This is a genomic window from Azospirillum sp. NS33, assembly GCF_059703765.1.
On record NZ_BAAKJB010000042.1, the window covers coordinates 1 to 52,553 of the forward strand.

Consider the following 52,553-nt stretch of genomic DNA (forward strand, 5'->3'; position numbering starts at 1 on the left):
CGAGGGCGTCGAGACCGACGACCAGAAGCGCGCCCTGGCCGCCCTCGGCTGTCCCGTCGGCCAGGGCTTCCTGATGGGCCGCCCCGTCCCCATCGACACCTTCGACGGGCGCTTCGCGGCCGGGCCGGGCCGCGGTCGCCGCGCCTGATTGCGGTGGAGGGCTTGATGGCATCGTGATGCGGGCGCGTCGGTCCGGCCGGGGGCCTGCGACCGCGCAACGGCGCGGCCGGCCGGAATTGAACGGGTGGGAGGGCTGTGGCATGCTGGCCGCCCTTTGCCCTCCCCCATCGGCTGTTGAGCATCATGACCGTCCGCACCCGCGTCGCCCCGTCGCCGACCGGCGACCCCCACGTCGGCACCGCCTACATGGCGCTGATGAACTACTGCTTCGCCAAGAGCCAGGGCGGCCAGTTCCTGCTGCGCATCGAGGACACCGACCGGGCGCGCAGCACCGCGGCGTCGGAGCGCATGATCCTCGACGCGCTGCGCTGGTTCGGGGTGACCTGGGACGAGGGGCCGGACGTCGGCGGGCCGCACGGCCCCTACCGCCAGAGCGAGCGCAGCGACCTCTACCGCGCGCATTGCGACCGGCTGCTGGAGGAGGGCCACGCCTTCCGCTGCTTCTGCACACCCGAACGCCTGGACACCATGCGCCGGGCCCAGCGCTCCCAGGGCCAGCGCCAGATGTACGACGGGCGCTGCCTCAACCTGTCCCAGGCGGAGATCGCCGACAAGCTGGCCGCCGGCACCCCCCACGTGGTGCGCATGAAGGTGCCCAAGGGCGGGTCCTGCACCGTCCACGACATGAAGCGCGGCGCCATCGAGATCGAATGGGCGATGGTCGACATGCAGGTGCTGATGAAGTCGGACGGCCTGCCGACCTACCACCTCGCCAACGTGGTCGACGACCATCACATGGGCATCACCCATGTGCTGCGCGGCGAGGAGTGGCTGCCGTCGGCGCCCAAGCACGTGCTGCTCTACCAGTATTTCGGCTGGGAGATGCCGAAGCTGTGCCACATGCCGCTGCTGCGCAACCCCGACAAGTCCAAGCTGTCGAAGCGCCGCAACCCCACCTCGGTGCTCTACTACCAGCGCGCCGGCTACCTCCCGGAGGCGCTGGTCAACCTGCTGGGCCTGATGGCCCTGTCGGTGCCCGAGGGCGACGAGATCCGCTCGCTGGAGGAGATCGTCGCCCAGTTCGACGTCGACAACATCTCGCTGGGCGGCCCGGTCTTCGACATCCCCAAGCTCAACTGGCTGAACGGCCGCTACATCCGCGAGAAGCTGACCCTCGACCAGTTCATGGCCAAGGTCGGCGAATGGGCGGTCAACGACGCCTATCTGCGCCCCATCGCCGAGCTGTCGCAGACCCGCATCGAGAAGTTCTCCGACCTCGGCCGGCTGGTGTCCTTCCTGTTCTCCGGCAGCGTCGACTACACCCCCGAGGCGATCGCCGGCGGCAAGATCAAGGGCGACGAGCTGCGGCGCATGCTGCAGATGGCGCTGTGGCGCTTCGACGCCCTGGCGGAGTGGGAGGCGACCGCCATCGAGGCGTCCATGCGCGCGCTGGGCGACGAGATGGGCGTCAAGTTCCGCGACTTCATCAAGCCGTTCTACATCGCCGTCAGCGGCAGCCCGCAATCGGTGCCGGTGATCCAGTCCATGGTCCTGCTGGGCCGCGACCTGACCCGGGAGCGGCTGCGCCAGGCGCTGACGCGGCTGGGCGGGGTCACCAACGCCGAGCTGGAGGCGTGGAAGAAGGCCGAGCCGCCGGAGCCGGCGGAGGCCGACGGCGGCGACGCCTGACGGCGCGTTTTTTCCAGAGGTTTTGCTGGACACGGCGGGCCCCGCTCCCCAGCTTAGGGCCAAGCCTCGTCCCGCCCCGCGTGCCCCCTTCGCCCCCGTCCGGGCGCGGGCAGGCATGGTCGTTCCCGCCGGCATCTTGAATTGCCGGCGGCACTCCCCCATATCGGTAATCGTTCCCGACCCTTTGCGAACCATTGCGGCCGCTGGCGAACGGCGCATCGACGCGCCGCACCTGCCCGTATGACGGTCGCCCGTCGGGAACCGAAGGGGAGACTGTATTGACCAATCCGACCGCCACCGACGACACGCTGAACCTGTACCTCAAGGACGCCCGCCGCTACGCCTACCTCACGCCCGAGGAGGAGCGGGATCTGGCCGCGCGCTGGCACCACCGCCGCGACCCGCGGGCGCTCGACCGCCTGGTGGGCGCCCACCTGCGCCTCGCCTTCAAGATCGCCAAGGGATTCCAGGGCTACGGGCTGCCGCTGGCCGACCTGGTGGCCGAGGCCAACCTGGGCCTGATGACGGCGGCCCAGAAGTTCGATTCCGACCGCGGCTTCCGCTTCGCCACCTACGCCACCTGGTGGGTGCGCGCAGCGGTCCAGGAGTACGTGCTGCACAACTGGTCGCTCGTGAAGATCGGCACCACGGCCGCGCAGAAGAAGCTGTTCTTCAGCCTGCGCCGCCTCAAGGCCTCGCTGCGCGAGATGGAGAACGGCGACCTGACGCCGGAGACGGTGGCGACCATCGCCACCGAGCTGGACGTGCCGGAGGCGGAGGTGGTGTCGATGAACCGCCGCCTCGGCGCCGACCGCTCCCTCAACGTGACCCTGGCCACCGATTCCGAGATGGAGTGGCAGGACCTGCTGGCCGACGACGACCAGAACCAGGAGCGCGCCCTGGCCGAATCCGAGGAGCGCGGGCAACGCCTGGACTTCCTGAAGCTGGGGCTCGACGCCCTGGACGACCGGGAGCGCCAGATCCTGGTGGCGCGCCGCCTGCGCGACGAGCCGGAGACGCTGGAGGAGCTGAGCCAGAAGCTGAAGGTGTCGCGCGAGCGGGTGCGCCAGCTCGAGGTGCGCGCCTTCGAGAAGGTGCGCAAGGCGGTGGTCGGCCTGGCCCGGGCCCGCGAGGGCGGCCTCGCCCTGCTGGGTGGCGCCGTTCCGGCCTGACCCAGCCCGGCCCCCGGCGCCGCCGGGACGGTTTGCCCGAACGCCGCGGTGTCCGTATAGGAGGCCGCGGCGTTCGGCTGTGCGGGTGCCGCCGGGGAGTGGGGTGGGCATGGAAGTCTCTGGGGGGTATGTCGTCGACACCCTGTGCTCGCCGGGATTCTACCGGGAGATGGCGCCCTCCTACGTCCGCTTTGCGGCCCTGCTGGCCGGCGTCGCGCCGGGATGGGGCGAGGACGGGCCGCGGCGGGCGCTGGAGCTGGGCTGTGGGCTGGGCTTCGGCACGGCGGTGCTGGCCGCGGCCGAGCCGGGCTGCGCCTGGACCGGCGTCGACCTCAACCCCGACCACATCGCCGCCGCCAACGCCCTGCGCGACGCCGCGGGGCTGGCCAATCTGACGTACACCGACGCCGCCTTCGCCGATTTCCGGCCACCCTCCGGGGTGGAGTACGCCGCCCTCCACGGCGTCTATTCCTGGATCGGTGCGGAGGACGCCGCCCATCTGCGGGCCATCCTGCGGGAGGCGCTGACGGCGGGGGCGCTGGCCTACGTCTCGTACAACTGCCAGCCCGGCTGGGCCGCCGCGGCACCGCTGCGCCGCCTGTTCGCCGAGCACGCGCGGCGCGGCCGCGGCACCGCCGGCGAGCGGGCGGCGGCGGCCGTCGCCTTCGTGCGCAGCCTGGCCGACGCCGGCGCCGGCTATTTCGCCGCCAACCCCGGGCTGCGCGACCGGCTGGAGACGATCGCCGGGCAAGACCCCCGCTACCTCGCCCACGAGTACCTGAACGCGGCGTGGCGCCCCCTCTTCCACGCCGAGGTGGTGGAGGAGCTGGCGGGGGCCCGGCTCGTCTACGCCGCCGCCGCCGATCCCCTGGACGCCTTCCCGGCGCTCGCCCTGGCGCCGGCCATGGTGGCGGCGGTGGCCGGGCAACCCGATCCGGTGATGGCCGAGACGGTCCGCGACGTCGCCCTGAACCGCCAGTTCCGCCGTGACCTGTTCGCCCGCGGCCGGCGGCCTCTGTCCGCGGCGGAGCGTGACGAGCGCTTGCTGGCCACCGGGGTCGCCGCCCTGGTGTACCCCGACGACCTGCGCACCGCCGCGGCGCACCCGGCGCGGGCGCACGCCCTGGTCGACCGCCTGTGGCGCGACGGGCCGCAGCCCCTCTCGGCCCTGCTGGGGCCGGGTGAGGCGCCGCAAGGTGTCACCGGGGAGGGGTGGGAGGCGCTGCTGCGCACCGTCGCCGTGCTGGTGCACGAGGGCCAGATCCACCCCCTGGCGCACCCCCCGGCGCGGCCGCTCGCGGAAGGCGCGCGCACCGCCGCGCGGCGCTTCAACGCGGCGGTGTGCGGCGCGGCGCGGCATGGGCACGATCTGGGAGTCCTGGCCGCGCCGCTGATCGGCAGCGGGGTGGCGGCGGGGCCGCTGGAGCGGGTGGTGTACCGGGCGCTGCACGACGATCCCGATGCCGGGCCCGACGCCCTGGCGGACGCGGTGCTGCCGGAACTGGAGCGCAGCGGCCGCCCGCTGACCCGCCATGGGCGACCGATCGCGGACCCCGCCGAGCGCCGCGCCGAGCTGAGGGGCCGGCTGGACCTGCACGCCGCGCGGCGCCGGCCGGTGTGGCGGGCGCTGGGCGTTCTGTGACCGGAGGCGCGGCTCCCGGCACGCCGCCGGGGCGCGGCAGGCGGCCCCGCCCGCCGGCCGCGGCGCCGCGGACGAACGGACGGAGCCGCCCTCAGGCGCGTTTACCGATCACAGATCGGCGCAGGCGTAGGCGTTGATCTCGTTGCCCACGCTGATCTCGACGATCGTCGGCTTGTGCCAGGTCTTCATCGCGTATCTCCCTTTCGTTCCGGCGCGGTGGGATGTGGGTGACCGGGGGCGCACCGCGCCCTGCGGTCCCCCGGCCGTCACCAGTAAATCCCGTAAACTGTCCTTGTTCCATCCCACTTTAGTGCAAAGTTTGGAACGGTTCCATGAAACCGGCCTTGCGCATCAAGCCCTTGGTGCGGAATCCCCGGCGATTCAGAAACACGCCACGTTGGCGTCGGCCTGGGCGCGCTCGAAATCGGCGACGAGCTGCTTGGCCCAGGCGGCCTCGCGGAAGAAGCCGGCGCGCTGGCCGGTGACCTGCTGCATGGCCATCACCGTCTCCACCCGCTCGTACTGCTCGAAGGGCATGCGCGCGGCGATGGCGTCGATGCTGCACGAGCATTTCTGCAGCATCTCGGAGGTCTGGCCGTTGGCGGCCATGCAGGTGAAGACGTACTCGGCGCGGGCCGCGGTGGGGTAGTCGTTGGCCGCCGCCGGGCTGGCCGCGGGGATCGCCAACGGGCCGGCGAGGCCGGCCATCAGCACGGCCGTGGCAAGGGAGGCGGGGGTCATCATGGGCGGGGCTCCGTGCGGCTGTGCGCCTCCCGCTGCGGGGCGGCGAGGACCATGCTCTCGTCGGTCACCGGGGCGGCGCCATCGCCGCCGGGGGTCACGGCGCGGGCCGCGTACAGCGACCCGGGCACCGCGTCGGACAGGACGAAGCGGTATTCCTTGTGCTCGAACTGCGGAAAGCGCTCGATCAGCTCCACGGCGACGAAGGGGCGGATCACCACCTCGGTGGCCGGCGCCTCCGCGCCTTTCCAGCGGATCGTGGTCGGCGTCACCGTCGCCGACGCCGCGGCGAAGCCGTCGCGCAGGCGGTTGCGGAAGTACAGCTCCGACCCGCCGGTCAACCGCTTCATCTCCCGGGCGTCGCGCTCCAGGAACAGCATGATCAGGGGGTTGCCCCGGAACCGGCTCATCGGCTCGAAGGGAATGGCGTGGTCGCCGGTGAGGAAGTGGAAGCTGACGTCCTTGCGGTCCGCTCCGGCGTCGCCCTCGACCGTCATCTCCACGGTGTCGGTGAAGCCGGGCTCCAGCGAGCCGGCCTTCTCGAAGTCGTAGCGCAACGTCGTGCCGCCGCCGATGCCGCCCAGATGGTCGCTGTCGAACAGCAGCGCCTGGGCCGGCGTCAGCTCGAACGCCGCGGCCGGGGCGGGCGCCGCCATCCCCCACAGCGCCGTCAGGGCAAGCGCCGCCGCCAGCCCGCGGCCCACGCGTGTCCAGATCCGTCGGATCATGCGCATCATCCTCCCATGGTCCGTCTTCTTGCGGGTGCTTGGCAGTGTAACCGGCCGGCGCCGCCGCGCCGATCATAGACTTTCGTCCAACTGGACAACGGCAATAAATCCTGTGAGCATCGCCAATACTGCGCCGCACGGGATCTCGAGACACCTTGCAGGAACCAATGACCATGATCATGCCGCAGGCTCTCGCGGCCGGGCTCGCGCCGCGGAACGGCAGGAAGCCCATGGCGAAGACTTATCGAATTCGCATAAAGGACCTGGTGCTGATGTGCAGCATCGGAGTCTATGCACATGAGAAGGCGAAGCCGCAGCGGGTGCGCATCAACCTTGAGATGACCGTGCGCCAGAGCGTCACGCCGGTCGACGACGACATCGCCAACGTCGTCTCCTACGACACCATGATCGAGCGGATCAAGACGCTGGTCGCCGGCGGCCACATCAACCTGGTGGAGACGCTGGCCGACGCCGTCGCCGACATCTGCTTGGCCGACGGCCGGGTGGAGAGCGTCCGCCTGTCGGTGGAGAAGCTGGACGTGTTCCGCGAAACCGACGGCGTCGGCGTGGAGATCGAACGCTCCCAGGCCGAGACCTGACGGCCGGCGGCGCCATGGTGGACGCTCAGGCCGCCCCCTTCCGGGCTTCCGGCCCCGGCGCGGCCGCCCGCCCCTGGGTGGTCAAGATCGGCGGCAGCCTGTCGGCGGGCCCGCACGCCCTGCGCGACTGGCTGCGGGCGGTGGAGGCCGGTCGCCGCCGCACCATCGTGGTGCCGGGCGGCGGCCCCTTCGCCGATGCTGTGCGCAGCGCCCAGGCGGTGCTGGGCTTCGACGACTCCACGGCCCACCGGATGGCCCTGCTGGCCATGGAACAGTACGGGGCGGCGCTGTGCGCGCTGGCCCCCGGCTTCGTGCCGGCGGCGACCCCGGACGACATGACGCGGGCGCGGCGCGATGGGCGGGTGCCGGTGTGGGCGCCGGCGGCGGCCGTCCTGGCGGCTGCCGAGATCCCCCACCGCTGGGAGGTCACCTCCGACAGCCTTGCCGCCTGGCTGGCCGGGCGTCTCGACGCCGAGGCGTTGGTTCTGGTCAAGGCGGCGCCCCGCCCGGCCGAGGGGACGCCGCTGGCGGCGGCGGTGGCCGGGGGGCTGGTGGACCCGGCCTTTCCCCGCTTCGCCCCACCCGGCTGCGCGATCGCCTGCCTCGGTCCCGGCGACCAGGAGGCCTTGGCGGCGGCGCTGGCCGGCCAGCGTGCGCTGCCGGGACGGCTGGTGCCCCCGGCCGCCGGCGCGGAGCCGGCGGTGGGGGAGCCGGCGCCGTGGACGGTGGCGCCGTGGGAGATGGCATGATGACGGCGCGCCACTACCCCCGCCTCGCCTGGGCGGTCACCGGGTCGGGGCATTTCCTCAAGGAATGCTTGGCGCTGATGGCCGGGCAGCCGCCGCTCGACCTGTTCGTCAGCGCCGCCGCCGACGAGGTGGTGCGCATGTACCGCCGCCAGGGCGTGGCATGGCCGGGCAACACGCGGATCTACCGCGACCGCACGGCCAGCGCCGTTCCGGTGGGGCGGTTCTACTACGGGCAGTACCACACGCTGGTGGTGGCGCCGGCGACCTCCAACACCATCGCCAAGGCGGTCTGGGGGATCTCCGACACCCTGGTGACCAACGTGCTGGCCCAGGCCGGCAAGTGCCGGGTGCCGACCGTCGTCTTCGCCTGCGACACCGCGCCGGAGCTGGACACCGAGGCGCCGGACGGCATGGTCCGGGTCTACCCCCGGCGCATCGACCTGGACAACGTGGCGCGGCTGCGCGCCTTCGAGGCGATGACCGTGGTCGACAGCGTCGAGGGCCTCGCGGCGGCGCTGCGGGAGCGTGCGGAATGGCTGAACGCATCCTCTTCCTGACCGGCCACCTGGCCGAGCGGCGGCTGCGCCAGGTGCTCGACGCCATGGCCCCCGGCTTCGCCTGGGAGGTGCGCGACATCGGCGTCCAGGTGGCCGGGCTGATGACCGCCGATCTGGTGCGCCGCCGCCTCGCCGACCTCGGCGGGGCCACCCGGGTGATGGTGCCGGGGCGCTGCCGCGGCGACCTCGCCCCCCTGGCCGCGGCCTTCGGCGTGCCGTTCGAGCGCGGCCCGGACGAGCTGGCGGACCTGCCCGACCATTTCGGCCGCGCCCGCGTCGTGCTGGACGACACCGCCACCGCCGGGCCGCCGGCCCTGATCTTCGCCGAGATCGTCGAGGCGCCGGCCCTGGGCGTCGACGCCATCCTGGCCCGCGCCGCGGCGCTGGCCGCCGACGGCGCCGACGTGATCGACCTCGGTGGGCTGCCCGGCACGCCCTTCCCCCACCTGGAGGAGGCGGTGGCAGCGCTGCGCGCGGCCGGCCATCGGGTCAGCGTCGATTCCGGCGATCCGGCCGAGCTGCGCCGCGGCGCCGCCGCCGGGGCCTCGCACCTGCTGAGCCTGACCGGGGAGACCCTGGAGCTGGCCTGGGAAAGCGACGCCGTGCCGGTGCTGATCCCCGACCGGCCGGGCGACCTGGACAGCCTGGAGCGGGCGGCGCGCCGCCTGCTGGAGGCCGGGCGGCCGTTCTACGCCGACCCCATCCTCGACCCCATCGGCGGCGGCTTCACCGCATCCCTGGTGCGCTACCACGAGTTCCGCCGGCGCCTGCCCGAGGCGCCGCTGCTGATGGGGGTGGGCAACGTCACCGAGCTGACCGACGCCGACACCCCGGGGCTGAGCGCCCTGCTCATGGCGGTGGTGGCGGAGCTGGCGATCGGCGCCGTGCTGGTGGTCCAGGTCAGCCCCCACTGCCGCCACGCGGTGCGCGAGGCCGCCGCCGCGGGCCGGCTGATGCGCCGCGCCGTGGCCGCCGGGGTGCCACCGGCGCGCATGGACCCGGCGCTGCTGTGCCTGCGCGACCGCCGTCCCTTCGCCAGCACGCCCGCCGAGATCGCCGAGACCGCCGCCGGCGTGCGCGACCCGAACGTCCGCATCGAGGCCGCCGTGGACGGTGTCCACGTCTACAACCGCGACGGCCACCATGTCGGCCGCGACCCCTTCGCGCTGTGGCGCGCCCTCGCCGTCACCGACCCCGACCACGCCTTCTACCTCGGCGTCGAGATGGCACGGGCCCAGATCGCCGCCCAGCTCGGCAAGCGCTACGCCCAGGACCGCGAGCTCGCGTGGGGCGTCGCCACGGCGCCGCCGGCCGCCCGTTCCGCCACCTGCCCGCCCGCGGAGGACCGCACATGATCCGCGAGATCGTCGTCGTCACCCTGGACCCCGACGGCACCCCCCACGCCGCCCCCATGGGGCTGATCGCACCGCCGGGCGAGGCCCCGGTGCTGGCGCCTTTCCGCCCCTCGCGCACCCTGGACAACCTGATGGCGCGGCGCCAGGCGGTGCTGAACTACACCGACGACGCCCGGGTCTTCGCCGGCTGCGTGTGCGGGCGCCGGCGCTGGCCGACCCGGCCGGCGTCGCGGGTCGCCGGCGCCGTGCTCGAGGGCGCGCTGGCCCACGCCGAGGCGGAGGTGGCCGCGGTCGCCGACGACCCGGTGCGGCCGCGCTTCACCCTGCGCCTGGTCCACGAGGAGACCCACGCCCCGTTCCGCGGCCTCAACCGCGCCAAGGCGGCGGTGATCGAGGGGGCGGTGCTGGTGTCACGCCTGCACCTGCTGCCGGCGGAACGGATCGACCGGGAGATGGCCCATCTGGCGGTGGCGGTGGAGAAGACCGCGTCGCCGGACGAACGGGAAGCCTGGCAGTGGCTGGTCGACCACGTCGCCGCATGGCGCGCCGGGCGGGCCGCGTGATGCGCCTGCTGGCCAGCGTCAAGGACGCCGGGGAGGCGGCGCTGGCGGTCGCCGGCGGCGCCGACATCGTCGACCTGAAGAACCCCGCGGCGGGCGCGCTGGGCGCGCTGCCGGCCGCCGTGCTGCGGGCCTGCGTCGCCGCGGTCGGCGGGCGGCGACCGGTCAGCGCGACCATCGGCGACCGGCCGCTGGACGCCGGCGGGGTGCTGGCGGCGGTGGACGCCACCGCGGCGGCCGGCGTCGACCTCGTCAAGATCGGGGTGTTCGACTGGCAGGAGGGCGGCGACCTCGGCGCCTGCCTCGCCGCGCTGGCACCGCGGGCGGCGGCGGGGCTGCGCCTGGTGGCGGTGCTGTTCGCCGACCGCGCGGCCGATCCCGCCACCCTCGACCGGCTGGCGGCGGCCGGCTTCGCCGGCGCCATGCTGGACACGGCGGACAAGGCGGCGGGGCCGCTGACCCGCCACATGGACGCGGCGGCCCTGGCCCGCTTTGTGGCGCGGGGCCGCGCCCTGGGTCTGCTCACCGGTCTGGCGGGATCGCTCCGGCTGGCCGACATCGCCGGGCTGGCCGCCCTCCGGCCCGATTACCTGGGGTTCCGGGGCGCCCTGTGCGGCGACGGGCGCACCGGCGGCCTCGACCCGCTGCGGCTGGCGGCGGTGCGCGGCGCGGTCGCCGCGCATGGCGGCGGCAGCCCCGGCGATGGCGCCGGAGCCTTGTATGTACATCAGGCGCCGGCGGCGTTTCCGCTTTCCAGCCGGTAGCGCGACCCCGGGTAGAGCAGGCGTGCGGTGGTCACCTTGAGCGGACCGGACCACGTGGTGCGGCGGACCATCAGGCACGGCTCGGTCCGGGCGATGGCCAGCAGCTTGCATTCCCACGGCTGGGGCGACACCGCCTCGACCACCTGCTCGCTGTGGGTCAGCGGCGCCACCTCGGTCAGGTACGCGTTGGGGGTGCGGACCCGGAAGTCCTGGGCCATGTAGGCGGGCGCTGCGTCCGGGCTGACGAAACGGTCCTCGATCTGGATCGGCAGGTCGTTCTCGTAGTGGACGATGATGGTGTGGAACACCCCTTGGCCGATGGCGATGTCCAGCTGGTCGGCGACGTCCGGCAGGGCCCGCTCCTCGTGATGGAGGATGATCCGGGCGGCGTGGGTGTGGCCGCGCCGGGTGATCTCCTCGGCGATGTTGCGGATCTCCAGGAACGGCGAGCTGCCCTTCTGCGGGGCGACGAAGGAGCCCTTGCCCTTGATGCGGATGATCGCCCCTTCGGCCGCCAGCTCGCGCAGCGCCCGGTTGGCGGTCATCCGGCTGACGCCCAGCGTCGCGACGATCTCGTTCTCCGAGGGGATCTGGTGGTGGGCCGGCCACTCGCCGTTGGCGATCTGCTCGCGGATGCGGCGCTTCACCGATTCGTACAGCGGCGTGCCGCCGCCGGGCACGACCTCGTCGTCGACGCCGATGGGGCCAGTGGCGACACTTGTCATGACATGCACTCCATGGGCGGACGCACACGAGGGGCGTGGAGCACGCCCGGTGTCCTCGCGCGGCCGTCGTCAAACCTATGCCGCAACGCGCCTGAAAATCAATGTTCCAGAGGGATGCGACGCGATCACCCCCGGGGCGCCCGGCGGTGCGGGCGGCGGTGTTGCTGAAATTTCAGGCAATCTGAGGTTTGCAAATTTTTCTTGCATTCGCCGGTCGTCCTGCACATCCTCCATATACAAGTTGGTCAGGGGTTCCGACAATGGCCGTTTCCACCCACCGCCTCTTTGCCGACACCGCCCTGGTCGACGGGACCTGGTGCAGCGCCGTCGCCGTCACCCTGGACGGCACCGGCCGCGTCGCCGCGGTGGAGACCGGCGCGACGCCGCGGGCGGGGGACGAGCGGGCCGCCGGTCCGCTGGTCGCTGCGCTGCCGAACCTGCACTCCCACGCCCTGCAGCGCGCCATGGCCGGGCTGGCCGAGGTGGCCGGGGCCGGCCAGGACAGCTTCTGGACCTGGCGCGACCTGATGTACCGGCTGAACGCGACGGCGACGCCGGAGGATCTGGAGGCGGTCGCCACCAAGCTCTACATCGAGATGCTCAAGGGCGGGTTCGGGCGGGTGGCGGAGTTCCACTACCTGCACCACGGGTCCGACGGCGCCCCCTACGGCGACCGCGCCGAGATGGCCCGGCGCCTGATCGCCGCCGCCGCCACCGCCGGCATCGGCCTGACCCTGCTGCCGGTGTTCTACGCCCACGCCGATTTCGGCGGCGCCCCGCCCACCGCCGGGCAGGCCCGCTTCCTCCACGGCGTCGACGGCTTCCTGGGGCTGCTGGCGGCGCTGGAGCCGGCCTGCCGCGCTCACGGCGCGACCCTGGGCCTCGCCATCCACTCCCTGCGCGCCGCCACGCCGGAGGAGATGACCGCCATCCTCGCCGGCGAGCGGACCGGCGGGCCGGTGCACATCCACGTCGCCGAGCAGCAGCGCGAGGTCGACGCCTGCGTCGCCTGGTCGGGCCGGCGCCCGGTCGACTGGCTGCTGGAGCACATGCCGGTGGACGCGCGCTGGTGCACCGTCCACGCCACCCACATGACCGAGACCGAGACGGCGGGCCTCGCCCGCTCCGGCGCCGTCGCCGGGCTGTGCCCGCACACCGAGGCGAACCTGGGCGACGGGCTGTTCCCGGCGGTCGACTACCAGAGCGCCGGCGGCGCCTACGGCATCGGCACCGACAGCCACGTCTGCACCGACGCCGCGGCCGAGCTGCGCCTGCTGGAATACGGCCAGCGCCTGCGCGACCGTGCCCGCAACCGGCTGGCCGCGGCGCCCGGCGCCTCGGTCGGGCGCACCCTGTTCGACGCCGCCCTGGCCGGCGGGGCGCGCGCCTGCGGTGTCCCGGCGCCGGGCCTGCGGGTCGGCGCACCGGCCGACCTGGTGGTGCTCGACGCCAACAACCCCTACCTCGCCGCTGCCGCCGGCGACGCCGTTCTCGACCGCTGGATCTTCGCGCTGGGCGAGGGCGCGGTGCGCGACGTGATGGTGGGCGGGCGCTGGGTGGTGCGCGAGCGCCGCCACGCCGCCGACGCCACAGTCGACGCCGCCTTCCTCCACGCGCTGCGCCGGCTGACCGCCGCCTAGACCCTTTCCGACCCCCTCCTCCACCCCTGGCCACACCCCAAGGAGCCCCCATGCGCATCCGTCACCTGACCTCCGTCCTGGCCACGGCCGGGCTGGCGCTCGCCCTCAGCGCCGGCACCGCGCAGGCCTCGTACTGCGGCGACGGCAAGACCGTCACCTTCGCCGGCATCGACTGGGAGAGCGGCGCCTTCGTCACCGAGGTGATCAAGACCATCCTGGCCGAGGGCTACGGCTGCGCGGTCAACGACATCCCCGGCAATTCGGTGATGCTGGAGCAGGCCACCGCCAACAACGACGTGCAGATCTTCGCCGAGGAGTGGCTGGGCCGCTCCGACGTGTGGAACAACGCGGTGGCCGCGGGCTCGGTGACGGCGGTCGGCAAGACCTTCGTCGGCGCCAGCGAGGGCTGGTATGTGCCCGCCTACGTGGTCAAGGGCGACGCCGAGCGCGGCGTGGCGCCGATGGCGCCCGACCTGAAGAGCGTCGAGCAGCTCTCGGAGCCCGCGCTGGTGAAGCTGTTCACCGATCCCGAGGAGCCGTCCAAGGGCCGTTTCCTCAACTGCCCCTCGGGCTGGACCTGCGAGGGCGTGAACACCGCCAAGCTGGCCGCCTACAAGCTCGACGACGACTACGTCAACTTCCGCCCCGGCACCGGCACGGCGCTGGACGCCGCCATCAGCGCCGCCTATCTGCGGCGCGAGCCGATCCTCTTCTACTACTGGTCGCCGACCGCCATCATGGGCCGCCACGACCTGATCAAGCTGGAGGAGCCGGCCTACGACGAGGCCTGCTGGACCGAGCTGACCAGCGCCTACGGCAAGCGCGAGCGCGGCTGCGCCTTCCCCAGCGTCGACGTGGCGTACGGCCTGAACGCCGATTTCGCCAAGGCGGCGCCGGAGATCGTCGCGATGCTGGAGAAGGCCACCTTCCCGCTGGACGAGCTGAACAGGAGCCTCGCCTACATGGTCGACAAGCAGGTCGACGCCGCCGCCGCGGCCCGGCACTTCCTGCAGACCAAGGGCGACGTCTGGGGGGCCTGGGTCCCGGCCGACGTCAAGGAGAAGGTCGCCGCCGGCGTGCGGTGATCCCTCCGGTGGGACGGGCCGCGCCCCGTCCCACCACCCGCACCCGAGCGGCGAGCGCCCCTGATCCGGTGAGCGAAGGACCTCCGCGATGTTCCCCGATGCCTGGCACGTTTCCATCCGCGAACCGATCAACGCGTTCGTGCGCTTCCTCGTCGTGGAGTACGGCTTCGTCTTCAAGGCGCTGTCCCACGGAATCCTGCAGGCGATCCTCGCCATCGAGTGGGTGCTGCGCGGTCTGCCCTGGTGGGTGATCGTTCTGGTGTTCGCCGGGCTCGCCTGGCAGGCGACGCGGCGGCTGCCGCTCACCGTGGCGGTGGTGGTGCTGCTGCTTCTGGTCGGCGTGCTGGGGCTGTGGGACCTCACCATGCAGACCCTGGCGCTGATGCTGATGGCGGCGCTGGTGTCGGTGGCGATCGGCGTGCCCATGGGCATCTGGCTGGCCAAGAGCGACGTGGCGCGCAACGTCACCCTGCCGGTGCTGGACGTCATGCAGACCATGCCCAGCTTCGTCTACCTGATCCCGGCGATCATGCTGTTCGGCCTGGGCAAGGTGCCGGCGGTGCTGGCCACCATCATCTACGCCGTGCCGCCGCTGATCCGCCTCACCGACCTCGGCATCCGCCAGGTCGACCGCGAGGTGGTGGAGGCGGCCCGGGCGTTCGGCGGCGGCAAGGCGCAGATCCTGTTCGGGATCGAGCTGCCGCTGGCCACCCCCACCATCATGGCGGGCCTGAACCAGACCATCATGATGGCGCTGTCCATGGTCGTCGTCGCCTCGATGATCGGCGCGCGCGGGCTGGGCGAGCAGGTGCTGAACGGCATCCAGACGCTGGACGTCGGCAAGGGGCTGGAGGCCGGGCTCGGCATCACCATCCTGGCCATCGTCCTCGACCGCGTCACCCAGGGCTTCGGCCGCGCCCGCAACACGGAGCAGGGCCATGGCTGACATCGAGATCCGCAACGTCTACAAGATCTTCGGCAACCACGCCGAGCGCGCCCTGGCGATGGCCCGCGACGGCGCCGACAAGGACGCCGTGCTGGCCGAGACCGGGTGCAGCGTCGGCCTCAACGACGTCAGCCTGGACATCGGCCGCGGCCGGGTCTTCGTCATCATGGGGCTGTCGGGATCGGGCAAGTCGACCCTGGTGCGCCACATCAACCGGCTGATCGAGCCGACCAGCGGCGCCCTGCGCTTCGACGGGCGCGACATCCTCGGCCTCGACGAGAAGGCGCTGCGCGACTTCCGCATGCACCGCGTCAGCATGGTGTTCCAGAGCTTCGGCCTGATGCCCCATTGGACGGTGCTGCAGAACGTGGTCTACGGCCAGCGGGTGCGCGGCGTGTCCAAGCGCGACGCCCGGCCCATCGGCATGCGCTGGATCGAGACGGTGGGGCTGGCCGGCTACGAGGACAAGCTTCCCCACCAGCTCTCCGGCGGCATGAAGCAGCGCGTCGGGCTGGCCCGGGCGCTGGCCGCCGACACCGACGTGATCCTGATGGACGAGGCCTTCAGCGCGCTCGACCCGCTGATCCGCGGCGACATGCAGGACCAGCTTCTGGAGCTGCAGCGCGATCTGCAGAAGACCATCGTCTTCATCACCCACGACCTCGACGAGGCGCTGCGCATCGGCTCGGAGATCGCCATCCTCAAGGACGGCCGCGTCGTCCAGGTCGGCGCCCCCGCCGACATCCTGGACAACCCCGCCAACGACTACGTCGCCCGCTTCGTCAGCCGGCGCAAGAAGGAGGATCCGCTGCATGGTTGACACCGTGTGGCTCGACGAGAGGACGGACTGGCGCGCCCTCGCCGCGGTCGCCGACGGGGCCGCCCTGGCACTCGCCCCCGCGGCGCGCCGGCGCATCGCCGACGGCAGCGCCCTGGTGGCCGCCCTGGTGGCGCGCCAGACCCGCGGCTACGGCATCAACACCGGCGTCGGCGCGCTGTGCGACGTGGTGATCGACGTCGAACGCCAGCAGGCGCTGTCGCGCAACATCCTGATGAGCCACGCCTGTGGGGTCGGCACCCCGCTCGGTGCCGTGGAGACCCGGGCCATCATGGCGGCCCAGGTCGCCAACTTCTCCCATGGCCGCTCCGGCGTGCGGCCGGAGCTGGTGGACGCCCTGCTGGGGCTGCTGGCGGCCGGCATCCTGCCGCTGCTGCCGGCGCGCGGCTCCGTCGGCTACCTCACCCACGGCTCGGCCATCGGCCTGGTGCTGATCGGCGAGGGCGTGGCGCTCCATCACGGCCAGCCGATCACCGGCGCCGCCCCGATGGCCCGCATCGGCCGTCCCCCCCTGGTGCTGGGCGCCAAGGAGGGGTTGAGCATGGTGAACGGCACGCCGTGCGCCACCGGGCTCGCCTGCGTCGCGCTGGCGCGGATGGAGCGGCTGCTCGACTGGGCCGACGCGGTGGCGGCCATGACCTATGAGAACCTGGGCTGCCAGGCGGACGCCTTCGCCGCGCACGCGCTGGCGCTGCGCCGCTCCGCCGGGCTGCAGACGGTGGGGGCGCGGCTGCGCGCCTGCCTGGAGGGCAGCGCCATGCTGGCGGTGCGCGCCGGCAGCCGCACCCAGGACCCGCTCAGCCTGCGCGCCATCCCCCATGTCCATGGCGCCGCCCGCGACCTGCACGCCCAGGCCGGCGCCACGGTGGACCAGGAGCTGGCGAGCGTCACCGACAACCCCGCGGTCGGCGGCACCCCCGACGCCCCCGAGGTGTGGTCCGAGGCCCACGCCGTGGCGGCGTCGCTCGGCCTGGCGATGGACGGGCTCGCCATCGCCGCGGCCCAGCTCGCCGCCCTGTCGGAGCGGCGCATCGACCGCCTGGTCAGCCCCCTGGTCAGCGGCCTGCCGGCCTTCCTGGCGACCGGCGGCGGCGTCACCAGCGGCTACATGATCCCGCAGTACACGGCGGTCGCCCTGGTCGGCGAGTGCCGGCGCCTGGCCGCCCCGGCCAGCCTCGACGGCGGCATCACCTCGGCGCAGCAGGAGGACATCCTGACCCACGCCACGCCGGCGGCCCTGAAGCTGCTGGCCATCCTCGACAACCTCCAGCAGGTGCTGGCGATCGAGGCGCTGGCCGCGGCCCAGGCCTACGACCTGCAGCCGGACCCGCGGGCGCGGGCGGCGGGGACCGACGCCCTCTACCGCTTCGTGCGCGCCCGGGTGCCGGCCTACGCCGACGACCGGCCGATGAGCGGCGACCTCGCGGCGATGGCGGAAGCCCTGCGCCTGGTGCCGCCGGCGCCGCACCCCCTCGACACGGAACGGGTGGCCTGATGACGACGCTGCTGACCAACGCCCGCCTGGCGACCCTGGACCCGGCGCTGCCGGGCCTCGGTGTCGTCGAGGACGGCGCCCTGCTGCTGGACGGCGACCGCATCGCCGCCGCCGGTCCCGCCGCGGCGGTGGCCGAGGCCGTGGCGGCCGCCGGCGGCGCCGGCGAGACGGTGGACCTCGGCGGGCGCTGGGTGACCCCGGGGCTGGTGGACTGCCACACCCACCTGGTGCACGGCGGCAACCGCACCAACGAGTTCGAGATGCGCCTGAACGGCGCCTCCTACGCGGAGATCGCCAAGGCGGGCGGCGGCATCAACGCCACCCTGGAGGCGACCCGGGCGCTCTCGGTGGAGGCCCTGGTGGACCAGGCGCTGCCGCGCCTCGACGCCCTGCTGGCCGAGGGGGTGTCGACGGTGGAGGTGAAGTCCGGTTACGGCCTCGACGTGGAGAGCGAGAGCCGCATGCTGGAGGCGGCGCGGCGGCTGGCGGAGCTGCGCCCGGTGCGCATCGCCACCACCTGGCTGGCCGCCCATTCCACCCCGGCCGCCTACCAGGGGCGCAACGCCGCCTACATCGCCGAGGTGGTCATCCCCGGTCTCGACGCCGCCCACGGGCGCGGGCTGGTCGACGCGGTCGACGGCTTCTGCGAGGGCATCGCCTTCTCGGCCGAGGAGATGGAGCGCGTGTTCGCCCACGCCCGCCGCCTCGGCCTGCCGGTCAAGCTGCACGCCGAGCAGCTCTCCCACCAGGGCGGCGCCCGGCTGGCCGCCGCCTTCGGCGCGCTGTCGGCCGACCATCTGGAGCATTGCGACGCCGAGGACGCGGCCGCCATGGCCGCGGCCGGCACCGTCGCCGTGCTGCTGCCCGGCGCCTTCTACTTCCTGCGCGAGACCCGGCTGCCGCCGGTGGCGGCGTTCCGGGCCGCCGGCACGCGGATGGCGCTGGCCACCGACTGCAACCCCGGCACCTCGCCGCTGACCTCGTTGCTGCTGACCATGAACATGGGCGCCACCCTGTTCCGCCTGACGGTGGAGGAGTGCGTGGCCGGGGTGACGCGCGAGGCCGCCCGGGCGCTGGGCATCCTGGCCGAGACCGGCACGCTGGAGGCCGGCAAGGCCGCCGACCTCGCCGTGTGGGACATCGGCCGCCCCGCCGAGCTGGTCGGCCGGATCGGCTTCAACCCGTTGCACGCCCGTTACTTCCGCGGCCAGAGGATCGCCCGATGAGCTCCGCCCCGATGCCCCCCGTCGAGGTCCGCCGGGGGGACTCCCCCCTCATCCTCGCCTTCCCCCACACCGGCACCGAGCTGCCGGCGGCGGTGGCCGACGCGCTGAACGAGGAGGGAATGCGGCTGCGCGACACGGACTGGCATGTCCACCGCCTCTACGACGGGCTGGTGCCGCAGGCCACCATGGTGCGCGCCACCTTCCACCGCTGCGTGGTCGACGCCAACCGCGACCCCTCGGGCGCCAGCCTCTACCCCGGCCAGAACACCACCGGGCTGGTGCCGACCATCGACTTCGACGGCCAGCCCATCTGGAAGGAGGGGCGGGAGCCGGACGCGGCGGCGATCGCCGGGCGCCGCGACGCCTTCCACGCCCCCTACCACGCCGCCCTGTGGGCGGAGGTGGAGCGGGTGCGGGCGCGCCACGGGGTGGCGGTGGTCTACGACTGCCACTCCATCCGCTCCCGCGTGCCCTTCCTGTTCGAGGGCACGCTGCCCGACTTCAACATCGGCACCGACAACGGGCGCACCTGCGATCCCCGGCTGGAGGCCCATGTGGGGGCCACCTGCGCCGCCGCCGCGGGCTACACCAGCGTGGTCAACGGCCGCTTTCGCGGCGGCTGGACCACCCGCCACCTCGGCCGGCCGCAGGACGGCGTGCACGCCATCCAGATGGAGCTGGCGCAGTCCGCCTACCTCACCACCGAGGAGCCGCCCTTCGCCTACGACGCCGCCAAGGCGGAGCGCCTGCGCGCCGTGCTGGGCGCCATCCTGACCGGCCTCGTCGCCCTCGCCCCGACCCTTGCCCCGACGCTCGCCCCGACGCTCGCCCCGACGCTCACCCCGACGCTCACCCCGACGCTCAAAGGACACGACCAATGACCAACCCGCGGCACAACGCGCGCACGATCCGGGCGCCGCGCGGCACGACCCTGACCGCCAAGAGCTGGCTGACCGAGGCCCCCTTGCGCATGCTGATGAACAACCTGGACCCCGAGGTGGCGGAGAACCCGCACGAGCTGGTGGTCTACGGCGGCATCGGCCGGGCGGCACGCACCTGGGCCGATTTCGACGCCATCGTCGCCAGCCTGCGCGCCCTGGAGGCCGACGAGACGCTGCTGGTGCAGTCGGGCAAGCCGGTCGGCGTGTTCCGCACCCATCCCGGCGCCCCGCGGGTGCTGATCGCCAACTCCAACCTGGTGCCCCACTGGGCGACCTGGGACCATTTCAACGAGCTGGACCGCCGCGGCCTGGCCATGTACGGCCAGATGACCGCGGGCTCGTGGATCTACATCGGCACCCAGGGCATCGTCCAGGGCACCTACGAGACCTTCGTGGAGGCCGGGCGCCAGCACCACGGCGGCTCGCTGACGGGCAAGTGGCTGCTGACCGCGGGGCTGGGCGGCATGGGCGGGGCCCAGCCGCTGGCCGCGGTGATGGCCGGGGCCAGCTGCCTGGCCGTGGAGTGCAACCCGGACTCCATCGATTTCCGCCTGCGCACCCGCTACGTCGACGAGAAGGCCGCGACGCTGGACGAGGCGCTGGCGATGATCGAGCGCTGGACCGCCGCCGGCGAGGCCAAGTCGGTGGCGCTGCTGGGCAACGCCGCCGAGGTGCTGCCGGAGCTGGTGCGCCGCGGCGTGCGCCCCGACCTGCTGACCGACCAGACCTCGGCCCACGACCCGGTCAACGGCTACCTGCCGATCGGCTGGACCATGGGGCAGTGGAAGGCCGCCCGCGAGAGCGAGCCGAAGGCGGTGGAGCGCGCCGCGCGCGCCTCCATGCGTGTCCATGTGGAGGCGATGCTGGCCTTCCACGCCGCCGGGGTGCCCACCTTCGACTACGGCAACAACATCCGGCAGGTCGCCAAGGACGAGGGGCTGGCCGACGCCTTCGCCTTCCCCGGTTTCGTCCCCGCCTACATCCGCCCGCTGTTCTGCCGCGGCATCGGCCCGTTCCGCTGGGCCGCCCTGTCGGGGGATCCCGCCGACATCGCCAAGACCGACGCCAAGGTGAAGGAGCTGCTGCCCGACAACGCCCACCTGCACCGCTGGCTGGACATGGCGCGCGACCGCATCGCCTTCCAGGGCCTGCCGGCGCGCATCTGCTGGGTCGGGCTGGGCGACCGCCACCGCCTGGGCCTCGCCTTCAACGCGATGGTGCGCACGGGCGAGCTTTCGGCCCCCATCGTGATCGGCCGCGACCACCTGGATTCCGGCTCGGTCGCCTCGCCCAACCGCGAGACCGAGGCGATGCGCGACGGCTCCGACGCGGTGTCGGACTGGCCGCTGCTCAACGCCCTGCTGAACACCGCGTCGGGGGCCACCTGGGTGTCGCTGCACCACGGCGGCGGGGTGGGCATGGGCTTCTCCCAGCACTCCGGCATGGTGATCTGCTGCGACGGCACGGCCGAGGCCGACGAGCGCATCGCCCGCGTGCTGTGGAACGACCCGGCGACCGGCGTCATGCGCCACGCCGACGCCGGCTACGACATCGCGCTGGACTGCGCGCGCGAGCACGGGCTGAATCTGCCCGGCATCCTCGGCGCCTGACCGGCCGCCGCTTGTAAAGGGGACGCGACATGCGGATGCTGCGGGCCGGCGACCACCGGCGCATGCCGTGGAAGAACGGCGGCGGGGAAACGACGGAGATCGCCGTCGTGCCCGAGGGCGCCGGCCTCGACGCCTTCGCCTGGCGGGTCAGCATGGCCCGGGTGGCGGAGGACGGCCCGTTCTCGGTCTTCCCCGGGATCGACCGCACCCTGTCGCTGGTCGAGGGCGCGGCCATGGAGCTGACGGTGGCGGGGCAGGGAGTGCGGGTGCTGACGCCGGACAGCCCGCCCTTCCCGTTCCCCGCCGACGCCACCACCACGGCCCGCCTGCCCGGCGGGCCGATCCTCGACCTCAACGTGATGACCCGGCGCGGCGGGCACCGCCACACCGTCCGCCGGGAGACGCTTGGAGGACAAGCAACCTTTACAGGGGCGGGTGTCGCCACCCTGCTGCTGCTGCTCGGCCCCTGCCGGGTGGCCGGAGATGACGGCGCGGCGGTGGCGGCGGAGCGCTTCGACGCGGCGCTGCTGGCGCCGGGCGAGGCCTGCACCGTCACCGCCGGCGAGGGGGCGGCGGGCCTGTTCGTGATCGACGTCGACGCGGACGGGAGGGGCGGGCAGGGTGATCGCATCTGAGTTCCCCCCTCCCCAGGGGGGAGAGGGCCGATGAAGCCGAATCGGGCGACCGTAGACAGGCGGGTGGTCAGCGGGAGCGGCGGCCGAGTCCTTCCGAGACGAGGGCGGTCACCAGCGCGTTCAGGCTGACGCCCTCCTCCCTGGCCCGTTCCGCCAGCCGGCGGTGGAGCGACCGCGGCACACGCTGTTGCCATTTGCCGCTGTAGTCCTCCTCCGATGCGACCGACGGAAGGGGGATGGGACGGCCCGCCTCCCTCATGGCGGCGATCCATCCCGCCATGGCGTCCCTGCCGTTGGCGATCGCGTCGTCCACCGTCTCTCCGTCGGACATGCAGCCGGGAAGATCGGGAAACTCGATCAGGAACCCGCCGCCATCCTCGTCACTCAAGGGGCGGACCGTGAAGGGATAGTCCACGTTTGTCATGCGCGGCTCCCCCGGCGGGCCTCGTTCACGGTGTCCACCAAACGAATGAACGATCGGACGTAGATCGGCTTGATCGGTCGGTGGGCGGGCACCGAGATCGCCTCGACCACGGTTGGATGCTCGAAGATCACGTGACTGCCACCTGGCTTTCGCACATTGATGCCATGGGACGATGCGACGCTTTCAAGATCCTCGATCCGCCAATCCCGCGGATTGGCGCGCATCTTCTCGAGCGTTTTCGCCGCCTTGGCCATGGGCCAGATGATACTGCCTGCGGTATCATCCTGGCAAGCGCGACACGGGCGCCGCAATCGCGCGGGAGGGGCCCGGCCGCACGGGCGCCTGACGCCGTCCGCCGGCCCCGCTCACCCCAATAGCCGCGCCACCGCCACGGCGGGGGCGCAGCGGGCGGCGGCGTCGGCCTGGTCCGGGCCGGCCTCCAGGGCGGCGGCGACGTCGACGAAGGGCCGCTCCAGGCGGCGGGCCAGCTCGGCGGCGAGCGCCCGGCCGGCGCCGGCCCCCACCACCGGGGCGTTCTCGTCGAGGGCGTGGGCGGAGAGGACGAGGTGGGCGGCCTCGGCCAGGGTGGCCATCTGGCGCTCGGCCAGGGCGGCGGCGAGGCGGCGCCAGGCGGCGGGCTCCGCCTCCTCCAGGTCGACGCCGATGCAGCGGCCGAGACGGCGGGCGCTGGCCGCCACCGTCTTCGGCCCGCCATCGGCGGCGGGGTGCTGGTCGGCGCTCTCGTCCAGACGGCCGAGCACCCGGTGGACGTCGGCGGTGGTGGCGAAATGCTCCGCCATCACCGGCACGCGGGCGCCGCGCCAGGGCAGGGCGGCGGCCAGCGCCATGACCGGGGTGCGGGTCAGGCCGGTGTAGACCAGCTCCCCCGCCACCAGCCGGTCGCGGTCGCCGCGCCCGGCCGCCGCGACCCGCCCGCCGGCCACCGGCACGAGGTCGCTGGTGGTGCTGCCGATGTCGACCACCAGGGCCGCGGGATGGCGGCGGGCCACCACCGCGGCGGTCGCCAGCCAGTTGGCCGAGGCCACCGACAGCGCCGCCCCGGCGGCGGCCTCGGCGGGCAGGAAGCCGTCCTCGCCGGCCCAGAACACCACCTCGCCGGGCAGGCGGGCGGCGGCCGCGGCGACCAGGGCCGCCACCCCGCGGGCGCGGTCGGGGAAGAGATCCACCAGCTCCCCCGTCATGGTGACGGCGTGGCGCGATGCGGGCGGCACCGCCGCCAGCACGGCGGCGAACGCGGCGTCGAGCCGGTCCAGCCCCTGCCACAGCGGGCAGGCCTCCTGGCGCACCGCGCCCAGCCGCCCGTCGCCGTCGATCCAGGCGGCCTTGAGGTGGGCGCCGCCGAGATCCCAGCCGACGATGGCGGACCGGGGCGGCGTCATGGCCGGACCTCCACCCCCGCCCCGGGGACCGGCGGCGGCAGGTCGGGCAGCGAGTCGTGGTCCGCCATGTCGAGGGCCAGGGCGGCGGGGTTGCGGCCCAGCGCGGCGCCGAGGCCCACATAGGAGGTGGTGACCCGCGGGTTGATCTCGACCACCACCGGGCCGGCGTCGGCGAGGATCACGTCGACGCCGACATGCCCCCACAGGCCCGGGAACGCCGCGGCCACGGCCGCCGCCAGCGGCGCCAGTTCGGCGGCGCGGTGGTTGAGGGCGCCGACGGCGCTGCCGTGGTAGCGCACGGTGCCGTCGGCGGCCACCGCCAGGATCTGCCGGTTGACCGACAGCAGCCGCGCCCGGCCGCCGCGGCACAGCAGCGACAGGCTTGCCGGCACCCCGGGCACGAAGGGCTGCACCACCATGCCCGGGGCCGGCCCGGCGTCCCGCCACGCCGCCAGCGCCGCGGCGTCGCGCAGCAGGCGCACACCCTCCGCCCCGGCGCCGTCGTCGGGCTTGACGATCCAGCCATGGGCGGAGGGCGGCGTGGCGTCGGGCGGGTGGGCCGCCACGGCCGCGACCTTGGCGGCGCGCAGGCGCTCGGCGGTGGCTCGCTTGCTGGCGGCGACCGCCACCGTGCCGGGGGCGCTGCCGAGCAGGACGCGGCCGCTGGCGAGCACGAGCCGCGACAGCCGTTCCAGCAGCCCGTCGCTCTCCGGCGCCAGGGGCCACACCGCGTCGTGCCCGGCCATGGCCGCGGCCCACGCCGCCCAGGGGCCGCCCGGCACCGCCCCGTCGATCCAGAGCACGCCGCCGCCGCCGTCGCGGGGTGGCAGGGCGCGGTCGCGCGCCACCGTCGCTTGCACCCCCTCCACGCCCGTGAGATCGTCGGCCAGGGCGCCGGCCATCAGCTCGCCCTCGCGCCGGAGGTCGGCGAACGGCCCCTCGGCGATGCGGCCGCCGAGGCCGCCACCCGTCACGTACTCGCACACCAGGATGCGCCGCATCATGGACTCCGCTGACATGGCCCCCACCGCCTTGGACCCGATCCCCGTCATCGACCTGCTGGGCGGCGTGGTGGTGCACGCCCGCCGCGGCGAGCGCGACCGCTACCGCCCGATCCGCTCCGGCCTGTGCGCCGGCAGCGGCCCGCAGGAGGTGGTGGCCGCCCTGCTCGCCCTGCACCCCTTCCGCACCCTCTACATCGCCGACCTCGACGCCATCGCGGGGCGTGGCGGCGACAGCGCCGCCATCGCCGGGTTGGCGGTGCGCTTTCCCGATCTCGCCCTGTGGGTCGACGCCGGGACCGCCACCGCGGCGGCGGTGCGCGCGGTCCTCGACCACGGCGCCGCGGTGGCGGTGGTCGGCAGCGAAAGCCTGGGCGATGCCGCCGCGCTGGCGGCGATCCGTGCCGCCGTGCCCGACGACCGGCTGGCCTTGTCCCTCGACCACCGCGGCGACGCCTTCGTCGGGCCGGCCGGTCTCGACGCCACGCCGGCGGCCTGGCCGACACGGATCGTCGCCATGACCCTGGCCCGGGTCGGCAGCGGCGCCGGCCCCGATCTCGCCCGGCTCGCCGCCATCCATGCCCGCGCCGGCGGTCGGGCGGTGTACGCCGCCGGCGGCGTCGCCGGGCCGGAGGACCTGGAGCGCCTCGCCGCCGCCGGGGCCGCCGGGGTGCTGCTGGCCAGCGCCCTGCATGACGGCCGGATCGGCGCCGCCGACCTCGCCCGGTTCGTGCCGCGCGTCGCCGCGGGGCGCGGGTGAGGCAACCGGTTCCGGGGCACGACGGCCGGCGGTGGCCGGCAACCCTCCAAAAAAGACGGCCGGCTTTCGCCGGCAACCCTCCAAAAAAGACGGCCGGCTTTCGCCGGCAACCCTCCAAAAAAAGACGGCCGGCTTTCGCCGGCCGAGCGGAGGAAGTACGGTTTGGAACACTAACCGTCGCACAAACCGGTGACGGACCCGTGCCTGGCCCGGCCGGTCATGCCCTTAGTGGCCGGCTTCCGGGTGCCGGCCGAGAACGTAGTTCAGCAAACGCTTCCCGAGGCTTTCCTTGGACGGACTTTTGATGTTCTGCTGTGCCTGGGACTCGCCGCGGGACTTTCAAGCGGGAGCGGCCTCCGCGGCGGCGAACGGATGGGACACGCTGCCCATGGTGTCCAGCATGCCGCGGGCCGTCGGCTCGCCGGTGACGGCGCGCTGGATCGACAGCTTGGTGGCCTCGTAGTTGTACTGCTGGATCTTGGCGTCGTCGGCCGCTTCCCAGTGGATGAACACGCCGACGCAGATGAAGATGTTGTCGGCCTCCTCGACCGGGATCACCCCCTCCTTGACCGAGTCGGCGACCGCCATGGCGACGCCGCGCTGGGCCGGGCCGAACATCTGGACGGCCTGGCGGGCGTCCTTGATGGTGACCTTGTTGAACATGACCGTCGGCGGCTTGCACATCAGATTCGGACCGATCACGGCGAGCAGCGCGGTGAAGCCGTCCTTGTTGTTGGTCAGGCTGGTGGCGAAGGCCGTCTCGGCGGCGCTGCCGCGCGGGCCCAGGATCAGGTCGATGTGCGCGACCTCGTTGCCGTCGCCCACCAGGGCCTCGCCAATCACCATGTTGGTGATCTTTGCCATAGGAATCCTCCCGTGTTCACGTTGGTGCTCGTCACCCGCCGGTCCCCGCACGCTCCGGGCGCACCCGGCGGGGCACCGCCGACGGCAAGTCAGAGGTGGTCTCTTGAAATAGTGTCCTGGGCCGGTCTGCGAAATTGCTTCGCTACCCCAGTAATCGACAGGTCGAACTCTACCCCATGTCTCCGGCGCGATGTAATTGGACTAAAGTCCAAAATCGCGTTTTTTGCCGCCGGCGAGGACGCTTACGATGCGGTGGACCAGCAGGCTGGCGACGGTGAGGTCGGCGCTGGTTCCGGGATTGAGGCCGTCGCGGCGCAGCGCCGCATCGAAGCGGCGCAGGGGCGCCTGGGCGGTCCGCGGATCGCCGCCGGCCTGGCTCACCGCGGCGTCGATGGCGGCGGCCTCGGCGCGCACGGCGGCGGCCGCCGCGGCGCCGTGCTTGCGGGCGAGGTGGCTGTCGGGGGCGCTGGCCAGGAAGGCGAGGTGGACGGCGGTGACCGCCCATTCCCAGGGGACGCCGGCGGCCAGCGCGGCGGCGAGGCGGCCGGCGCCCAGCCCGAACACCTCGGCAAAGTCCTCGGCGTACTGCCGGGCGACGCGGTCGCGCGGCGCCGCGGCGGCCATCGCCTCGCGCAGCGTCACCGTGGGCGGGGCATGGACGTCGTGCTCGGGCGCGCTGCCCAGGCCCGCGGGGGCGGCCAGGGCGATCGCGCGGAAGGCGTCGGCCGCGTCCTCCACGGTGAGGCCGGCGAGCACCGCACCGACGCGGCGGCGCAGGGCGAGGGCGACGCCGTCGGGCGGGGCGCCGGGCGACCGGCCCAGGGGGACGGCCGCCTCCACCAGGGGTGCGGCCAGAAGGACGATGCCGAGGTTGGTGTTGTGGCCGACCGCGGCGCGGGTGGCCTGGACGGCGCGCAGCACCCGTCCCCCCACCCCGGGCGGCCCGGCGGCCAGGGCCGGCGCCGCGACCGCGGCGCTGGTGGCGAAATCGCCGCGCAGGGCGTCGAGTCCGGGGGCGTGGGCGTGGACGTTGCCGGGCTTCAGCGCCGCCAGCTCGTCGAGGCAGGCGTCCCGCACCGCGTCCTCCAGCCAGGCCGGCGCCGCGCCGGGCGCGTCAGCCGGGGCCGCCATGGACGCGCCCCAGGACGTGGTCGGCGACCGCCGCGGCGATGTCGACCGACGCCACCCCCTGCAGGCCCTGCCACGCCGGCATGCTGTTGACCTCCAGCACCCACAGGCGGCCGGCGCCGTCGCGGATCAGGTCGACGCCGGCGATGGCGGCGCCCACCGCCGTGGCGGCGGCCTCCGCCATCGCCTCGAGGTCGCGGTCGCCGTGCACCGCCTCGCAGCGCGCGCCGCGGTGGACGTTGGTCACCCAGTGGGCGGCGACGCGGGCCATGGCGGCGACCGCCCGCCCGCCCACCACCATCACCCGCCAGTCGCGGAAGCCGTCGCCGCCGCCGGCGACGTAGCGCTGGAGGTAGTAGACGCCGTCGGTCGCCGCCAGGGCGTCGCCGTGGGCGAGGCGGCGCACGTCGCGCCCCTGGGAGCCGAACAGCGGCTTCTGCACCAGGGTGAGGCCGGCGTCGAGGGCGCGGCGCAGGATCGCCTCGGCGCGCCCGCGGTCGGCGGTGGCCCAGGTCTCCGGGGTGGGGATGCCGGCGCGGTGCAGCAGGAGGCTGGTCATCGCCTTGTCGACGCAGCGTTCGATGGCGCGGGCGTCGTTGACCACGGGGACGCCCAGCGCGGCCAGCGCGTGCAGCGCGTCGAGGCGCAGGGTCACCGGCTCGAACCCGCCGCCGGCCACGGTGCGGACCAGGGCGGCGTCGGGCGGGCCGCCGGACAGCCCGGGGATGCGCAGCCCCCATGCGCTGTCGGCGGTGGTGACGTCGACGTTCTGCAGCGACGCCACCAGCGGCTCCGCGCCGGCCGCCCGCAGCGCCCGCACCAGCCGGGCGACGTGCCAGGAATCCCCGGAATCCGCGAACAGCACCACCCGTCCCGGTGTCGTCCCCCTAGGCATCGCCCGGCGGGTCCTGCGCCAATCCGAAGGAGCGTGCCACCAGGTCGGGGCGCAGCGCCCCGGCGCGGAAGGTGCGGCCGGTCTCCAGCGCCGTCACGGCCGCCGCCGCCGGGCTGAAAAGATGCGGGTCAATGGCGTAGAAGTCGAAGTTGACGGCGGCGAACAGGGCGGCGAAGGGGCGGCCGAAGTCGCGCGACGCCGCGCTGGGCAGGCCGGCCGCCAGGGCCGCCGCCTCGTCCTCCGGCCCGGCGACGAACAGGTGCGCGGTGCCGCCGTAGAGGATGGCGTCGTTGGTCCGGCCCATGGCGTCGAGGAAGCCGGCGCCGGGTGGCGGCAGCGGCGCGCTGGCCGCGCCGTCGACGATGCGCTCCAGCGCGAATCCCAGGGCGTGCGCCTTGTGCAGCGCCACCTCCAGCACCCGTGCCACCACCTGGACGGTGCCGGCGAGGCTGTGGGTCGGGGTGAGGATGAAGGTCAGCGCCTCGGTCGCCACCCCGCACATGCCGGCGACCTCCACCGCCAGCTCGGGCGGCGGCGCCCGGTCGGTCTCCAGCACCAGGACGGCGCGGTCGTGGCGATCGTGGTAGCCGAGCTCGGCGAACAGCGGCTCGCGGGCCGCCTGGGCCCGGCCGGGGCCGGAGCCCAGCGCCTGCCACGCCGCGTCGCCCTCGCCATGGGACAGCGACAGCCCGGCGTACTGGCTGCCCAGGCAGGCCAGCACCGGGTCGGCGGCGGTGACGGCGAGGGCGAAGGGCACCGGGCCGCTCGCCGGCACCACGGCGACCCGGCCCAGGCCGCCCATGCAGATCTCGGCGATGCGGCGTCCCGCCTCGACGCCGCCGGGGACGGCGATGCCGCCGTCGACCACGGTGGCGCCGGAGGGGCAGCGGCGCACGCCCAGGCGCAGGGCGTCGGCGTCGGCCAGCAGGGCGGCCACCAGCGGGGCGGCGCGGCCGGCGACGCCCGCACGGGGCGGGGCGGCGGGGTCGGGGCGGGGGTCAGACGGCGGGGTGGTGGTCATGGCGGTCTTCCGATGCGGGCGGCCGCCACCGGCGGGCGGCCGAGTCCAGGGTGGCGAGCAGGCGGGCGGCGCGGGCACGGGCCAGCCCGGCCGCCTCGGCGGCGGTGGCGCCGGGGGCGGTGACGGTGCACAGCGGCGCCCCGGCGGGAACCGGCGTGCCGCCGGCGGGGCGGTCGGCGCTCCACTCCGGCCATGGGAACAGGGGCGGCATCACCAGCGGCCGGCGGGCGTAGAGCACGGCGACGGCGCGCGGCGCCAGCGCCGCCGGTCCGTCCGGGGGCCCGGGCGGGGGCCCGGGCGGGGGATGCGGCGCGGCGCCGAAGGCGGCGAGGTGCCGGGCGAACAGGTGGGGGTCGCCGGCCAGCACGTCGAGGGCGGCCCCCGGGCGCGGGTTGACCTCCAGCAGCCAGGCGGCGGTGGCGGTCGCCACGAAGTCGACGCTGCACAGGCCGCGCAACGCGAAGGCCTCCACCGCCGCCAGCGCGGCGGCGGCGAGGGCCGCGGCCAGCCCGGGTGGCGGCGCCACCGGCCCGGCCAGGCCGCCGAAGCGGAAGGGGAGCCCCGGGGCGGGGCTGCACCAGCCTTCGGTGACGGCGAGCACGCGGGCGCCGGCCGCGTCGGCCAGCACCTGCACCGACAGGGGGCGGCCCGGCATGCGCCGCTGGTAGACCACGGCCCGCGCCCGCGGCGCGGCGCCGTCGCCGCCCGCCGGGCGCACGTGCAGGCCGCCGCTGCCGCCCGGCCGCTTGACCAGCCAGCCATTGCCCTGGCAGGGCGCGCTGCGCCGGGTTTCCGGGTGGGCGATGCCGAGGCGGGCGAGGGTGGCGAAGAAGGTCTCCGGCCGGCGCACCGCGCGCACCGCGTCGGCGGTGTTGCCGGCGAGGGTCCGGCCGTCGGCCAGCGGCGCCAGGCGGCCGGGGCAGGCCTCGAAGCCGGCGCCGTAGACCACGGGCAGCCCGGGCGGAAGGCGCGCCGCCGCGTCCGCCAGGGCGTGGCCGCGCTGGAACGCCGCCAGCGGCACCCGCGCCACCGCCGCGGCGAGGGCCGCGGTGTCGGAATCGGCGAAGGCGTCGACCACCAGCGGCCGGAAGCCGGCGCGCACCGCCGCCGCGGCCAGCGCGCGGCCGGACAAGGCGCAGACGACGACCGGCGGGCCGCCGGCCGCGGCCTCAGGCGGTGAGCGCGCGGGCATGCGCGAAGGCGTCGGCGAAGGACAGGTAGTGCCGCGTTTCGGCGTCGAGCATCCATTGGAACAGCTCGTGCTGGACGCGGAACTTGACGTTGCCGATGGCCAGCGCGCCGATGCCCACGGCGGTGCTGCCGGCGATCGGCGCGCCGTCGTCGAACAGGGTCACGCCCTCCACGCCCAGCGGCGGCACGGCGTTGATGTCGGCGGCGACGCGCAGCCCCGGCGCCGCGGCGAGGTGGCGGCCCGACAGCACCTGCATGCCCGCCTTGGCGGCGCACAGCGCCACGTCGCTGGCCGCCAGCACCGCCACCTTGCCATCGTCGTCGCCGCCGTCGGCCACCGCGAGCGCGACCCCGAAGCGGCGCTGGAACTCCGCCGCCTTGTCCTCCAGCCCGCTGCCCGGGCGGTGCGCCACCAGGGTCACCGCGGCGCCGGCCTGGGCGGCGATCACCGCGGCGATGCCGCCGACCACGCCGGTGGCGCCGAACACCGCGACGCGCTGCCCGGCCAGCCCGCCGCCGCCGGCGCGCAGGTGCTTGTCGACCACCGCCACCATGGCGGCGGCGGTGGTGAAGGCGCCCGACGGGTCGGCGAACACCGACACCTCGAAGGGGGGCTGCATGGCGGCGCGCGCCGCCTCCAGCATGTCGACGGCCAGCCCGGCGTCGCGGCCGCCGATGAAGATGCCGGTGCGGCGGCCGTCGTCCGGCGCGCGCGAGAAGATGACGTCCTGGGTGAACGGGGCCACGTCGTCGAGGCGCAGCCCGGTGTAGGAGGTCACCGCGTCGAAGCCGGCGTCATGGGCCATGTTCACGTCGAACGGGCTCATGTTGGGGAGCGGCGTGAAGGCGTGCAGCAGGGATCGGTTGGTCATGGGAGGCGTTCCAATGGGGCGGGTCAGGCGGCCGCCAGGGGGGTGATGGTGGCGCCGCGGTTGCGGCCGCGCACCACGCGGAACTCCAGGCCGGGGGTGTCGGCGAAGGCCGCGCCGGCCGCCGTGGCCAGGTCGCCGGCCGCCGCCGCGCCGGCGACCAGGGCGAAGCCGGTCGGGCCCCAGGAGGATTGGCCGACGCCGGCGATCCCGTGCGCCTCGAACCAGGCCAGCGCGCGGGCGACGTCGGGGCTGGTGAAGACGCCGCCCTGGCAGGGCGCGAAATGGGCGCCCATGGCGCGCTGCAGGGCGCCGACCGCGGCGCCGAAGGCGGCGATGTCGCCCTCGGCCAGGGCCGGCAGGGCCTGCATCAGCACCAGCCGGCACAGGTCCGGCGCGGCGCGGAACGCCGGCAGGCGGACGAAGGCGTCGCTTTCGGCCGCGCCGTGCACCCCCTGGCGGGCGTGGTCGAGCACCAGGATGATGCGCCAGTCCGCCGGGAACGCCATGCGCGAGATGATCGGGGCGATGCCGCCATCCGGTCCGCACCCGCCGTCCACCAGCACCCCGCCGCCGTCGAAGGCGGCGATGCCGATGCCCGAGCGCTTGCCGCGCCCCAGCGTGGCGGCGATGCGCCGGGCCGGCCAGTCCGTCCCGGCGAGCCGGGCCGCCGCGGCCCCCACCGCCAGTGCGATCTGGGTGCCCGAGCCGAGCCCGGTGTGGGCGGGCACGGCCGAGCGCACCGTCAGCTCCACCGTCTCGGGCAGCCCGAGGCGCCCGGCCATGGCCGCGTACGCCGCGTACGCCCGCTCGCCGTCCGGGCCGGCGACCCGCCGCCGCGCCGCCGCCGCCAGCCGCACCTCGGTGCCGAGCCCGTCGAGGGTGATGCCGAGGCTGCCGAAGCGCCGCCCCAGGGCGCCGTCGAGGTCGAGGAATCCCAGGTGCAGGCGCGCCGGCGCGTACACCGTGACGGCGGACGCCGCGACGGCGGGCATGGCGGGGGGCGCGGCGGGGGGCATGGCCGACGGCTCCGGGTCCGGCGGTGACGTCCGGGTCATGTGCATCGCCGTTCCCCCTTGGACGGAGTTGAACATCCTGCAAATGCTCGCCCGTATCCGGGATCGCGTCAACTCCAAGGGGCAAGTCGAACCATTGAACTTAAGTCCAATGGAATCGGCGTGTTTTGCCGTCGACAATAGGAGAATGGTAACGCGTAAGATTCGACAGAACGATTTTTGGCAGAACGTGTCAGGCGGGGAAGCGCCCATGCACCACACCCGGACCCTCCCCGACGGCGCCACCGCCGCCCTTCGCCCCGCTGCCGTGCCCGTGGGGCGCTCGGGCCGGTGATGGGCGGCGTTCCGGCACCCGCAGCGACCTGCGCCTTCTGCGGCCTGCTGTGCGACGACCTCACGGTGTACGCCGCGGCCGGCGGGTCGGCCATCGATGCCCACGGCTGCGCCGTCGCCGCCGACGGGCTGGCGCGCTGGGCGCACCCCAACGCCTGCGCGGTGGACGGCGCCCCGGCCACGCCGGACGCCGCCCTGGCGGCGGCGGCGCGCCTGCTGCGGGCCAGCCGGCGCCCGCTGTTCGCCGGGCTGGCGACCGACGTCGCCGCCCAACAGGCGGCGCTGGAGCTGGCCGACCGCACCGGCGGCGTCGTGGACCACGGCGAGTCCGCCGGGCATTTCCGCAATCTGGCGGTGCTGCAGGACACCGGCGCCATGTCCGCGACCCTGGGCGAGGTGCGCAGCCGCGCCGACCTGGTGGTGCTGGTGGGGCCGGACACCGTGCGCCGCTTCCCCCGCCTGATGGAGCGGCTGTCGCGCCCGGGCGGCGGCCCCTTCGCGGTCGCCCCGGCGGAGCGGGGGCTGCTGTGCCTGGGCTGGACCCCGGGCGACGGCGAGCTCGCCGGCTGGACCGGCGCGCCGGCCACGGCGCTGCCCGCCGATCTGGCGATGCTGCCCGACCTGGCGGCGGCGCTGCGCGCCGTGCTGGCCGGGCGCCGCCTGGCGGGCGACGGGGCCGCCGGGCTGCCGCGCGCCGCCCTGGAGGATCTGGTGGGACGGTTGGCGCGGGCCCGCTACCCGGTGATCGCCTGGGCCGCCGGCGCCCTGCCCGGGGCGGCGCCGGAGCTGGCGGTCCAGGGGTTGGTGGAGCTGATCCGCGACCTCAACCGCGGCGGCCGCTGCGCCGGCCTGCCGCTGGGCGGCGCCGGCAATCTGGTGGGGGCCCACCAGGCGGCCACCTGGCAGTCCGGCTGCGGCCTGCGCAGCGACGCCACCGCCGACGGCCCGCGCTACGACCCCGACCACAACGCCTGGGCGCGGGTGCTGGCCGCCGGGGAGGCCGACCTTCTGGTGTGGACGGCGACCCTGGGCGGGCCGCCGGTGCCGGCGCCCGCCGGCGTGCCGGTGATCGCCGTGGTGGCGCCGGGCGCGAGCTTCGCGGGCACGCCGGCGGTGGTGCTGGCGGCCGGGCGGCCCGGCCTCGACCACGACGCCTGGGCCTTCCGCAGCGACGGGGTGGTGGCGCTGCGCCAGCGCGCCGCCGCGCCGTCCGGCCGGTGGCCGCCGGCGGCGGCGCTGCTGGCGGCGCTGGCCGGGGCACTGGAGCAAACCGGGGAGGCGCCCGAGCGGGGCGCGGAGGTGCGGCATGCGCATTAAGCTTTCGGGCGGGCGCGTCTACGACCCGTCCAACGGCTTCGCCGGCGCGACCCGTGACCTTTTCGTCGAGGACGGGCGTTTGATCGCCGATCCCGGGCGCGGCTGGCAGGCCGACGAGGTGGTGGACGTCGCCGGCAAGGTGGTGATGGCCGGGGCCATCGACATCCACAGCCACATCGGCGGCGGCAAGGTGAACATCGCCCGCAGCCTGATGGCCGAGGATCACCGCGACCACCGCTTCGCCCGCATCCAGGGGCTGGAGCGCGGGCTGTTCGACGGCAACGGGTCCGGCAACGGGTCCGGCAGCGCGGGTGGGGGTGCCACCCTGCGCTCGGGCAGCGGCCGGGCCACGCCGTCCACCTTCACCACCGGCTACCGCTACGCCGAGATGGGCTACACCGCGGCCTTCGAGCCGGCGATGGTCGCCTCCAACGCCCGCCACGCCCACATGGAGCTGGCCGACACGCCGCTGATCGACAAGGGCGCCTACGTCATGCTGGGCAACGACGACCTGTTGCTGCGGCTGATGGCCGAGGACCCGGGCCAGGGGGCGGTGGAGGACTACGTCGCCTGGATCATGGGGGCGACCCGGGCGCTGGGCGTCAAGGTGGTCAACCCCGGCGGCATCCAGGCGTTCAAGCACAACGCCCGCCACCTCGGCCTCGACGAGGAGAGCCCGCTGAACGGGCTGACGCCGCGCACCATCCTGCGCCGCCTGGCGGCGGCGGTGCACGGGCTGGGCGTGCCGCACCCGCTGCACGTCCACTGCAACGACCTGGGCCTGCCCGGCAACATCGAGACCACGCTGGCCACCGTGGCGGCGGCCGAGGGGCTGCCGCTGCACCTCACCCACGTGCAGTTCCACAGCTACGGCCGCGAGGGCGACCGCCGCTTCTCCTCGGCCGCGGCGCGGCTGGCGGAGGTGGTCAACCGCACGCCGACCCTGTCGGTGGACGTCGGCCAGATCCTGTTCGGCCAGACCGTGACGGCGTCGGGCGACACCATGTCCCAGCACCGCAACTCCGGCCTGTCCGACCCGCCCAAATGGGTGTGCATGGACATCGAGTGCGACGGCGGCTGCGGCCTGGTGCCGTTCCGCTACCGCGACCAGAACTTCGTCAACGCCCTGCAATGGGCGATCGGGCTGGAGCTGTTCCTGCTGATCGAGGACCCCTGGCGGGTGTTCCTCACCACCGACCACCCCAACGGTGCGCCGTTCACCAGCTATCCCCACCTGATCCGCCTGCTGATGGACCGGTCCTTCCGCGAGGAGAAGCTGGCGACCATCCATCCCGCCGCCGCCAAGGCCTCGAACCTGGCGTCGATCCGGCGCGAGTACTCGCTGTGCGAGATCGCCATCATGACCCGGGCCGCGCCGGCCCGGGTGCTGGGGCTGGAGGACCGCGGCCATCTCGGCCCGGGTGCCGTGGCCGATGTGGTGGTCTACGGCGAGGACGCCGACCGGGAGCGCATGTTCGGCTGCCCCGACCGGGTCTACAAGGCGGGCCGGCTGATCGCCCGCCACGGCCGGGTGGTCGAGGTCACCTGGGGCGACACCCATGTGGTGCGCCCGCACTGGGACGCCGCCATCGAGCGGGTCATCGCCGGCCACGCCGACGAATCCCTGGGCCTGCGCCTGGACAGCCTGCGCATCGCCGACGACGAGTTCGCCGACGGCCGCGGCGGCACCGTGGTCCACCCCTGCCGCACGGAGGACGGGCCGTGAACATCGCCGGCGTCGGCATCGACGACAGCTTCGCCGAGGCGTTCGGCATGGTGGCGACGCGCCTGGTGGTCACCGCCGACCGGCCGGACTGGGTGGAGCACGCGGCGCGCAGCATGACCGGCTTCGCCACCTCGGTCATCGGCTGCGGCTGCGAGGCCGGGATCGAGCGGCGGCTCACCCCCGGCGAGACCCCCGACGGCCGGCCGGGCGCCGCCATCCTGCTGTTCGCCATGTCGCCCGCCGACCTCGTCAAGGCGCTGGCCCTGCGGGTCGGCCAGAGCATCCTGACCTGTCCGACCACCGCCTGCTTCGCCGGGCTGGAGGCGGCGGAGCAGGTGCCGCTGGGCCGGGCGCTGCGCTATTTCGGTGACGGATTCCAGAGCGCCAAGCGGGTGGGGGAGCGGCGCTTCTGGCGCATCCCGGTGATGGACGGGGAGTTCGTGGTGGAGGATCGCACGGGCATGACCGCGGCGGTGGGCGGTGGCAACATCCTGATCGCCGCCGTCGACCGGCCGGCGGCGCTGGCGGCGGCGGAACGGGCGGTGGCGGCGATGGCCGCGGTGCCCGACGTGGTGATGCCGTTCCCCGGCGGGGTGGTCCGTTCCGGCTCCAAGGTGGGCAGCCGCTACAAGGCGCTGATGGCCTCGACCAACGACGCCTGGTGCCCGACCCTGCGCGCCCAGACCGCCAGCGTCCTGCCCGACGAGGCGGCGGCGGTGATGGAGATCGTCATCGACGGCCTCAGCGCCGACGCCGTGGGGGCGGCCATGCGGGCGGGCGTGCTGGCCGCCTGCGAGGGCGGCCGCGACGCCGGGGTGGTGCGCATCGGCGCCGGCAATTACGGCGGCAAGCTCGGCCAGTTCCATTTCCACCTGCGGGAGCTGCTGGCATGACCGGACTGGAGCTGACGCTGCGCGAACGGCCGCTGCACCGCGTCGACGCCGCGGCCCTGCTGCCCGAGCGCCTGGCCGGTCTGGGGGCGTCCGAGCTGGCGGCGCTGACCCTGGCGGTGGGGCTGGCGCGGGTGCCGCTGGGCGCGCTGTTCGCCATCAAGGGCACGCCCGGGGAGCGTCTGGTGCTGCGCGGCCCCTGCGACCGCCTGGACTTCGTCGGCGCCGGAATGAGCGGCGGGGAGATCGTCGTGGAGGGCGACGCCGGCGGCTCCGCCGGCTGCGCCATGAGCGGCGGCACCCTGAGCATCCGCGGCAGCGCCGGGCCGCGGGCCGGGGCGGAGATGCGCGGCGGCCGGCTGGAGATCGCCGGCGACGCCGGCCCCTTCGCGGGGGCCGGGCGGCCGGGCTCGACCCACGGCATGGGCGGCGGCACGCTGGTGGTGCGCGGCCGCGCCGGCGAACGGGCGGGCGACCGCATGAAGCGCGGCCTGATGGTGGTGGAGGGCGCCGCCGGCCCCGGCGCGGGGGCGCGCATGATCGCCGGCACGCTGGTGGTGCTGGGCGAGGTGGGGCCGCACGCGGCCCTGGGCATGCGCCGCGGCACCCTGCTGCTGGGCCGCCCCGCGGCGGCCCTGCCGCCGACCCTGGTGCCGGCCGGCCGCCACGACCTGGAGATCCTGCGCCTGCTGGTCCGCCACCTCGCCCCGATCAGCCCGGCCGCCGCCGACCGCTTCGGCGACGGCCGGGCGGTGGAGCGCTATGTCGGGTGCAGCGGTGCCGACGGCCGGGGCGAGGTGCTGGTGGCGGGGTAGGGGATCAACGGCCGCGCCGCCGGCCGCCGTCAGGACAGGCCCTCGCTGGTCTCCGGCCAATCCTCGTCCGGGATGTCCCAGTAGTCGCCGTTCTTCACGCCGTCGATCTCGTACTTGGTCAGGTAGCTGCTGAGCAGGCTGCCGAAGTTGTCGGACTTCACCTGCTGCTTGCCCTCCTCGACCAGGCCGGGGATCATGAGGGCGAGCGCCCCGACGCCCGCCGCGGCCATGCCCAGGCCGCCGGCGACGAGGCCCATCGGGATGGTCCGCAGCAGGGTGGGCGCGAACACGCCCAGCGCCCCCTCGACACCCGATGCCAGGCCGGCCATGGCGCCCAGCGAGCCCGCGGTGATGCTCATGCCGCCGCCCAGCGTGTCGCCCTTGCGGATGGACTGGACGCCGTCGAAGATGCCGTAGGCGCCCATGGCGATGCCGGCGAGGCCGCCCAGCCCCTTGGCGGCGTTCTCGAACTTCTTCAGGACGTCGGTCATGCCGTCGAGGAGCTCGTCGTCCATCAGGCCGGACGCGCTCTTCAGGTAGTCCTGGGCGCCCTTCATGCCGCCTTCCGCCATGATCGTCGCCGTCTGGACGGAGCCGGTGGTGATGTCGACGATCTGGCGGTCGGTCAGGGTGCCGCCGCTGCCCGCCCCCTTGGCGATGGTCACGCCGGCCAGGAACAGGCCGCTGACGCCGTGCATGACGCCCTTGCCGTAGGCCTCCTTGGTCGACGAGTTGGGGTTGAAGAGGCCGAGCTCGTTGACCGTCTTGGAGCCCTGGCGCAGCAGGTCCCAGTCGCCGCGGAAGCTGGCGAGGATCTGGTCGGCGGTGGGGACGGTGCCGTCCGCGTTGGTGACATACTCGGGATTGTCCTTGATGATCGTCTCGATCATCTCCTTGACCTTGCCCTCGTCCAGCTCCTCGCCGCCGTCGACGCCGAAGGCCGCCTTCATGTCGTCGAACGTCGCGTCCTTGAAGGCGTTCTCCTGGACGATCTTGGAGTAGTTCTCGTTCAGCGTCTTGTCGAAACCCTCGGTGAACTCCGGGTCGAGGGCGGCGTTGTAGAGGGACACCTCGGCGCTGTAGGCGCTGATGGCCTCCTCGAACGTGTTGTCCTTCAGAAGCTCGTTGAAGCGGTCGCCGGACACCAGCGACGTCTCATAGAAATCCTTGAAGTCCTGGTTGTGTTCCGAGTTCTTGACCGCATCCTGGATTTCGGAGACGTCTTCGATGCCGAGAGCGGACTGGAACATGCTGGCCGAACTGAAAAATTCGGCGAGGGCGGCCTGCTGGTTGGTCGAGCCGTCCTTGGTGTTCTTGTCCCACAGCGCGTCGAGCTTCTTTCCGGACTTGATCTCGTCGTCGTAGGTGCTGCGCAGGGCCTCTTCCAACCCCTTGTTCTCGCTCAAGAGGTCGCTCATCCGGGACGCGCTCTCGGTGTTCAGGTGCTCGACCACCGCCGGGTCGCCTTGCAGGATGTCGATGTGGTCGTTGAGGTCGGCCAGCAGCTTTTCCGGGTCGGGATGGCTGCGCACGCGGTTGGAGATGCTGACCTTGGAGTAGTCGTCGCCCCACATCCCCGCTTCGATGCCCATGCCGATCAGTTCCCGGGCTTCCAGCAGTTCCTTGAGCGCCGCCGCCTTCTCCTCGGTGGAGTGGTTCTCGGGGTGCTCGAACAGGTCCTTGTCCAGCTCGCCGGTGTCGGTTCCCGAGACGGCGCTGGCGTCGGCGGTGGCCGACAGGAAGGTGATGGCCGAGGTGGCGTCGGTCGGGGCCTGGTTGGCCAGCCAGGAGTTGATGTCCTTCTTGCCGAGCTTGCCGTCGGGCTGGAGCTTCAGGGGGTCCTGCGCCGTCTCCAGCACGTCGAAGGCGCCGGGCTGCGACCAGAAGTTCAGCGCCTCCTTGAGGTCGTCGCTGATCTGCGGGTTCTCCTTCATGTACGTCTTCAGGTCCTCGGCCGACACGTAGTCCCCGGATTCCATTTTGCCGCGGATGGCGTCGAAGTTCTCGGCGAGGACGGCGGCGTACTTGGCGAAGGTCTGGGACGTCGGGTCGGCGTCGGGGTTGGCCTTGAGGAAATCCTTGTAGGCGGCGATGTCCTCCGCCTTCTGCGGCTCGCCCAGCGAGTCGAAGCCGTACTTGCCGAAATCCTGCAGGCGGCCGGCCTCCGTGCCGTGCTTGGCCTCGCCGCTCTTGGTGAAGCCGTCGACGCTGGTGTTGGCCACACCGTCGCCGAGCTGCATCTCGCCGTTCTCGTCGTACATGGCGATGCGGTCCAGCACCTGGCTGGCCCGGTAGGCGGCGTCGGCGTCCTTCTCGAAGTCGCCCACGCGCTCCTTCAGCATGTCCTTGACGCCGCTCTGGTTGCCCAGGTTCTTCAGCAGCGGGCTCTGGTCGATGATGTCCTGGGCGCTGCGGTCGTCGTCTTCCGGCAGCTCCCACTTGATGCCCGCCTTCTCGGCCTCCTCGCGGGCCTGGCGGTCGTTGCCGACCAGGTCGGGGTTGGACATCTTGCCCTTGAGGTGGGAAAAGCCGTACTTGCCGAAGTCCTGGAGGCGGCCCGCCTCGGTGCCGTGCTTGGCGTCGCCGCCCTTGGTGAAGCCGTCGACCCGGCCGTTGTCGACGTCGCGGCCGGCGATGCGGTTGCCGTCCTCGTCGTAGTTCTCGATGTGGTCCAGCACCTGGGCCGCGCGGTAGGCGGCGTCGGCGTCGGTCTCGAAGTCGCCGACCCGGTCCTTCAGCATGTCCCTGACGTCGCTCTGGTCGCCGAGGTTCTTCAGCAGCGGGGTGTCGTCGATGATGTCCTGGGCCGAGCGGTCGTCGCCCTCCGGGCGCTCCCAGGCGATGCCGAGCGCCTCGGCCTCCGAGCGCGCCTGCGCGTCGTCCCCGGCGGACGACACGTCCCGCAGCTCGCCCTGCAGGAAGGAGAATCCGTTCTCGCCGAAATCCTTGAGGCGGCCGGCCTCGGTGCCGTGCCGGGCGTCGCCGCCCTTGGTGAAGCCGTCGACGCGGCCGTTGTCGATGTCGCCGCTGGCGATCCGGTTGCCGTTCTCGTCGAGCGTCTCGATGTGCTCCAGCACCTGGGCCGCCCGGTAGGCGGCGTCGGCATCCGTCTCGATGTCGCCGCCGACCCGGTCCTCCAGCATCTCCCGGACGTCTTCCTGGTTGCCGAGGTTCTTGAGCAGCGGGGTGTCGTCGATGATCTCCTGGGCGGTGCGGGTGTCACCCTTGGGCCGCTCCCAGCGGATGCCCGCCTCCTCCGCCTCGTCCTTGGCCTGTTCCCATGCCTTCACCGCCTCCTTGTCCGAGGAGGACGGATCGTAGGCGCCATACTCGCTGGTCGATGCGCCGACGTTCGACACGGGTGGTGCCATGGGGAAACCCTCCTGTCACGGTGGAACTGGCCGGATATGATAAATATACATGAGTGAATCGGCCCACCGCAGACAACGCTGTATTGTCAACGATCGCGAACATGACTGTTTCCGACGGGATCGACCGGCGCCGCGGCACCGACGATCATCAGGTCGCGCCGGTTGATCTCGAAACCGGTCTGTTCGGGGATTGGGTCCTGGTTCGTCCTTTTGCAGGCGGACCCGCTGGCAGGTGCCCGCGGCGCCGCGGGCCGCCGTGCGCAGCAGCAGCGGGCGTGGCGCTCCAGCGCCCGGCGGATCAGCGCCAGGATGGCGACTCCGGCCATGCCCAGCACCGTGGTTTCGCCCGGGGTGGCGAGCGCGCCGCCGACGCAGCGGCGGTTGCCGCGGCGATGGCGCCCGGCGATCAGAAGCGGTAGCGCAGGCTGGCCATGATCTCGTGCAGATGCAGGTCGCTGGACAGCGCCGGCGCGGTGGCGCCGCTGGCGAACTGGCCCGAGGTCTCGATCTCGCCGGCGTCGAGGAAGCGGTAGCCGACATCCACCGTCACCGCGGGCGTGAGCGCGACCGAGGCCCCGGCCATCAGCGCCCACGCGAAGGAGGTGCGCGTCTGCGCCGATTCGCGGTCGAGCGCGCCGCCGTTCAGGGTGTAGCTCACCGAGTCCAGGCGGGCGCGGGCGAAACCGGCGGCGGCGCCCACATAGGGCCGCACGGGAAAATCCACCGGCAGCTCGTAGGCGACGCCCACCAGCCCGGTCAGCACCGAGGCGTCGGCCGACGCCGTGCCGGCGTTGCCGAGCGAGTCGGCGGCGGTGGACTGGTAGTCGAGGCCGAAGCGGTGGTCGACGGTGACGTCGACCCGCAGCCCGTTGGCGAAGGCGTAGCCGACGCCGGCGCCCAGCAGCGCGCCGCCGTCGAGGTCGCCACCCAGCCCATCCGCCGCCGGGTCGAGCCAGTTGCCGCCGTCGAGGCCGCCCGGCAGGGCGGCCCCGAGGTCGGCGCGGACGAAGAAGCCGGCGTCGGCGGCGCGGGCGGTGGTCGGCGTGAGCACCGCGGCCGCACCGACCAGGGTGGCGACCAGGGTGGCGACCAGGGTGGCGACCAGGGTGGCGGCGAGGGGGGGGAGCGAGACGGCGCCGGCGGCGGCGATCCTGGCGATGGGCACGATGGCTGGCTCCTCGAGGCGCGGCCGCGTCGGACCGGGCGTTGCGGCATTCGTCATCCTGGGATAGAGGCGAATCATTGCAAATTGTTGATGATACGATGTCCTTTTATTGAACTGCCGTGTTTTTTCATTGCATTGCCCGAGCGCAACACTCGAATTTATTCAAGAAACCTTCATTTCCCTTCGGCCATGCGGTGTGCTGTTCATGGCGCGATCGGGAGTCCGGAAATGACTGGGAGTGCCCGGGAACGTCTTGGAGTGCGATGATGGCGCAGGATTCTGACAGTGTGACGGCGGCCGCGCAGAGCGGGGTCCGGGTGGACCGCCGCTCGGTCATCCGGACGGCCTTGGCGACCGGCGCGGTGGGCCTGGCGGGCGTGGTCGGCCCCAACGACGCGGACGCCCGGGTGATCCGCTCCGTCCGCTTCAGCCACGGGGTGGCGAGCGGCGATCCGACGGCGACCTCCGTCGTCCTGTGGACCCGCGTCCTCAACGAGGCGGGCGTGGACCTGGCGGTGGAATGGGCGGTCTCGACCACCGCCGACATGGCCAGCATCGTGCGCACCGGCGCGGTCGAGGCGCGGGCCAGCCGCGACTTCACCGCCAAGGTGGACGTCACCGGCCTGACCCCGGGCCGGACCTACCACTACCGCTTCGCCTTCCGCGACGCCGTCTCGCCGGTCGGCGTCACCCGCACCCTGCCGGTCGGTGCCACCGCGGGCGCCACCTTCGCGGTGTTCTCCTGCGCCAACTACGAGCGCGGCTACTTCAACGTCTACGCCGAGGTGGCCAAGCGCGACGACCTGACCGCGGTGATCCATCTCGGCGACTACATCTACGAGTACGGCCCCGGCGGCTACGGCCCGACCCCGGCGGAACAGCTCGGCCTGGTCGCGCCGGTGCGCAGCGCCTCCCTGCTGCCGCAGAAGGAGTGTACGACGCTGGCCGACTACCGCCTGCGCTACGCCACCTACCGCAGCGATCCCGCCCTGCAGGAGCTGCACCGCAAGAATCCCTGGATCGTCGTCTGGGACGACCACGAATCGGCCAATGATTCCTGGCACAGCGGCGCCGAGAACCACGACGCGGACAGCGAGGGCGCCTGGGCCGACCGGGTCGCCGCGGCGGTCCAGGCCTACCACGAGTGGCTGCCGATCCGCGACCGCGTCGACGGCAATCTGCTGAAGATCTGGCGCTCCTTCGACTTCGGCGACCTCGCCCGGCTGGTGATGGTCGACACCCGGCTGATCGCCCGCGACCAGCAGCTCGCGGCCCAGCCCTACATCGGCAACTGGACGGCGGCGTTGCAGGGCGGCGGCTACCCCTACGACACCCTGGCGAACGGCCAGACGCGCACCCTGCTGGGCGCGGAGCAGCAGGCCTTCATGGCCGAGCAGATGACCTCCGCCCCCCAGACCTGGCAGCTGCTGGGCAACCAGGTGCTGGTGCACTACGAGGCCGCCGTCGACATCGCCGGCTCGCCGCGCCTCACCGAGGCCCAGCGCACCCAGCTCATCGGGCTGCTGGACCAGCTGTTCCCCGGCCAGGGGTCGACCATCGTCCAGCTCGGCGCGGCCGGGCTTCCGCTGCCCGACACCTCGGACTGGTGGATCGGCTACCCCACCGCCCGCGACGCCCTGTTCCAGGTCCTCGCCGCCTCGGCCAACCCGGTGGTGCTGAGCGGCGACACCCACAACGCCTGGGCGGTCAACCTGCGCGCCCCCACCGCCGCGGGTTTCGTCAACGTCGGCGTGGAGCTGGCGACCCCGGCGGTCAGCTCGCCCGGCTACGAGGAGACGGTCCCGGTCATCGCGCCGGCCACCGCGGTCGGCCTGATCACCGACGCCACCCAGCTCCTGGACCAGATGGTCTACGCCAACACCCACCAGCGTGGCTGGATGGTGCTCGACGTCACCCACGAGCGCATCCGCAACGAGTGGTACATGGTGAGCACCGTGTTCTCGGAGACCTACACGGTCACCCTCGACCGGGTGGTCGAGGTGCCGCGCGGCGCCAAGACGATCGCCACCGTCGCCTGAGCCGCCGGGCCGCGGCCCGGAACGAACGCGGCGCGCCACCCGGCCGGGTGGCGCGCCGTTCTCGTCCGGCCGGCGGGCGTCCCTGCGGACGGCCCGGCGGACGGGCGCAGCGTCAGCTGCCGATGCGGCCGCCGTCGGTGCGGCGCACGGCGACCACGGCCGGGGCCGGGTGGGTGCCGGTCGGCCAGGTGCTGGTGCGCACGGCCTCGGCGGTGCGGTCGACGATGGTGCCGTCCTCGCCCGGGTGCTGAATGGCGCAGAAGAAGGTGCTGTCGTCCGGCGACAGCAGCGGACCGCAGATCTCCGCGCCCTTCGGGCCGACCAGGAAGCGCTTGACCGTGCGCGGGAAGGCCCCGGTGGTCGGCGTCACCACGACCTGGTCGTTGCAGTCCGGGGTGGCCGAGCTGGTGCCGTCGGTGGCGATGAACAGATTGCCGGTGGTGTCGAAGGCGATGTTGTCGGGCGAGCCGAAGGCGTCGCCCTGGAAGGTCGGCACGCCGGCCAGCGAGACGTTGATGTTGGCGCCGGCCGGGGCGTCGGGATCGCCGGCCAGCAGGAAGATCGACCAGGTGAAGGTGGTCGCCGCGTGGTCCCGGCCGCCCTCGACGATCTCGATGATGTGGCCGGCGGCGTTGCTGGCGCGCGGGTTGGCGGCGTCGGCGTCGGCGGCGGTGCGGCGGGTGTTGTTGGTGCACACCACATAGACGCGCCCGTCGCCGCGGAAGGTGGCGTCGCGCGGCGCCTCGATGTCCTCGGGCCGGTCCATCGCCGTGGCGCCCAGCAGGTCGGCCGCCTCGCGGGCCCGGATCACCACGTCGGCCTGGTTGCGGAAGGTCCCCGGCGACACCGCCTCCAGCGCCGCGTGGGTCATCGCCATCCACTGGCCGGTGCCGTCGTCGTTGAACCTGGCGACGTAGAGCACGCCGTCGTCCAGCAGCGAGCCGTTGGCGGTGCGGTCGGCGCGGTTCATCGCCTGGTTGGAGACGAACTTGTAGACGTACTCGAACCGCTCGTCGTCGCCGCTGTAGACGGTGACGCGGTCGGCGGCGTTGAGCACGGACTGCGCGGCCTCGTGCTTGAAACGGCCGAGCGCGGTGCGCTTCTTCGGGGTGGCGGTCGGGTCGTAGGGGTCGACCTCGACCACCCAGCCGAAGCGGAACGGCTCCTTGGCGCCGGCCGCGGTCGACAGGTCGAAGCGCTGGTCGTAGAGCTCCCAGAACAGGGTGAAGTCGGTGGCGTTGGCCACCGTCGCCGCGCTGTTGAAGAACGGGAACGGCTTGTGCAGCGCCAGCAGCGTCGGGTCGGTCAGGCCGGCCAGGTTGTTGAAGTAGCCGTCGAAGTTCTCCTCGGCGCTGAGATAGGTGCCCCACGGGGTGAGGCCGCCCGAACAGTTGGCGAAGGTGCCGAGGATGACGGTGCCGGTGGGGTCGCCGGGGGTCTGCATCAGCGTGTCGCCGCGCGCCGGGCCGGTGATCTCGATGGCGGTCGTCGCGGTGACGCGGCGGTTGTAGGCGGAGTTGACGTTGGGCACCCAGCGGCCGTCGACCATGTTGATCTCGACCACGGAGACGCCCAGCGCCTCCATCATCGCCTCGACCTGGTTGCGGGTCGGCAGGCCGTTGGCGACGGAATCGTCGCGGCCGCCGAGGATCGGGAAGTCGGGGAACTGGTTGGCGCCCACCGAGTACTCGTGGTTCACGCACATCAGGTAGCTGGTGTGCGGGAAGCGGCCGCCCAGCGTCGCCGGGGCGCCGTAGGGCAGCGGGAACAGCGCCACCATGTCGTTGTTGAAGCCGAACCGCTTGGCCTGGTCGGCGCCGGTCTGGTTGTGGATGTCGAAGCCGCCCACGCCGGGAAACAGCGCGTCGCCCCAGCGGATCACCACGTGCGCGGCGTAGCCCGGCGGCACGGTGATGGTGTCGGCCTTGGTCTTGGCCAGCGCCTGGAACGTCAGCGCCGCGGCCGCCTCGGCCTCGCCGGCACCGCCCAGCAGCAGGCCCGGCACCGCGGCGGCGGCGGCGGCCAGCGCCCCGCCCCGGAGAATCGCGCGGCGCGCCAGGTGGCGCTGCATCACGTTCTCGAAGGTGTTCTCCTCACGGATGCCGCGGGCGGCCAGATCGGCGCGCGCGTTGTGCTCGATGTCGTAGAGCTTCATGCAACAACCCTCCCTTGCGCGGACCGGCCCTGCGGTCGCGAATCGTCTGAATCCATGCAGGTGTGCCTGAATGGTTTGTAAATAATATGACAGCATTGTTAAATTGCTGGCGTGGTGGAACTTCTAGAATTACTTCATCCGTCCGTCATAAATTTGTAAGTGGGAGTGTCCTAAAAGCTCAGGGATTTTGCCGTCCGGAGCGACGGCGCCGAACGGGTGGTTCCGGCGCCCGTCGGGAAATTCGATCAATGAAGGAATGGATCATGAAGACATTTCCCGATCGGGTCGTGCTGGGCCTCGCGGCGCTCGGCGCCCTGGTCGCCATGGCGGAGGGTGCGGCGGCGCAGGGCCTCTACCTGCGCGCCGACGTCGGTGCCTCGTTCGGCCGCGATCTCGACGGCTCGGTGGCCAGCGGCACCGGCTTCGAGGGCGACGCCGGCGAGTCGTTCCTGGTCGAGGCGGGCGTCGGGTACCAGATCACCCGGAGCCTGCGCACCGACCTGACGCTCGGCTACCGGCCCGGCTTCGCCATCGACTCCAACGAGACCTTCGGCGGCACCGCGCTGACGGCCGACGCCGACGTCACGAGCTGGGCGCTGATGGCCAACCTCTACTACGACATCGACACCGGCACGGCCTTCACCCCCTACGTCGGCGGCGGGCTGGGCGTCGCCATCAACGACGTCGACGACATCGAATACGCCTACGGCGCCGGCCGCATCCGCGAGGAGGGCGACAGCAAGACCAACGTCGCCTGGTCGCTGCAGGCCGGCGTGGCCTACGCCATGTCCGACAGCGCCGTCATCGACCTCGGCTACCGCTACATCGACCTCGGCGAGTTCGAGACCGGCGGGTCGTCCACGGTCGGCACCGTGGCGACCACCGACGGCGAGCTGCGGGCGCACGAGGTGAAAATTGGCCTGCGCTACCGGTTCTGAGTCCGTGGGGCGGGCGGCGCGGTCGGCGCGGCCGGGACGGCCGTCCCCGGCCCGCGCCGGCTTCACTTTGCTGGAGCTGCTGGTGGTGCTCGCCGTGCTGGGCCTGCTGGCGGTGGTGGCGACGCCGCAGGTGCTGAAATACCTGGGCGCCGCCAAGCGCGAAACCGCGCGGGTGCAGGTGCAGAACCTGGGCACCGCGCTGGACCTCTACCGGTTCGAGACCGGCCGCTATCCGACCACCGGCGAAGGGCTCCAGGCGCTGGTGTCGGCGCCGCCGGGCGTGGCGCGCTGGGCCGGCCCCTACATCAAGACGCGGGAGTCCCTGCTCGACCCCTGGGGCGTGCCGTATCTCTACCGCAGCCCCGGCCAGCACGGGCCGTACGATCTCGCGTCGCTGGGTGCCGACGGGCAGCCCGGAGGCGACGGCGAGGACCGCGATGAGACGAGCTGGTAGCCCGGCGCGCACCGGGTTCACGCTGCTGGAACTGCTGGTCGTTCTGGCGATGCTGGGGCTGCTGGCGGCCATGCTGGTGCCGGCGCTGGGCCGCGGCCCGGCGGCCGCGGCGGCGGTCACGGCGCGCGACCTGACCACCGCGCTGCGCGCCACGCGGGCGGCGGCGCTGGGCGGGGGCGCCCCGGCGACCTTCGTCCTGGACGCCGAGGCGGGCCGTTTCAGCGCCCCCGGCTGGCCGGCGTGGCGGCTCGGCGCCGGGGTGTCGGTGCGGGTCGTCGACGGCGGCCCGCGGGTCACCTTCTTTCCCGAGGGCGGCGCCACCGCCGTCCTCCTGGTGGTTCAGCCCGGCGGCCACAGCGTGGCCGTCGACTGGCTGACCGGGACGGTCGGCCATGGCCGCTGACGGTGCCGGGGCGCGGCCGGCCGGCGGCTTCACCCTGATCGAGGTGGTGGTGGCGCTGGCGGTGCTGGCCATGGCGTCGGCCGCCGTGCTGCCGCAGTTCGGCGGAGCCCTGCGGCTGGGCGCTGCGGCGGCGGACGGCCGCACGGCGCAGCTGGTCGCCGCCTCGGTGCTGGCGGGGCTGGGGGCGGCCGGCGGCCGGCCGGTGCTGGAGGGTCCCGTTCTGGAAAGCCCCATCCTGGAAGGTGACGCCGGAGAGGGCCGCGTGTGGCACGCCACGCTGACCCCGATGGCGATCGCCGGGGTGGCCGCCGACGCGCCGCTGGCGCTGCGGCCGCTGGTGGCCACGGTGGTGGTCGCGGCGCCCGACGGGCGGCCGCTCGCCCGCCTGTCCACGGTCGTGCTGGGGCGGCCATGAGGGCGGCGCGGCGCGGCTTCACCCTGCTCGAACTCCTGGTGGCCATGACGGTGCTCGGCTTGCTGATGGCGGTGCTGGGCGGCGGCATGCGGTTCGGGCTGGCCGCCTGGCGGGCCGGCGCGGCGCGGGCCGACGCCATGGAGCGGCCGGCGGCCGTGCAGGCCCTGCTGCGCCGCCTCGTGGAGCGTGCCTACCCCCTCGCCCGTCGCCGTGGCGAGCCGGTGGTGGTGTTCGAGGGGGAGGCGGCGCGGCTGCGCCTGGTCACCACCCCGCCGCCGCACCTCGGCGAGGCCGGGCTGGCCGACGTCACCCTGTTCCGCGGCGACGACGCGACTCTGCGCCTGGCGTGGCAGGCGCTGGGGGAGGACGACCGGCCGGCCCGCTCCCGGGTGCTGCTGGACGGGGTGGAGGCGCTGTCCTTCGCCTATTTCGGCGGCGACACCCGCACCGCGCCGCCGCGCTGGCGCGACGGCTGGACCGAGGCGGGGTTCCTGCCGGCGCTGGTGCGGCTGTCCGTGCGCCTCGACGGCGGCCGGCCCTGGCCCGACCTGGTGGCGGCACCCGAAATCACCGTCGACAGCCTGCTGGATTGAGCCATGAGTGGACGTCACACGATCGCCGTCGCCGCCCATTTCCCGACCTTCGCCCGTCTCGGCCGCCCCGCCGCTGCAGCGGCGCGCTGGTGGCTGGCCGAGATGGCGGCGCTGCTGGGGCCGCTGGCCGCCGGCCGCCGCCGGCCGGTGGTGGCGGTGTCGGCCGACGGCGCGCTGGAGGGGGCGGTGCCGGGCGGCGGTGCGGTGGAGTTGCGGCTTCCCGCCGCCTGGGCGCTGGCCCGGACGGTGACCCTCCCGGCGGTGGCCGAGGGCACCCTGCGCGCCGTGCTGGCCTTCGAGATGGACCGGGAAACGCCGTTCCGGGCCGAAGAGGTTCATTTCCACGCCCGGGTGGTGGGGCGGGCGGGGCGCCAGATCCGGGTGGCGCTGGTGCTGGTGCCGCGAACCATGGCCGCGCGCGCCGCCGCCGCCGCCGCCGCCCGCGGCCTGACGGTGGCGCGGGTGAGCGTCGCCGGCCCAGACGGGGCGGCCGTCGACCTCAACGATCCCGCGGACGCGGCGGCCCCGGCGCCGGCCGGCCGCCGGCCGCGCCTGCTGGTCCTGCTGCCCGTCGCGCTGGGCGCCGCCCTGCTGGCGACGCCGCCGCTGCTCGCCCACTGGCGGGGGCAGCGCCTGGAGGCCCGCCTGGACGCCCTCCAGGACCGCGCCGCTCTGGCCCTGCGCCTGCAACAGGAGCTGGAGCGGCGCAGCGGCGCGGCCGGTGCGCTGGACGCGCGCAAGGCGGCGGCGCCGCTGGCCCTGGGGGTGGTGGCGGAGCTCTCGGCGCGGCTGCCCGACGGGGTGTGGCTCGACTCCCTGCGGCTTGCCGACGGCACGATCCACATCGCCGGCTACGCCCCGGCGGCGGCGGAGCTGATCGCCCTGCTCGACGCCTCGCCGCGGCTGGCGGCGGTGCGGTTCGAGACGGCGGTGGTCCAGGACCCGGTGCGCGGGCGTGAGCGGTTCCGCATCGCCGCCGCGCTGGCCGGGGCAGGCGCACCATGAGCGCGAGCCGGACCCCCGCCGCGCCGCCGCCGGCCTGGCTCGGCCGGGTGCCGTCGCGGGCCGCCGCCCTGGCGGTGGCCGGGCTGCTCGCGCTGTCCGGCTGGGCGCTGCTGGTCGAGCCCTACCGTGCCCTGCTGGCGGCCCAGGAGGCGGGGCTGGAGGAGCGGCGTGAGCGCCTGGCGCGGCTGGAGCGGATCGCCGCCGCCGTGCCCGAGCTGACCCGGGCGCTGGAGGCCGCGGCGGAGCGCCCCGGCGCCGGCGACCCCCACCTCGCCGGCGCCACGGACGCCCTGGCCGCGGCGGCGCTGCACGGCCTGGTCGGCCGCCTCGCGGCGGAGGTGGGCGTCACCATCACCACGGTGACCGCGGTGGCGGACGGCGCCGCCACGGCACCCGCTGCCGGAGCCGGAGCCGTGATCGGGGCCGCGGCACCCGCTGCCGTGGCCGGCCGGGTCGCCCTGGCGGTGGGGGCCAGCGGGCCGCTCGACGGCGTGCAGCGGCTGCTGCACGCGCTGGAGACGCGGCGGCCGTTGCTGTTCGTGGAGGAGCTGGAGCTCGTCAACCCGTCGCCCACCGGCACGCGCATGGATGCCGGCGGCCAGCCGGTGGTCACGCTGCGCCTGCGCGTCGCCGGCCACCGGAGGGAGTCATGAGCCGCGCCGACGCGGCCCTCGCCGCCCTGTCCCTGCTGCTGGCGGCGGTGTTGGGTCTGGTCGTGCACCGCGGCCTCGGCGATCCCGGGGACCGGCCGGCGGCGGCCGCCGCGTCGCCGGCGGGCACCGGACCGGCGGGTGCGGGACCCCGCGTCGCCGCCCCGCCCCTGGGCGCCTTCGCGGCGGTGGTCGAGCGCCCGCTGTTCGTGCCCGAACGGCGTCCCGCCCCCGCCGCCGCGGCGCCGGCGCCGACGGCGGGAACCCTGCGCCTGGTCGGCATCGTCGCCGTCGACGGCCGCGCCGCCGCGGTGGTCCGCACCGCCGAGGGGCGGACCGTCACCGCGGCCGCGGGCGAGGGCGGTGAGGGCTGGACGGTGGTGGCGGTGGGGGCGGACCGCGTGACGGTGGAGCTTGGCGGGGCGCGCCACGAGCTGGCCCTGGCGGTCCCGGGGGCGTCCCGGGCGGCGTCCCCCGCGCCGCTGCCGCCGGCTGCGCCGCCGCCGCGTCCGGCTTCCGGCGGCGCCGCGCTCGGCACCGCCACCGCGGTGCGCCCGCCGCCCGGCGACCGGCCCCGTGCGGTGCGCTACGGCGACGCCGCGGGTGGTCGCGATTGACCGCGGCGCCCGCGAAAACGCCGCCGCCGCCGGTCGAGCTGTAACACTTCCACCTTAGAAGGGACGCCGCCCCGTCATCGTCCGGATGCCATGACCCGCTTCCCGCCCGCCGCCGCCGCCGCGGTCATCGCCTCGCTGCTCGCCGTGGCCGGCTGCGCCGACCAGGGTGCCCATCCCGGTGCCGCGGCGACCGTCAACGACCTGGTGCCGCCGCCGCTTCCCGGCCCGGCCTCCCTGGTCGCCGGCCCGGCGCCGGCGCGGCCGGCCGCCACCGTGCCGCCGCGCCCGGCGCCGCTGGTCGTGACCGCCGCGCCCGCTGCCGCCGGCAGCATGGGCGGTGGCGGCCCCGGCGGCGGCCCCGGTGGCGCGGTGCGGACCGACCCCAACGGCATCGGCCTCAACTTCGTCGACGCCGAGATCCCCTCGGTGATCGCCGCGGTGATCGGCGCCACCCTGGGGCTGGGGTACGCCGTCGACCCCGCCGTCCAGGGGCGGATCACCCTGCAGACCGCGACACCCCTGGCCCGCGACGCCGTGCTGCCGGTGCTGGAGGACGTGCTGCGCGGCCACGGCGTCGCCCTGCTGCACGACGGGCCGCTGATCCAGGCAGTGCCGGCGGAATCCGCCCATCTCGGCCTCGGGGCGACGGCCGCCGGCACCGCCCGCGGGGCGGGCTGGCGCACCCAGGTGGTGCCGCTGCGCCACGCCAGCGCCGCCGGCCTGCAGACCGCCCTGCAGGGGCTGGCGGCGCCGGGCACGGTGGTGCGGGCCGAGCCGGGGTCGAACACCCTGATCCTGGCCGGCAGCGGCGGCGAGCTCGCCAGCCTGCTGGACGCCGTCGCCCTGTTCGACGTCGACGGCATGGACGGCCGCTCGGTCGGGCTGTTCCGGCTGCAGCGCGCGGTGCCCGAGGCGGTGGTCGACGAACTGGACCTGCTGTTCCACGTCGATCCCCGCGCCGCCATGAAGGACGTGCGCTTCATCCCGCTGGAGCGGCTGAACGCGGTGCTGGCGGTGGCCCGCCAGGCCGACACCGTGCGCAAGGCCGGGGAGTGGATCGCCCGCTTCGACCGCCCGGCCGACGACAACGACGCCCAGCTCCACGTCTACCGGGTCGAAAGCGGGCGCGCCGCCTATCTGGCGGAGGTGCTGGCCAAGCTGTATCCGGAGCACGCCGTCGACCGCGTCGGGCGCGAGCGCACCCAGCCCGACGGCGGGGGCGGGGCGGCCGGCCAGGGCGGCGGCCAGGGCGGCGGCCAGGGCGGCGGCTGGGGCGGTGAG

General features: G+C 74.1%; 52 protein-coding genes. 33 read left to right on the forward strand and 19 right to left on the reverse strand.

Annotated elements, in window-relative coordinates:
* Positions 1 to 303: 303 nt before the first annotated feature.
* The 3 genes from gltX to AC6H2I_RS26350 all read left to right on the forward strand — a co-directional run bounded on the left by gltX (position 304) and on the right by AC6H2I_RS26350 (position 4,623).
* Positions 304 to 1,809, forward strand: a complete 1,506-nt coding sequence (gene gltX, locus AC6H2I_RS26340; RefSeq protein ID WP_497503743.1) for a glutamate--tRNA ligase — start codon at positions 304 to 306, stop codon at positions 1,807 to 1,809.
* 278 nt (positions 1,810 to 2,087) lie between these two features.
* Positions 2,088 to 2,981 (forward strand): RNA polymerase factor sigma-32, encoded by an 894-nt coding sequence (locus AC6H2I_RS26345; protein WP_497503744.1) that lies wholly within the window; start codon positions 2,088 to 2,090, stop codon positions 2,979 to 2,981.
* A gap of 109 nt (positions 2,982 to 3,090) precedes the next feature.
* On the forward strand, positions 3,091 to 4,623 hold the full coding sequence (locus tag AC6H2I_RS26350; RefSeq protein ID WP_497503745.1) for a methyltransferase regulatory domain-containing protein: 1,533 nt from the start codon (positions 3,091 to 3,093) through the stop codon (positions 4,621 to 4,623).
* A 108-nt stretch (positions 4,624 to 4,731) separates the two neighbouring features.
* Here AC6H2I_RS26350 and pqqA read toward each other — a convergent pair whose 3' ends face one another.
* The 3 genes from pqqA to AC6H2I_RS26365 form a co-directional block, all read right to left on the reverse strand.
* Complete coding sequence (gene pqqA / locus AC6H2I_RS26355) at positions 4,732 to 4,812, reverse strand: pyrroloquinoline quinone precursor peptide PqqA (protein ID WP_497503795.1); 81 nt, start codon at positions 4,810 to 4,812, stop codon at positions 4,732 to 4,734.
* 192 nt (positions 4,813 to 5,004) lie between these two features.
* Positions 5,005 to 5,367, reverse strand: a complete 363-nt coding sequence (locus tag AC6H2I_RS26360) for a hypothetical protein (RefSeq protein ID WP_497503746.1) — start codon at positions 5,365 to 5,367, stop codon at positions 5,005 to 5,007.
* Positions 5,364 to 6,092, reverse strand: a complete 729-nt coding sequence (locus tag AC6H2I_RS26365; protein WP_497503747.1) for a hypothetical protein — start codon at positions 6,090 to 6,092, stop codon at positions 5,364 to 5,366. The genes AC6H2I_RS26360 and AC6H2I_RS26365 overlap by 4 nt, the downstream gene beginning before the upstream one ends.
* 230 nt (positions 6,093 to 6,322) lie before the next feature.
* Between AC6H2I_RS26365 and folB the strand changes: the two genes are divergently transcribed.
* From folB to AC6H2I_RS26395, 6 genes are read left to right on the forward strand one after another with little or no spacing between them, the layout of a single operon-like run.
* Complete coding sequence (gene folB / locus AC6H2I_RS26370) at positions 6,323 to 6,691, forward strand: dihydroneopterin aldolase (protein ID WP_497503748.1); 369 nt, start codon at positions 6,323 to 6,325, stop codon at positions 6,689 to 6,691.
* 14 nt (positions 6,692 to 6,705) lie between these two features.
* Positions 6,706 to 7,440, forward strand: coding sequence for an amino acid kinase family protein (locus AC6H2I_RS26375; RefSeq protein ID WP_497503749.1), 735 nt, complete (start codon positions 6,706 to 6,708; stop codon positions 7,438 to 7,440).
* Positions 7,437 to 7,997, forward strand: a complete 561-nt coding sequence (locus tag AC6H2I_RS26380; RefSeq protein ID WP_497503750.1) for a flavoprotein — start codon at positions 7,437 to 7,439, stop codon at positions 7,995 to 7,997. The genes AC6H2I_RS26375 and AC6H2I_RS26380 overlap by 4 nt, the downstream gene beginning before the upstream one ends.
* Positions 7,973 to 9,352, forward strand: coding sequence for a DUF6513 domain-containing protein (locus tag AC6H2I_RS26385; protein WP_497503751.1), 1,380 nt, complete (start codon positions 7,973 to 7,975; stop codon positions 9,350 to 9,352). Before AC6H2I_RS26380 ends, AC6H2I_RS26385 begins: the two co-directional genes overlap by 25 nt.
* Positions 9,349 to 9,915 (forward strand): DUF447 domain-containing protein, encoded by a 567-nt coding sequence (locus AC6H2I_RS26390; RefSeq protein WP_497503752.1) that lies wholly within the window; start codon positions 9,349 to 9,351, stop codon positions 9,913 to 9,915. Before AC6H2I_RS26385 ends, AC6H2I_RS26390 begins: the two co-directional genes overlap by 4 nt.
* Positions 9,891 to 10,676: a (5-formylfuran-3-yl)methyl phosphate synthase gene (locus AC6H2I_RS26395; protein WP_497503753.1), complete on the forward strand. Its 786-nt coding sequence runs from the start codon at positions 9,891 to 9,893 to the stop codon at positions 10,674 to 10,676. The genes AC6H2I_RS26390 and AC6H2I_RS26395 overlap by 25 nt, the downstream gene beginning before the upstream one ends.
* Here the strand turns inward: AC6H2I_RS26395 and hutC are convergent.
* The gene (hutC, locus tag AC6H2I_RS26400; RefSeq protein WP_497503754.1) at positions 10,640 to 11,401 is read right to left on the reverse strand and encodes a histidine utilization transcriptional repressor HutC; all 762 of its coding nucleotides are present in this window, start codon (positions 11,399 to 11,401) and stop codon (positions 10,640 to 10,642) included. The genes AC6H2I_RS26395 and hutC overlap by 37 nt on opposite strands.
* Positions 11,402 to 11,661: 260 nt before the next feature.
* On the opposite strand from hutC, the gene hutF reads away from it, so the two are divergent.
* The 9 genes from hutF (at position 11,662) to AC6H2I_RS26445 (ending at position 21,817) form a co-directional block, all read left to right on the forward strand.
* Positions 11,662 to 13,041, forward strand: coding sequence for a formimidoylglutamate deiminase (hutF, locus tag AC6H2I_RS26405; protein ID WP_497503755.1), 1,380 nt, complete (start codon positions 11,662 to 11,664; stop codon positions 13,039 to 13,041).
* Between the two features lie 50 nt (positions 13,042 to 13,091).
* Positions 13,092 to 14,126 (forward strand): ABC transporter substrate-binding protein, encoded by a 1,035-nt coding sequence (locus AC6H2I_RS26410; RefSeq protein WP_497503756.1) that lies wholly within the window; start codon positions 13,092 to 13,094, stop codon positions 14,124 to 14,126.
* Between the two features lie 88 nt (positions 14,127 to 14,214).
* Positions 14,215 to 15,072: an ABC transporter permease gene (locus tag AC6H2I_RS26415; RefSeq protein WP_497503757.1), complete on the forward strand. Its 858-nt coding sequence runs from the start codon at positions 14,215 to 14,217 to the stop codon at positions 15,070 to 15,072.
* The gene (locus AC6H2I_RS26420; RefSeq protein ID WP_497503758.1) at positions 15,065 to 15,892 is read left to right on the forward strand and encodes a quaternary amine ABC transporter ATP-binding protein; all 828 of its coding nucleotides are present in this window, start codon (positions 15,065 to 15,067) and stop codon (positions 15,890 to 15,892) included. The genes AC6H2I_RS26415 and AC6H2I_RS26420 overlap by 8 nt, the downstream gene beginning before the upstream one ends.
* Positions 15,885 to 17,405 (forward strand): aromatic amino acid lyase, encoded by a 1,521-nt coding sequence (locus tag AC6H2I_RS26425; RefSeq protein WP_497503759.1) that lies wholly within the window; start codon positions 15,885 to 15,887, stop codon positions 17,403 to 17,405. Before AC6H2I_RS26420 ends, AC6H2I_RS26425 begins: the two co-directional genes overlap by 8 nt.
* Entirely contained in the window at positions 17,405 to 18,631 is a 1,227-nt protein-coding gene (gene hutI / locus AC6H2I_RS26430) for an imidazolonepropionase (protein WP_497503760.1), read from the forward strand. Before AC6H2I_RS26425 ends, hutI begins: the two co-directional genes overlap by 1 nt.
* On the forward strand, positions 18,628 to 19,512 hold the full coding sequence (gene hutG, locus AC6H2I_RS26435) for an N-formylglutamate deformylase (protein WP_497503761.1): 885 nt from the start codon (positions 18,628 to 18,630) through the stop codon (positions 19,510 to 19,512). Before hutI ends, hutG begins: the two co-directional genes overlap by 4 nt.
* Entirely contained in the window at positions 19,509 to 21,182 is a 1,674-nt protein-coding gene (gene hutU / locus AC6H2I_RS26440) for a urocanate hydratase (protein ID WP_497503762.1), read from the forward strand. Before hutG ends, hutU begins: the two co-directional genes overlap by 4 nt.
* Positions 21,183 to 21,211: 29 nt before the next feature.
* On the forward strand, positions 21,212 to 21,817 hold the full coding sequence (locus AC6H2I_RS26445) for a HutD/Ves family protein (RefSeq protein ID WP_497503763.1): 606 nt from the start codon (positions 21,212 to 21,214) through the stop codon (positions 21,815 to 21,817).
* 67 nt (positions 21,818 to 21,884) lie between these two features.
* Here AC6H2I_RS26445 and AC6H2I_RS26450 read toward each other — a convergent pair whose 3' ends face one another.
* The 4 genes from AC6H2I_RS26450 to AC6H2I_RS26465 all read right to left on the reverse strand — a co-directional run bounded on the left by AC6H2I_RS26450 (position 21,885) and on the right by AC6H2I_RS26465 (position 24,660).
* Positions 21,885 to 22,241, reverse strand: coding sequence for a type II toxin-antitoxin system HicB family antitoxin (locus AC6H2I_RS26450; RefSeq protein WP_497503764.1), 357 nt, complete (start codon positions 22,239 to 22,241; stop codon positions 21,885 to 21,887).
* Positions 22,238 to 22,495 (reverse strand): type II toxin-antitoxin system HicA family toxin, encoded by a 258-nt coding sequence (locus AC6H2I_RS26455; protein WP_497503765.1) that lies wholly within the window; start codon positions 22,493 to 22,495, stop codon positions 22,238 to 22,240. Before AC6H2I_RS26455 ends, AC6H2I_RS26450 begins: the two co-directional genes overlap by 4 nt.
* A 111-nt stretch (positions 22,496 to 22,606) precedes the next feature.
* A complete protein-coding gene (locus tag AC6H2I_RS26460; protein ID WP_497503766.1) occupies positions 22,607 to 23,641 on the reverse strand; it encodes a hydantoinase/oxoprolinase family protein in 1,035 nt (344 codons plus the stop codon).
* On the reverse strand, positions 23,638 to 24,660 hold the full coding sequence (locus AC6H2I_RS26465) for an ATP-grasp domain-containing protein (protein ID WP_497503767.1): 1,023 nt from the start codon (positions 24,658 to 24,660) through the stop codon (positions 23,638 to 23,640). Before AC6H2I_RS26465 ends, AC6H2I_RS26460 begins: the two co-directional genes overlap by 4 nt.
* Between AC6H2I_RS26465 and AC6H2I_RS26470 the strand changes: the two genes are divergently transcribed.
* Positions 24,644 to 25,402 carry a HisA/HisF-related TIM barrel protein gene (locus tag AC6H2I_RS26470; protein ID WP_497503768.1) on the forward strand — a complete coding sequence of 253 codons (759 nt, stop codon included), beginning with the start codon at positions 24,644 to 24,646 and terminating at the stop codon, positions 25,400 to 25,402. The genes AC6H2I_RS26465 and AC6H2I_RS26470 overlap by 17 nt on opposite strands.
* A gap of 339 nt (positions 25,403 to 25,741) precedes the next feature.
* On the opposite strand, the gene fae is transcribed toward AC6H2I_RS26470, so the two are convergent.
* From fae to AC6H2I_RS26505, 7 genes are all read right to left on the reverse strand, one after another.
* The gene (gene fae, locus AC6H2I_RS26475; RefSeq protein ID WP_497503769.1) at positions 25,742 to 26,266 is read right to left on the reverse strand and encodes a formaldehyde-activating enzyme; all 525 of its coding nucleotides are present in this window, start codon (positions 26,264 to 26,266) and stop codon (positions 25,742 to 25,744) included.
* Between the two features lie 201 nt (positions 26,267 to 26,467).
* Positions 26,468 to 27,397: a triphosphoribosyl-dephospho-CoA synthase gene (locus tag AC6H2I_RS26480; RefSeq protein WP_497503770.1), complete on the reverse strand. Its 930-nt coding sequence runs from the start codon at positions 27,395 to 27,397 to the stop codon at positions 26,468 to 26,470.
* Positions 27,381 to 28,289 carry an ATP-grasp domain-containing protein gene (locus tag AC6H2I_RS26485; protein ID WP_497503771.1) on the reverse strand — a complete coding sequence of 303 codons (909 nt, stop codon included), beginning with the start codon at positions 28,287 to 28,289 and terminating at the stop codon, positions 27,381 to 27,383. The genes AC6H2I_RS26480 and AC6H2I_RS26485 overlap by 17 nt, the downstream gene beginning before the upstream one ends.
* Positions 28,282 to 29,310 carry a methenyltetrahydromethanopterin cyclohydrolase gene (mch, locus tag AC6H2I_RS26490; RefSeq protein ID WP_497503772.1) on the reverse strand — a complete coding sequence of 343 codons (1,029 nt, stop codon included), beginning with the start codon at positions 29,308 to 29,310 and terminating at the stop codon, positions 28,282 to 28,284. Before mch ends, AC6H2I_RS26485 begins: the two co-directional genes overlap by 8 nt.
* A complete protein-coding gene (locus tag AC6H2I_RS26495) occupies positions 29,288 to 30,502 on the reverse strand; it encodes an ATP-grasp domain-containing protein (protein WP_497503773.1) in 1,215 nt (404 codons plus the stop codon). The genes mch and AC6H2I_RS26495 overlap by 23 nt, the downstream gene beginning before the upstream one ends.
* Positions 30,480 to 31,373 (reverse strand): NAD(P)-dependent methylenetetrahydromethanopterin dehydrogenase, encoded by an 894-nt coding sequence (locus tag AC6H2I_RS26500; protein ID WP_497503774.1) that lies wholly within the window; start codon positions 31,371 to 31,373, stop codon positions 30,480 to 30,482. Before AC6H2I_RS26500 ends, AC6H2I_RS26495 begins: the two co-directional genes overlap by 23 nt.
* 23 nt (positions 31,374 to 31,396) lie before the next feature.
* Positions 31,397 to 32,389 (reverse strand): beta-ribofuranosylaminobenzene 5'-phosphate synthase family protein, encoded by a 993-nt coding sequence (locus AC6H2I_RS26505; RefSeq protein WP_497503775.1) that lies wholly within the window; start codon positions 32,387 to 32,389, stop codon positions 31,397 to 31,399.
* Positions 32,390 to 32,719: 330 nt separating this feature from the next.
* Between AC6H2I_RS26505 and AC6H2I_RS26510 the strand changes: the two genes are divergently transcribed.
* Genes AC6H2I_RS26510 through AC6H2I_RS26525 form a run of 4 tightly spaced genes read left to right on the forward strand, consistent with a single transcriptional unit; the run spans position 32,720 to position 37,467 of the window.
* Positions 32,720 to 34,036, forward strand: a complete 1,317-nt coding sequence (locus AC6H2I_RS26510; protein WP_497503776.1) for a formylmethanofuran dehydrogenase — start codon at positions 32,720 to 32,722, stop codon at positions 34,034 to 34,036.
* Positions 34,026 to 35,762 carry a formylmethanofuran dehydrogenase subunit A gene (locus AC6H2I_RS26515; RefSeq protein WP_497503777.1) on the forward strand — a complete coding sequence of 579 codons (1,737 nt, stop codon included), beginning with the start codon at positions 34,026 to 34,028 and terminating at the stop codon, positions 35,760 to 35,762. Before AC6H2I_RS26510 ends, AC6H2I_RS26515 begins: the two co-directional genes overlap by 11 nt.
* Complete coding sequence (gene fhcD, locus AC6H2I_RS26520) at positions 35,759 to 36,655, forward strand: formylmethanofuran--tetrahydromethanopterin N-formyltransferase (protein WP_497503778.1); 897 nt, start codon at positions 35,759 to 35,761, stop codon at positions 36,653 to 36,655. Before AC6H2I_RS26515 ends, fhcD begins: the two co-directional genes overlap by 4 nt.
* Positions 36,652 to 37,467, forward strand: a complete 816-nt coding sequence (locus tag AC6H2I_RS26525; protein WP_497503779.1) for a formylmethanofuran dehydrogenase subunit C — start codon at positions 36,652 to 36,654, stop codon at positions 37,465 to 37,467. Before fhcD ends, AC6H2I_RS26525 begins: the two co-directional genes overlap by 4 nt.
* Positions 37,468 to 37,496: 29 nt before the next feature.
* Here AC6H2I_RS26525 and AC6H2I_RS26530 read toward each other — a convergent pair whose 3' ends face one another.
* The 3 genes from AC6H2I_RS26530 to AC6H2I_RS26540 all read right to left on the reverse strand — a co-directional run bounded on the left by AC6H2I_RS26530 (position 37,497) and on the right by AC6H2I_RS26540 (position 42,003).
* Positions 37,497 to 40,838 carry a type III effector HrpK domain-containing protein gene (locus tag AC6H2I_RS26530; RefSeq protein ID WP_497503780.1) on the reverse strand — a complete coding sequence of 1,114 codons (3,342 nt, stop codon included), beginning with the start codon at positions 40,836 to 40,838 and terminating at the stop codon, positions 37,497 to 37,499.
* Positions 40,839 to 40,924: 86 nt separating this feature from the next.
* Positions 40,925 to 41,164, reverse strand: a complete 240-nt coding sequence (locus tag AC6H2I_RS26535) for a hypothetical protein (RefSeq protein WP_497503781.1) — start codon at positions 41,162 to 41,164, stop codon at positions 40,925 to 40,927.
* Between the two features lie 80 nt (positions 41,165 to 41,244).
* Positions 41,245 to 42,003, reverse strand: coding sequence for an outer membrane protein (locus AC6H2I_RS26540; RefSeq protein WP_497503782.1), 759 nt, complete (start codon positions 42,001 to 42,003; stop codon positions 41,245 to 41,247).
* 266 nt (positions 42,004 to 42,269) lie between these two features.
* Here AC6H2I_RS26540 and AC6H2I_RS26545 point away from each other — a divergent pair, with 266 nt between their 5' ends.
* On the forward strand, positions 42,270 to 44,042 hold the full coding sequence (locus AC6H2I_RS26545) for an alkaline phosphatase D family protein (protein ID WP_497503783.1): 1,773 nt from the start codon (positions 42,270 to 42,272) through the stop codon (positions 44,040 to 44,042).
* A 112-nt stretch (positions 44,043 to 44,154) separates the two neighbouring features.
* Here the strand turns inward: AC6H2I_RS26545 and AC6H2I_RS26550 are convergent, their stop codons facing one another.
* Complete coding sequence (locus AC6H2I_RS26550; RefSeq protein WP_497503784.1) at positions 44,155 to 46,197, reverse strand: PhoX family protein; 2,043 nt, start codon at positions 46,195 to 46,197, stop codon at positions 44,155 to 44,157.
* A gap of 263 nt (positions 46,198 to 46,460) precedes the next feature.
* Between AC6H2I_RS26550 and AC6H2I_RS26555 the strand changes: the two genes are divergently transcribed.
* The 9 genes from AC6H2I_RS26555 to AC6H2I_RS26595 all read left to right on the forward strand — a co-directional run.
* The gene (locus AC6H2I_RS26555) at positions 46,461 to 47,135 is read left to right on the forward strand and encodes an outer membrane protein (RefSeq protein WP_497503786.1); all 675 of its coding nucleotides are present in this window, start codon (positions 46,461 to 46,463) and stop codon (positions 47,133 to 47,135) included.
* Between the two features lie 4 nt (positions 47,136 to 47,139).
* Entirely contained in the window at positions 47,140 to 47,589 is a 450-nt protein-coding gene (gene gspG, locus AC6H2I_RS26560; protein ID WP_497503787.1) for a type II secretion system major pseudopilin GspG, read from the forward strand.
* Positions 47,573 to 47,992: a prepilin-type N-terminal cleavage/methylation domain-containing protein gene (locus AC6H2I_RS26565; protein WP_497503788.1), complete on the forward strand. Its 420-nt coding sequence runs from the start codon at positions 47,573 to 47,575 to the stop codon at positions 47,990 to 47,992. The genes gspG and AC6H2I_RS26565 overlap by 17 nt, the downstream gene beginning before the upstream one ends.
* The gene (locus AC6H2I_RS26570) at positions 47,982 to 48,407 is read left to right on the forward strand and encodes a type II secretion system protein (protein WP_497503789.1); all 426 of its coding nucleotides are present in this window, start codon (positions 47,982 to 47,984) and stop codon (positions 48,405 to 48,407) included. Before AC6H2I_RS26565 ends, AC6H2I_RS26570 begins: the two co-directional genes overlap by 11 nt.
* Positions 48,404 to 49,000, forward strand: a complete 597-nt coding sequence (locus AC6H2I_RS26575; RefSeq protein WP_497503790.1) for a type II secretion system protein GspJ — start codon at positions 48,404 to 48,406, stop codon at positions 48,998 to 49,000. The genes AC6H2I_RS26570 and AC6H2I_RS26575 overlap by 4 nt, the downstream gene beginning before the upstream one ends.
* 3 nt (positions 49,001 to 49,003) lie before the next feature.
* Positions 49,004 to 50,005, forward strand: a complete 1,002-nt coding sequence (locus AC6H2I_RS26580; protein WP_497503791.1) for a PilN domain-containing protein — start codon at positions 49,004 to 49,006, stop codon at positions 50,003 to 50,005.
* Complete coding sequence (gspM, locus tag AC6H2I_RS26585; protein WP_497503792.1) at positions 50,002 to 50,658, forward strand: type II secretion system protein GspM; 657 nt, start codon at positions 50,002 to 50,004, stop codon at positions 50,656 to 50,658. Before AC6H2I_RS26580 ends, gspM begins: the two co-directional genes overlap by 4 nt.
* Positions 50,655 to 51,272: a hypothetical protein gene (locus AC6H2I_RS26590; protein WP_497503793.1), complete on the forward strand. Its 618-nt coding sequence runs from the start codon at positions 50,655 to 50,657 to the stop codon at positions 51,270 to 51,272. The genes gspM and AC6H2I_RS26590 overlap by 4 nt, the downstream gene beginning before the upstream one ends.
* A gap of 90 nt (positions 51,273 to 51,362) precedes the next feature.
* Positions 51,363 to 52,553, forward strand: a 1,191-nt coding sequence (locus AC6H2I_RS26595) for a secretin N-terminal domain-containing protein (protein ID WP_497503794.1), incomplete at its 3' end; no start/stop codon positions are given.

Bases quoted from the DNA above. Each gene is read 5' to 3' on its own strand.
- AC6H2I_RS26445 (WP_497503763.1), top strand. From the start codon at position 21,212: ATGCGGATGCTGCGGGCCGGCGACCACCGGCGCATGCCGTGGAAGAAC.
- folB (WP_497503748.1), top strand. From the start codon at position 6,323: ATGGCGAAGACTTATCGAATTCGCATAAAGGACCTGGTGCTGATGTGC.
- hutC (WP_497503754.1), bottom strand. From the start codon at position 11,401: ATGACAAGTGTCGCCACTGGCCCCATCGGCGTCGACGACGAGGTCGTG.
- gspM (WP_497503792.1), top strand. From the start codon at position 50,002: ATGAGCGCGAGCCGGACCCCCGCCGCGCCGCCGCCGGCCTGGCTCGGC.
- AC6H2I_RS26485 (WP_497503771.1), bottom strand. From the start codon at position 28,289: ATGCCTAGGGGGACGACACCGGGACGGGTGGTGCTGTTCGCGGATTCC.
- AC6H2I_RS26450 (WP_497503764.1), bottom strand. From the start codon at position 22,241: ATGACAAACGTGGACTATCCCTTCACGGTCCGCCCCTTGAGTGACGAG.
- hutG (WP_497503761.1), top strand. From the start codon at position 18,628: ATGAGCTCCGCCCCGATGCCCCCCGTCGAGGTCCGCCGGGGGGACTCC.
- AC6H2I_RS26380 (WP_497503750.1), top strand. From the start codon at position 7,437: ATGATGACGGCGCGCCACTACCCCCGCCTCGCCTGGGCGGTCACCGGG.
- AC6H2I_RS26350 (WP_497503745.1), top strand. From the start codon at position 3,091: ATGGAAGTCTCTGGGGGGTATGTCGTCGACACCCTGTGCTCGCCGGGA.
- AC6H2I_RS26550 (WP_497503784.1), bottom strand. From the start codon at position 46,197: ATGAAGCTCTACGACATCGAGCACAACGCGCGCGCCGATCTGGCCGCC.
- gltX (WP_497503743.1), top strand. From the start codon at position 304: ATGACCGTCCGCACCCGCGTCGCCCCGTCGCCGACCGGCGACCCCCAC.
- mch (WP_497503772.1), bottom strand. From the start codon at position 29,310: ATGACCACCACCCCGCCGTCTGACCCCCGCCCCGACCCCGCCGCCCCG.
- AC6H2I_RS26565 (WP_497503788.1), top strand. From the start codon at position 47,573: ATGAGACGAGCTGGTAGCCCGGCGCGCACCGGGTTCACGCTGCTGGAA.
- AC6H2I_RS26575 (WP_497503790.1), top strand. From the start codon at position 48,404: ATGAGGGCGGCGCGGCGCGGCTTCACCCTGCTCGAACTCCTGGTGGCC.
- AC6H2I_RS26570 (WP_497503789.1), top strand. From the start codon at position 47,982: ATGGCCGCTGACGGTGCCGGGGCGCGGCCGGCCGGCGGCTTCACCCTG.
- AC6H2I_RS26590 (WP_497503793.1), top strand. From the start codon at position 50,655: ATGAGCCGCGCCGACGCGGCCCTCGCCGCCCTGTCCCTGCTGCTGGCG.
- AC6H2I_RS26375 (WP_497503749.1), top strand. From the start codon at position 6,706: ATGGTGGACGCTCAGGCCGCCCCCTTCCGGGCTTCCGGCCCCGGCGCG.
- AC6H2I_RS26390 (WP_497503752.1), top strand. From the start codon at position 9,349: ATGATCCGCGAGATCGTCGTCGTCACCCTGGACCCCGACGGCACCCCC.
- AC6H2I_RS26480 (WP_497503770.1), bottom strand. From the start codon at position 27,397: ATGGCGGCCCCGGCTGACGCGCCCGGCGCGGCGCCGGCCTGGCTGGAG.
- AC6H2I_RS26515 (WP_497503777.1), top strand. From the start codon at position 34,026: ATGCGCATTAAGCTTTCGGGCGGGCGCGTCTACGACCCGTCCAACGGC.
- AC6H2I_RS26420 (WP_497503758.1), top strand. From the start codon at position 15,065: ATGGCTGACATCGAGATCCGCAACGTCTACAAGATCTTCGGCAACCAC.
- AC6H2I_RS26470 (WP_497503768.1), top strand. From the start codon at position 24,644: ATGGACTCCGCTGACATGGCCCCCACCGCCTTGGACCCGATCCCCGTC.
- AC6H2I_RS26525 (WP_497503779.1), top strand. From the start codon at position 36,652: ATGACCGGACTGGAGCTGACGCTGCGCGAACGGCCGCTGCACCGCGTC.
- AC6H2I_RS26365 (WP_497503747.1), bottom strand. From the start codon at position 6,092: ATGATCCGACGGATCTGGACACGCGTGGGCCGCGGGCTGGCGGCGGCG.
- AC6H2I_RS26410 (WP_497503756.1), top strand. From the start codon at position 13,092: ATGCGCATCCGTCACCTGACCTCCGTCCTGGCCACGGCCGGGCTGGCG.
- AC6H2I_RS26510 (WP_497503776.1), top strand. From the start codon at position 32,720: ATGGGCGGCGTTCCGGCACCCGCAGCGACCTGCGCCTTCTGCGGCCTG.
- AC6H2I_RS26385 (WP_497503751.1), top strand. From the start codon at position 7,973: ATGGCTGAACGCATCCTCTTCCTGACCGGCCACCTGGCCGAGCGGCGG.
- AC6H2I_RS26535 (WP_497503781.1), bottom strand. From the start codon at position 41,164: ATGGCCGGAGTCGCCATCCTGGCGCTGATCCGCCGGGCGCTGGAGCGC.
- AC6H2I_RS26495 (WP_497503773.1), bottom strand. From the start codon at position 30,502: ATGCCCGCGCGCTCACCGCCTGAGGCCGCGGCCGGCGGCCCGCCGGTC.
- AC6H2I_RS26500 (WP_497503774.1), bottom strand. From the start codon at position 31,373: ATGACCAACCGATCCCTGCTGCACGCCTTCACGCCGCTCCCCAACATG.
- AC6H2I_RS26530 (WP_497503780.1), bottom strand. From the start codon at position 40,838: ATGGCACCACCCGTGTCGAACGTCGGCGCATCGACCAGCGAGTATGGC.
- hutU (WP_497503762.1), top strand. From the start codon at position 19,509: ATGACCAACCCGCGGCACAACGCGCGCACGATCCGGGCGCCGCGCGGC.
- AC6H2I_RS26580 (WP_497503791.1), top strand. From the start codon at position 49,004: ATGAGTGGACGTCACACGATCGCCGTCGCCGCCCATTTCCCGACCTTC.
- pqqA (WP_497503795.1), bottom strand. From the start codon at position 4,812: ATGAAGACCTGGCACAAGCCGACGATCGTCGAGATCAGCGTGGGCAAC.
- hutF (WP_497503755.1), top strand. From the start codon at position 11,662: ATGGCCGTTTCCACCCACCGCCTCTTTGCCGACACCGCCCTGGTCGAC.
- AC6H2I_RS26555 (WP_497503786.1), top strand. From the start codon at position 46,461: ATGAAGACATTTCCCGATCGGGTCGTGCTGGGCCTCGCGGCGCTCGGC.
- AC6H2I_RS26395 (WP_497503753.1), top strand. From the start codon at position 9,891: ATGGCGCGCCGGGCGGGCCGCGTGATGCGCCTGCTGGCCAGCGTCAAG.
- AC6H2I_RS26455 (WP_497503765.1), bottom strand. From the start codon at position 22,495: ATGGCCAAGGCGGCGAAAACGCTCGAGAAGATGCGCGCCAATCCGCGG.
- AC6H2I_RS26425 (WP_497503759.1), top strand. From the start codon at position 15,885: ATGGTTGACACCGTGTGGCTCGACGAGAGGACGGACTGGCGCGCCCTC.
- AC6H2I_RS26505 (WP_497503775.1), bottom strand. From the start codon at position 32,389: ATGCCCCCCGCCGCGCCCCCCGCCATGCCCGCCGTCGCGGCGTCCGCC.
- hutI (WP_497503760.1), top strand. From the start codon at position 17,405: ATGACGACGCTGCTGACCAACGCCCGCCTGGCGACCCTGGACCCGGCG.
- AC6H2I_RS26545 (WP_497503783.1), top strand. From the start codon at position 42,270: ATGGCGCAGGATTCTGACAGTGTGACGGCGGCCGCGCAGAGCGGGGTC.
- AC6H2I_RS26465 (WP_497503767.1), bottom strand. From the start codon at position 24,660: ATGTCAGCGGAGTCCATGATGCGGCGCATCCTGGTGTGCGAGTACGTG.
- AC6H2I_RS26360 (WP_497503746.1), bottom strand. From the start codon at position 5,367: ATGATGACCCCCGCCTCCCTTGCCACGGCCGTGCTGATGGCCGGCCTC.
- fae (WP_497503769.1), bottom strand. From the start codon at position 26,266: ATGGCAAAGATCACCAACATGGTGATTGGCGAGGCCCTGGTGGGCGAC.
- AC6H2I_RS26460 (WP_497503766.1), bottom strand. From the start codon at position 23,641: ATGACGCCGCCCCGGTCCGCCATCGTCGGCTGGGATCTCGGCGGCGCC.
- AC6H2I_RS26415 (WP_497503757.1), top strand. From the start codon at position 14,215: ATGTTCCCCGATGCCTGGCACGTTTCCATCCGCGAACCGATCAACGCG.